The organism is Pelagerythrobacter marinus (assembly GCF_009827515.1).
Lineage (GTDB): Bacteria > Pseudomonadota > Alphaproteobacteria > Sphingomonadales > Sphingomonadaceae > Pelagerythrobacter > Pelagerythrobacter marinus.
Genome location: NZ_WTYO01000001.1, coordinates 718,269 through 771,162, shown reverse-complemented (window position 1 = coordinate 771,162; position 52,894 = coordinate 718,269). Strand labels below are relative to the sequence as shown.

Sequence of the window (52,894 nt, the reverse complement as noted above, 5' to 3'; positions counted from 1 at the left end):
CCTCGAAGGGCCGAGCGGGAGGTTGAAGGCAACCCCTCCCGCCACTCGCAAGGATGTTGCCAAGGCAACCCTGTGACGCCCAGGTGGCAATCCTGTGATGCCCAGGCGGCACCGGCCGGTTCCGTCCGCTTGCCTTTCCTCCCGGCGTAACCGTCCGCACGCGCCAGCGGATGACCGGGCGTGGGCACCCTCCGCAGGGGAAGATACTCCACCCGTGAGTTCCTGCGAAAGCAGGAACCCAGACGCCACCACAGCGCCCGCCGTCCCTGGGCTCCTGCTTTCGCAGGAGCTCGCGTTGCGGGAAGGTGGAACGGGGTGCCGCGCTCCGCTATGCAACCCACGCCGAGTTCCTGCGAAAGCAGGAACCCAGAGGCAACCCCAGCGCCCGCCATCCTGGGCTCCTGCTTTCGCAGGAGCTCGCGTTGCGGAGAGCGTGCCTTCCCGCCGCCCCCACCCGTCATGCTGAACGTGTTTCAGCATCCATCGCGCCGCCCGGCACCGTCGGTGCGGGAGGAGGAATGGACCCCCGAACGACGTTCAGGGTGACGGCGTTTCGGCCGTCTGCGCTTCCCTCTGCCCCCGCGCCAGCATCGGGCCGCGCGGGCGCAGGTGGCGGCGGAGCGCGGTGAGGGGGCGGGTGACCAGCCCGTGGCGTTCCATCCAGGCGTGGTATTCGCGGTACTTCGCGTCTTCGCCCAGCAGGTGCGCTTCCTCCGTCTTCGCGCGCCAGAAATAGATCGCGCTGACGCAGGCGAGGAAGAAGGTGTTGCGGATCGCATCGACCGGCGAGCCGCTGGAAACGAGGAACGGCAGGGTCGCGCTCCACCAGAACAGGTTCTTCGACAGGTAGGCCGGGTGGCGGGTGAAGCGATAGGGGCCGTGGGTCAGCACGCCGCGATAGGTGAGGTTGGAAAAGCGCACTCCGAAGGCCACCGTCGCCCAGGCGTAGATCGCGGTCAGGAACACGAGCCAGCCGGCCCAGAGCCACATCAGCGCCGCGTTCCCGGCGAGCCAGTGCGCCCAGCCCGGCGTGTTCACCTCGTAGGCCAGCATCCCGTCGGCGCCCATGAAGGCATAGACCAGCGGCGGGTAACAGATCAGCGCTGCGACCCAGCCCGACAGCAGCGGGTTGCCGCTGCGGATATGGGCATCGAGCGGGCGCAGCGTGACGAGGTAACCGACCGTGCCGATCTGCACGTCGATCACGAACAGCAGTTCGATCAGCACGACGCTCGCCCGCACCGGGTCGGCCGCGAGTGCGGCCAGATCGGCCTCCACCACCGAGGCGAACCCGCCGGGCAGGATCGAGATCATGAAGGCGCCGAAGAACCCCTTGATGATCCAGGCGCGCCAGTGCTTCTTCACTTCTTCCGGGTCGAACGCCTCGCGCCCCAGCAGCATGGCGCCGAAGTGCCAAGCGTGGTCGCGCGGCTCGACCATTCGCCGGTCGAGCCAGAGGACATAGGGAACCGACAGCACGAACAGCGGGATCGCGGCGACGGCGATCACTTCCATCGCGAACAGGTACGATCCCTGCCAGTACCAGCGCGCGACGCAGTAGAGGAAACCGATGATCGCCCAGGTCGCCCAGAGCGCGCCGATCTTGACCACCGAGACCGGCAGGAGATCGGCCAGCGCGCGGCGGCGGCTCCAGTCGATGCCGGTGGTGGGATTGCGGTGGACCTTGTCCACCAGCAGCGACCAGGCCGCCATCGGCCCGGCGGAAAAGGCCAGCGCGGCGAGCGCGGCATAGGGCCCCGACAGCGGGGCGCGCGGCCCGGGCAGCGCGAAGGCCTGCGCGATATCCGGCCAGTTGCGGCAGATCGCGATCCAGGCGAGCAGGCCGAACAGCCCGGCCAGGCCCACGCCCGCCGAAACGTCGCTCGCCGGAAGGGCTTTCGCCGGGGGCTGGTGCGCGCTCATCTCGCCCCGCGCGATAGCGGCAAAGGGTTAAGGACGCGGTAAGGGTCGGCGGCGAAATGCGCGCCGCGCCCCCCCCGGCCCGCGCTCAGCGATAGGCGTGGATCGTGCCCGAATCGTCGAGCAGGTAGAGCGTCTGCTGCGCGACGACCGGCGGCAGCGAGACCGGCTCGTCGAGGTCGGTGAACAGGCTGGCCGAACCTTCGCCGGTGCTGATCCGGTAGACCTGCCCCCGGCTGCTCGCGACCCACAGGCTGTTGCCCGCCAGGACCGGCCCGGTCCAGAAGATCGCGCCCTCGCGGTCTTCCTCGTCGCGGTAGCGCTGGAGCTGCGTCATCCACCGCACCCGGCCCGATGCCCGCGCGATCGCCAGCATCCGCGCATCGTCGGTCAGCGCGAAGATCCATTCGCCGGCCACCGCGGGGGTGGAGATCCCGGCCACGTTCAGTTCCCAGATCCGCTGCCCGGTGACCAGCTCGTAGGCCGCCATGCGGCCGCCCTGGCCGAGCGCATAGACCTTGCCCGAATCGATGATCGGGTCCGCGTCGATATCGGTCAGCGATCCGACCTCGGTCGAGATCGAGGTCCGCGCCAGCGCATCGGACCAGACGACCAGCCCGTTCTCGTAACGGTAGGCGACCAGTTCGCCCGAGCTGTAGCCGGCGATCACCGTGCCTTGCCCCGCAGCCGGCGCCGCGACGCCGAAGACCCCGGCCTGCGCCTGCGAGCCCGATTCGTTCCACCGGGTCGCGCCGGTCGCGGTGTCGAGCGCGTGGATCTGGTTGTCCTGCGTCATGACATAGACCGAATTGAACGCGATCGTCGGCGATCCGCGCAGCGGCCCGGCGGGCTGGACCTTCCAGATCTCCGTGCCGCTCTGCGCGTCGAGCGCGGCGACTTCGCCCGCGCCGTTGGTCGCATAGACCCGGCCATTGTCGTAGGCCGCGCCCCCCCCGAAGGCGGAGCTGCGCACGTTGCCCGGCACTTCCATCCGGTGGCTCCAGCGCCGCGCGCCGCTCTGCGCGTCGAAGGCGTGGACCACGCCCTCGGTATCGACCGCGAAGACCATGCCGCCGCCGACCACCGGGGCCGCGGCGAGCCGCCGCCGCTCGGTCCCGCCGGCGATCTGCGCCGTCCAGGCCGGGGCCGGCGTGTCGGAAAGCGCCAGGTGGCCATAGGACTTGTCCGCCGTGCCGCCCGCCTGGGGCCAGGCCTCGTTGGCCCGCGCCGGGGGCAGGACGACCGAGATCCCGGCCAGCGCCGGATCGACTTTCGCCCCGCTCTCGATCCGCGAGAGGACCGGCTTGCGCTCGCCCAGCGTGGGCGTCGTCTTGGTGTCGCCGCCGCCGCCGAACACGCCGCAGGCGCCGAGCGTGGCGGCCAGCGCCGTCGCCGCGATGGCGCGCGTGAAATGGGAAATGCTGTTCGCTGTCATCGCCTCGAATCCTGACCTGTTACTGCGCCGGGCCCGCGCCGCCCTGGGGCGCGCGCATGTCCTCGAGCACGGCATCGACATCCTCGATCGCGTCGACGCCCAGCGCGCCCGCCATCTGCCGCGCGCGCGAGCGCAGGCCGTCGGGTTGCGTCTCGTCCTTCGCGATCGCCGCCAGCAGCGTACCCGCCTCGCGGTCCTTGCCCTGCTCGAGGTAGGCCATTGCGAGCAGTTCGCCCGCGCTGGCGAAGAACGGCTTGCCCGGCACGGCGAGCGGCTGGAGCCGTTCGACCGCCTCGGCCGGTTCGATCGTGTCGAATGTCGCCGCCACCTGCCGCACCGTCGCCATGTCGCGCAGCAATTGCGGCGCATCGGCATTGGCGGCAATCTCGCCATAGAGCGCGGCGGCATCCTCGGCCCGCCCCTGCTCCATCGCGACACCCGCTTCGACCAGCGCGGCCTGGATCGCCGCGCCGCCGCCTTCGCCCTCCAGCGGGGCGAGCGCTTCGACCGCGCCGTCGAGATTGCCGGCCTGCAACTGGTCGAGCGCGCCGACCAGCGTTTCGGAGCGCTGTTCCATCGCCGCTTCCTGCCGGCTGTCCCAATAGAGGTAGCCGGCGAAGGCGGCGAGGCCGAGCACCACCGCCGCGACCAGCGGCTTGCCGTACCGGCGCGCGAAATCCGAATACTGGTCCTGCCGCACGGCATCGTCGACTTCGCGCATCAGCACGTCTTCTTCGGCGGCGCGGCGGCGTTCGGGGCTTTGCTTGGAGGGGAGGTTCAGGGCCAAGTTGCGGCTCTTTCAAGTTTCCGTGACGTTCGGCGGGCGTGTTTAGCGGATGGGCGCATCAATTCAACTTGGAAACCGGCCTGTCCCCCGCCGCGTGAACCGCAGGTGAAGCCGGGCGCGGCCCGGTCAGCCGATCCCCTTGCCGCCGAGCGCCGAGGAATAGAGCCGGCGATAGGCCGCGATCATCGGCTTTTCGTCGAACGCCTCGCGCGCCTTGGCCCGGTTCGCTTCCCCCACTTCGCTGCGCAGCGCGGAATCGGCCGCGAGCTGCGCCAGCGCCCCGGAAAGCGCCGCCTCGTCGCCGGCGGGCGCGATCAGCGGCACGTTCGCCTCCGCGACCATCGCCGCGACATCGCCCACCGCCGGCGCGGCGACCGGCAGGCCGGCGGCCATCGCCTCGACCACCGAGATCGGGAACTGCTCGCTGTCCGAAGACAGCGCGAAGACATCGAACAGGCCGACGTAGCGCGCCGGGTCGGGCGCGAAGCCGGGCAGGTGGACCCTGTGGCCGATGTCCCACCGGTCCGCCTCCGCCCGGATCGCGTCGCGTTCCGGCCCCTCGCCGACGATGACCAGGTGCCAGTCTTGCGGAAGGGCGCGGAAAGCGCGCACCAGCCGGGGCAGGTTCTTGACCGGGCGCAGGCCGGCGAGCGTGCCGACCCAGCGTTCGCCCTTGCGCTTCACCACCCCGCGCAGCGCGTCGGGCCTGGGGCGCCTGGCGAAAGCGCGGGTGTCGATCCCGTTGGGAATGTGCCTGACCCGCCCGATCGGCTGTTCCCACACCTCCAGCGCAATCCGTTCGAGCGTCTCGGACGGCACGACCAGCCCGTTCGAACGGCCGAGCGCGATCTTGCGGAACCAGTTGCGAAGCGGTTTCAGCCGCTCGCGCTCGTCCTCGTTGAAGCCATCCTCGTGGTGGATCAGCGGGGGAAGCGCGAAGACGTCGCGGAACGCCGTGCGCGCGAGAACCGCGTTCATCGCGCCCCAGTTGTAGGTCAGGACGAGGTCGTAGCCCTGCATCGCCCGCGCCAGCCGCTGGAGGCGGCCCGGAGTGGGCTTGCCCTGGAGCGTGGGAAACTCGCGCGGGTAGCGCACGGGAACGTGGCGCGCGATGTGCTGCGCGGCCTCCATCCGCCCCGGCTCGCCCGATACTATCGCGTGTTCGGCCTTCGCCCCGAAGGCATTGATCAGCCGCACGGTGCGCAGTTCCTTGCCCCCGGCGGAAAAGGTCGAATGCAGGTGCAGGATGCGCGGCCTGTCGCCGCCCTTGCGCGCGCTCATGCCGCGCGGGCCAGCAGCCGGTCGATCGCGGCCAGCGCCTCCGGCTCGTCGAGCAGCGGGGCATGGCCGACGCCGGGCACGGTGACCAGTTCGGCATCGCCGTGGCGCGCGACCATCGCCTGCGCCGTGGCCTCGGAAAACAGGTCGGACAGCGCGCCGCGCACGACCAGCAGCGGCGCGGTGCGCAGCGCCTCGAACGCGGGCCAGAGATCGGGCGGCGCCCCGCCCTCCCCGCCCTGGAACGGTTCGGCGATGCCCATGTCGTAATCGAACGCGATCCGCCCGTTGGGCTGGACCGCCATGCCCCGCTTGGCCATCGCGATCCAGTCTTCGGTGGCGAAGCCGGGATGGGCCGCGCCGTGGACGTCCTCCAGCGCGCGGGCGGCATGCATCCAGGTCGGGAAATTGCGCGGCTGGCCCACGTATTCGCCGATCCGGGCGAGGCCGCCGGCCTCCACCTCGGGCCCGATGTCGTTCAGCACCGCGCCGGCGATCCGCCCCGGCCCGGCCGCGGCCAGCAGCATCGTCATCAGCCCGCCCAGCGACGTGCCGACCGCGACGAAGCGCCCGATCCCCTCCTGCGCCAGCAGCGCCTCGACGTCGGCGACGTAAGTGGCCGGGGTATAAGTCGCGGTATCGCGCGCATATTCGCTTTCGCCGCGGCCGCGCATCTCGGGCACGATCACGCGGCGCCCGCCGGCCAGGTGCTGCGCCAGGGCGGCGAAATCGCGCGCATTGCGGGTCAGCCCGTGCATGCACAGCACCGGCGCCCGGTCGGCCGGGCCGGCATAGTCGCGGAAATGCAGCTTCAGGCCGTCCGGGCTCTCCCAGAAGCGGTCGGTAAATCCAGTGCCCATCGGTTTTCGGGAGTTTCCTGTGTCCAAATCCTCGCATCGCCGGGCAGCCGCATTGCCAGCCCTGCCCGCGCACCCCACTATCGCCGCATGAGCCAGGAACCGCAAGCGTCGCCCTATCGCCCCGATCCCGCGATCGCCCCGCTGGCCGGCTGGCTGGGCGACGCGGTGGAGCCGGCGCGGTTCCCGCAGGCCACCGTGCGTTTCCGCAACCGCCGGTGGGATCGCGCGATCGGGCTCGACGACCTCGACGAGGCGGGCTGGATCGCCCGCTTCGCGCGCTTCGATCCGCTGCCCGGCAACCCGCCCCGCCCGCTCGCCCTGCGATACCACGGGCACCAGTTCCGGGTGTACAACCCCGAGATCGGCGACGGGCGCGGGTTCCTCTTCGCGCAAGTGCGCGACGGCGCGGGCAGGCTGCTGGACCTGGGGACGAAGGGTTCGGGGCAGACGCCCTACAGCCGCACCGCCGACGGGCGGCTGACGCTGAAGGGCGCGGTGCGCGAGATCCTGGCGACCGAGATGCTCGAAGCGCTCGGCGTCTATACCTCCAAGACGCTGTCGGTGATCGAGACGGGGGAGGAACTGGTCCGCCACGACGAGCCTTCCCCGGCGCGCTCGGCGGTCATGGTCCGGCTCAGCCACGGCCATGTCCGCATCGGCACGTTCCAGCGGCTGCTCGTGCTGGAGGAAGCGGGGCAGATGGCGCAGCTGGTCGATTACTGCCTCGCGCAGTTTCCCGGCCCGCCCCCGCCCGAAGAGGCGCCCGGGCGCGGGGAACCCGCGGTGATCCTGATGCACCAGGCGGTCGAGCGGATGGCCGATCTCGCCGCCGCGTGGATGGTCGCCGGTTTCGTCCACGGCGTGCTCAACACCGACAATATCAACATCACCGGGGAAAGCTTCGACTATGGCCCCTGGCGCTGGCTGCCGGCGTGGGACCCGGGCTTCACCGCGGCCTATTTCGACCAGGGCGGCCTCTATGCCTTCGGCCGCCAGCCCGAGGCGGTGAACTGGAACCTGGGGCAGCTGGCGGTCGCGCTGCGCCTGCTGGCAGAGGCCCCGCCGCTGATCGCCGCGCTCGACCGGTTCGGGCCGCTGTACATGGCGGCGGTGGGCCGGCGCTGGTGCTGGCGGCTGGGGGTGGAGCCGCGCGGGCCGGAGCGCGACGGACCGCTGGTCGCGGCGAGCGAGCAGGCCATGCGCGAAAGCGGCGAGCCGCCCGATCGCTTCTTCCACCGCCACCGCGGCGGGCGCGCGGCCGAAGGCGACCTGGCGCGCGCACTCGAAGGCTATCGCCCCGTCGCCGACACGCACCCCTACTGGGACGAGGACGCGCCGCAGGCGATGCCGATCGAGGAAGTCGAATCGATCTGGTCGGCGATCGAGCGCGACGACGACTGGGGCCCGCTCGAAGCCAAGGTGGAGGCGGTCCGCCGGATGGGCGCCGCCCACGGCCGCGCGCCGCGGCCGCAGGGCCATCGCCTGCCCGAAGGCGAGGCGGGCTGGCAGAAGATCGGCCTGTGACTATCGGCCTCTGACTACATCGGCCTGTGACTACATCGCCGTTTGCGACTAGAGGGCGGTTTGTGACAACGCGCCGCTTGTGGCATGGGCCGGCTGGCCGAAATTTCAGGGAATTAGGCTCTGGTGAGCAGTGAAATCGTTTCGTTCGAGCCCGCGACGGGCAAGGAATTGTGGCGCAGCGCGCCGGGCGACGTCGATGCGACGGTGGACCGCGCCCGCCGCGCCTGGCCGGCCTGGGCGGCCCAGCCGCTGGCGACCCGGATCGAGCTGTGCCGGCGCTTCGCCAACGAAGTGCGCAAGAAGGCGGACGAATTCGCCGAACTGATCGCGCGCGAAACCGGCAAGCCGCTGTGGGAAGCGCACACCGAAGTCGAAACGGTGATCAAGAAAGTCGATATCTCGGTCACCGCCTATGCCGAGCGGACCGGGCAGAAGAAGCTCGACAGCGCGCTGCAGGGCAAGGCCGCGGTGCGGCACAAGCCGCACGGGGTCATGGCCGTGCTCGGCCCGTACAACTTCCCCGCGCACCTGCCCAACGGCCACATCGTGCCGGCGCTGATCGCGGGCAACGTCGTCGTCTTCAAGCCGAGCGAGAAGACCCCGGCCGTGGGCGAATTCCTGGTCGAATGCTTCCACCGCGCGGGGATTTCGGCCGCGGTCGTGCAATTGCTGGTCGGCGGGCCGGACGAAGGCAAGGCGCTGGTCGCCCACCGCGGGGTGGACGGGGTGCTGTTCACCGGTTCGGCCCAGGCCGGCATCGCGATCAACCGCAAGCTGGCGACCAGCCCGGGCAAGATCGTCGCGCTGGAAATGGGCGGCAACAACCCGATCGTGGCGATGGATACGCCCAAGATTTCCGACGCGGCGACGCTGGTGATCCAGTCCGCCTTCACATCCGCGGGACAGCGGTGCACCGCCGCGCGCCGGCTGATCGTGAAAGACAGCATGTACGACGATCTGGTGGCCGAGGTGAAGGCGCTGGCCGGGCGCATCCTGGTGGACGAACCCTTTGCCGATCCCGCGCCGTTCATGGGGCCGGTGATCGACAACCAGGCCGCCGACCAGCTGATGGAAAGCTTCCTCTACCTGCTGTCGAACGGCGGCAAGGCGATCCGCCACATGACGCGGCCGAACGACGACCTGCCCTTCCTCTCCCCGGCGATCATCGACACGACCGCGATGGCCGAACGGCCCGACGTGGAACTGTTCGGCCCCCTGCTGCAGGTGATCCGCGTGGCCGACCTCGACGAAGGGATCGCGGAAGCGAACAATACCCGCTTCGGCCTCTCCGCTTCGCTGATCGGCGGCACGCCGCAGGATTACAACCGGTTCTGGGCCAATATCCGCGCGGGGATCGTCAACTGGAACCGCCCGACCAACGGCGCATCCTCCGCCGCGCCGTTCGGCGGGGTCGGCCTCTCGGGCAACCATCGGCCGGCGGCCTACTACGCGGCCGATTACTGCGCCTATCCGGTCGCGAGCACCGAGATGGACCAGCCGCGCGCCAGCGTCGGCGTGGGGTTCAAGGACGCCTGAGCGGTCGCGACGGGGTCAGCGTGGCTGGCCCCAGGTGACCAGATCGACTTCGCTCGTCCCGTCCGGCGCCTTCCGGGCATAGACCGCGAACGCCGCCCGGCCCCGCGTTCCGCGCAGCACCTGTTCCTCGCCCATTACCGTGCGGGACGAACTGTAGCCCGCCCCCAGCGCCCGCGTGTGGTAGAACGCCAGCACTTCCTCCAGCGGCACGGGCGTGCGGAACACCGCGGCCCGCAGCGCGCAGCCGGGCGACGCATTGCCCATCGCATCCTGCGCGGCGGAGCGAGGGTAGAGAGGAAAGGTCTGCGGCATTCGCGCGGCCCAGATAAAGCCGCCCTGCGCCCGCCCCGCGCATTCGGCTCCGGCCCCCGACAGGATGGCCCGCTCGGCCAGCGAGAGGCGCGCGGCGAGCGGGGCCGCCTCCCCCTCGCCCGAAGGCGGCGGCAGGTCGATCATGGCATCGCGCCCGCCGACCAGCGCCAGCGCCTCCTCGCGCGCGGCATCGATCGCGCGCTGCGTGCGGTTGTCGAGCGGCAGGGCGTTGTCGATATTGACGGTGAGCGCGGCATTGCCCTCGTTCTGGCGCGAGAGGTCGGGATCGACCAGGATCGGATCGTTGATCGCTGCCAGCACCGCCGGATCGACCGCGCGCCCCGCCACGGGCGGATCGCTTTCGCCGCAACCCGCCAGCGCCAGCAGCGCCGCGCACGAGATCCCCCGCCGGATCGACCTGGCCCGCATCCTCGCCATGCCCCGCCCATAGCCGCCAATGTGCGAGAATATGGTTAATCGAAAAACGGGCTGGTGTACGGCTGATGTTCCCTATATGTTCTCACACCATGAAGCAACGCCGCGAACCCCCAGTGCATGGCAGGGGCGCCCAGTCGGGCGAGGTCCCGACGCGGTTCGGCCTGGCCACGCGTGAAGCCGACGGCGACTGGCGCGACCACGTCGAATCGCTCGACGGCCCGCCGGTCAGGCTGCGGACCACGGTGACCGAGGAAAACCCGAAGACGATCCTCAGCTTCAACCGCTCGCCCGACATTGCCTTCGACCGATCGATCAACGCCTATCGCGGGTGCGAGCATGGCTGCGTCTATTGCTTCGCGCGGCCGACCCATGCCTATCACGACCTGTCGCCGGGGCTGGATTTCGAAACGCAGCTGTTCGCCAAGCCCGCGGCGGCCGAGCTGCTGCGCGCCACGCTGGCCAAGCGCGCCTATCGCCCGCGCCCGATCGCGATGGGCACCAATACCGATCCCTACCAGCCGATAGAGCGGCGATACCGGATCACGCGGCAGGTGCTGGAGGTGTGCCTCGACGCGCGCCATCCGGTGACGATCACGACCAAGTCCGACCGGGTGCTCGACGATCTCGACCTGCTGACACAGCTCGCGCGGCACAGGCTGGTGGCGGTGGCGATCTCGGTGACGACGCTCGACCCGAAGCTGTCGGGCAAGCTCGAACCGCGCGCAGCCGCCCCGGCCAAGCGGCTCGCCGCGCTGGGCAAACTGGTCGACGCCGGGGTGCCTGCGCACTGTTCGATCGCGCCGATCATCCCCGCGATCACCGACGCCTTCATGGAAGAGATCGTCCAGCGCGCCGCCGCGCTGGGCGTGCGATCGGCCGGATGGATTCCGCTGCGCCTGCCGCACGAGGTCGCCCCGCTGTTCCGCGAATGGCTATCCGTCCATTTTCCCGAGCGCGGCGACAAGGTCATGGCCATCGTCCGCTCGATCCGCGCCAAGGACGGACAGGGGCGCGACAACGATCCCGATTTCTTCACCCGCATGAAACCGCGCGGCGTCTGGGCCGACCTGTTCCGCGCCCGCTTCCGCCTCGCCTGCAAGCGCGCCGGGATCGGCAAGACGCGCTTCGAACTCGACTGCTCGCAATTCCGCCGACCCGAGGTGAGCGGACAGATGCGGTTGTTCTAGCGCGATGAGAGGGAAGTTCGCACCATCGAAAGCGCGCCACCCTGAACCTGTTTCAGGGTCCATGCCTCCTCTCGCGCCAACAGTGTCGGCATGCACGTTGGATGCTGAAACGCGTTCAGCATGACGGGTAGAGCAGGGAACTTCGATCGCAGGTGGCTTGGTCCTGGACGGCGCGAATTTGCCCCCGTCAAAACCCCTCGCCGCCTTCGCGCGGCTTGAAGCGGACGAGGCGGCTGTCGGCCAGGGCGGCGGTGCGGTTGACCACGGCCTGCTGGTAATCGGCGTCCTTGATCATTTCGAAGAAGGCCGCGCTGTTCGGATACTGCGCGACGAAGCCGTCGTGCCAGCGGCGGTCTTCGGGGCCGGTGACCATCGCCTGGAACGCGCCGCGCCAGACGATCGTGCCGCCCACCCGGCGGAAGATCGGCCCGCTGGTCTTGCCGTATTCCTCGTAGGCGCGGCGCCCGCTCCAGCCCTTGTCCGCGTGTTCGTGGCCCTCCGGGTACTCGGCCCGTTCGCGATAGAGCAGGAGGTTGAGCATGTGGATCGGCTCGTCGCGCGGCAGGGCCTTGAAGGCGTCGAAATTCGCGCGGCTCGGGTCGATGTAGGCGGTCATTCGGCGGCCTCCAGCGTATAGTCGGCGAAGCGGGCGCGCAGGTCCTTCTTGCTGATCTTGCCGGTCGCGGTGTGCGGGATGTCGTCGACGAACTCGACCGCGTCGGGCAGCCACCACTTGGCCACCAGCGGCTCGAGATGGGCGATCACCTCTTCCGCCGTGCATTCGCAGCCTTCCTTGGCGACCACGAACAGCACCGGGCGCTCGTCCCACTTGGGGTGCGGCATTCCGATCGCCGCCGCCTCGGCCACCTTGGGATGGCCGCAGGCCGCGTTCTCCAGCTCGACCGAGCTGATCCATTCGCCGCCGGACTTGATCACGTCCTTGGTCCGGTCGGTCAGTTGCAGCGTCCCGTCGGGGTGGAGAATGCCGACGTCGCCGGTGTTGAACCAGCCATCCTCGGTCACCGCGTCCTCTTCAGCCTTGAAATAACGCTTGATGATCCACGGCCCCCGGATCTGGAGCGCGCCCGCGCTCTTGCCGTCGCGCGGCAGTTCCTTCGTCCAGTCGTCGAGATCGACCGTGCGCAGTTCCACCCCGAAGACCGGGCGGCCCTGGCGGGTGACGATGTCCACCTGCTCCTCGAACGAGAGGCTGTCCCAGTCGGGCGTCGGCGCGCCGACGGTGCCGATGGGGGAGGTTTCGGTCATGCCCCAGGCATGGGCGACGCGGCTGCCGTTCTTCATCAGCCGCTCGATCATGAAGCGCGGCGCGGCCGAACCGCCGATAATCGCCTGCTGCAATTTGGGCAGCGGGGTTCCGGTGCTGTCGCAATACTGGAACATCGCCAGCCAGACGGTCGGCACCCCGGCCGAATGGGTCACCCCCTCGCGTTCCATCAGGTTGCACAGCACGGCCGGGTCGTTGACCGCGGCATAGACGAACTTGACCCCGGTGATCGCCCCGGCCCAGGGCAGGCCCCAGCTCGCGGCGTGGAACATCGGCACGACCGGCAGCATGACGCTGCGCGCATCGAAGTCGAAGGCATTGGGCTGGATGCCCGCCATGGCGTGGATCATGGTCGAGCGGTGTTCGTAGAGCACGCCCTTGGGATTGCCCGTCGTGCCGCTGGTGTAGCAGAGCATGCACGGATCGCGTTCGTCGACCGCGACCCAGGCGGTGTCGCCGTCGTGCGCGCCGATCCAGTCCTCGAAGCCCAACGCCCCGGAATCTGGCCCCCCGAACCCTTCGGGCGGGTCGTAGCAGACGTAGTGTTCGATCGTCGTCCACTTGTCGCGCATCTTGTCGACGATCGGCTGGAAGGCCGCATCGTAGAGCAGAACGCGGTCTTCCGCGTGGTTGGCGATATATTCGAGCTGGTCCTCGAACAGGCGCGGGTTGATCGTGTGCAGCACGCCCCCGGCCCCGGCCACGCCGTACCAGCTGACGAGGTGGCGCGAATGGTTCATCGCCAGGGTCGCCACGCGGTCGCCCTTGGCGATCCCCAGCGCGCGCAGGGCCTGCGTCATGCGTAGCGCGTCGTGGCGAATGCTGGCCCAGGTGGCGCGGGTTTCCGTCCCGTCGGCCCAGTAGGTGACATGTTCGCGCGACCCGTGTTCGCGCGCGGCATGGTCGATCAGGTGGGTGACCACCAGGTCCCAGTCCTGCATCGCTCCGAGCATCATCGTCCTCTCCCCATTCGATTTCGCTTTGCCACTTTCATGCCCATGCTTGCGCGGCAATGCAATCGGCTCCACTAGCGCGGAATGAGCCTGCTCCAGCAAGTCAAAATGGTCATCATCGAATACACGCACCTGGCGAAGGACGCGCTGCACATCTACGTCGCGCTGGCCATCATGCTGGGCGCCTGCTTCGCCTTCGGGTGGAAGGTGCGCCAGTGGCGCCCCTGGCTGCTGGTCCTGGCGGTCGCTCTCGCGGGCGAATACTGGGACTGGCTTGAAAACAGGAGCGTCGGCCGCACCCCCGATTACGACGGGCACTGTAAGGACGTGTGGAACACGATGCTGGTGCCCACGATCCTGCTGCTCGCGGCGCGCTACACGGCGATCTTCGACAAGGCCCCGCCGGCGAGCGAGGAAGCCCCCCCGCCGCGCGAGAATCGCTCAGGCGACGAGGCGCAGGTGCCCGGCCCCGCGGCGGGTGGTTAGCGAGACCTTGTCCAGCCCCGGCACTTCGGCCAGGCGCTCGGCCAGTTCGCCGTCGATCTGGTAATCGCGCCCCAGCCGCAGCAGCGGCTCTTCCCCCGTCCCCGTCTTCAGGCGGACATAGACCTCGCCGTGGCCCGGCGTGCCGATCGCCAGCGCCATCTTCAGCTCGCTCAGCGCCTCGACCGTCGCGACTTCCATCGTCAGGACCATGCGCGAGCCGCTCTTGACCTCGTCCAGCGGGCGCGCGCCGCGCACGGTGACGCGCGGCGGCTCGTCCGGGCTGGGGCTGTCGAGCTCGACGTTGAGGAGGACGCAAGCGCCCTCCGCGGCCCATTTCTGGAAGCTTTCGACCAGCGATTCCTCGAAACAGGCGGCGCTGAACTGGCCGGTGCTGTCGGAGAAATCGGCGCGCACGAACTCGCCCCCGCGGCGGGTGCGGCCCTTGTTCACTTTCTCCACCATCGCCGCCATCACCGCCGGCTGGCGCCCGCCGGCCGGCCCGCCGCCTTCCATCAGGCTCTGGTAACTGCGCGCGCCGTTGGCGCTGGCGATCGCGCGATACTGCTCCACCGGATGGGCGGAGAAATAGAAGCCGAAGTTCTCCCGCTCGTTCGCCATCCGCTCCGACCGGCTCCACGGCTCGGCCGCTTTCAGCCGCAGCGTGTCGCCCGCGGCCTCTTCCCCGCCGAACAGCCCCGCCTGGCCGCTTTCGCGCTCGCGGTTGGCGGCCTCGGCCACGGCCAGGAGCATGTCGATATTGGCGTGGAGCCTCGCCCGGTCGGGCTCGAGGCTGTCGAGCGCGCCGGCGCAGATCAGCCCTTCGAGCTGGCGGCTGTTCATCGAGCCCTTGGGCAGCCGTTCGAACAGGTCCTGCAGGCTTTCGAACCAGCCGTTCGCCTCGCGCTCGGCAACCAGCGCCTCCATCGCCTTCTCGCCGACGTTGCGAATGCCCGCCAGGGCATAGCGCACGGCATAGCCTTCGTCGGTCCGCTCGACGGTGAACTCGGCCTCCGACCGGTTGACGTCGGGCGCGCGGACCTCCACCCCTCCGCGCCGCGCATCGTCCACGAACAGCGCCAGTTTTTCCGACTGGTGCATGTCGAAGCACATCGACGCGGCGTAGAACTCTTCCGGGTAATGCGCCTTGAGCCATGCGGTCTGGTAGGCGAGCAGCGCGTATGCGGCGGCGTGCGACTTGTTGAAGCCGTAGCCGGCGAACTTGTCGATCAAGTCGAACAGCTCGTTCGCCTGCTTCGCCTCGATCCCCGAAACCGCCTTGCACCCTTCGACGAAGCGTTCGCGCTGGGCGTCCATCTCGGCCTGGACTTTCTTGCCCATCGCGCGGCGCAGCAGGTCGGCATCGCCGAGCGAATAGCCGGCGAGGATCTGCGCCGCCTGCATGACCTGTTCCTGGTAGACGAAGATGCCGTAAGTCTCGGCGAGGATCTGCTCCAGCTTGGGATGCGGATACTCGATCGGCACTTCGCCCGCCTTGCGCTTGCCGAACAGCGGGATGTTGTCCATCGGCCCCGGGCGATAGAGCGAGACGAGCGCGATGACATCCTCGAACTTGGTCGGCTTCACCGCGGTCAGCGTCCGCCGCATCCCCTCAGATTCGAGCTGGAAGACCCCGACCGTGTCGCCGCGCTTGAGCAATTCGTAGACCGCCGGATCGTCCCACGCCAGCTGCCCCAGATCGACCGTGATGCCCCGCTTGCCGAGCAGCTGCACGGCCTTCTGCAGGACCGAGAGGGTCTTGAGCCCGAGGAAGTCGAACTTCACCAGGCCCGAGCTTTCGACATGCTTCATGTCGAACTGCGTCACCGGCATGTCCGAGCGCGGATCGCGGTAGAGCGGGACCAGCCTTGCCAGCGGCCGGTCGCCGATCACCACGCCGGCCGCGTGGGTCGAGCTGTTGCGCGGGAACCCTTCGAGCTGCATCGCCAGATCGACGAGGCGCTTGACCTCGTTGTCGTTGTCGTACTCGCGCTTGAAATCGGCCGCGCCGTTCAGCGCGCGCGGCAGGGTCCACGGGTCGGTCGGGTGATTGGGCACCATCTTGCACAGCCGGTCCACGTGGCCGTAGCTCATCTGCAGGATGCGCCCGCAATCGCGCAGCACGGCGCGCGCCTTCAGCTTGCCGAAAGTGATGATCTGCGCGACGTGGTCGTGCCCGTACTTGCGCTGGACGTAGCGGATCACTTCGCCGCGCCGGGTTTCGCAGAAGTCGATGTCGAAGTCCGGCATCGAAACGCGTTCGGGGTTGAGGAAGCGCTCGAACAGCAGGCCCAGCCGGATCGGGTCGAGATCGGTGATCGTCAGCGCCCAGGCGACGAGGCTGCCCGCGCCCGAACCGCGCCCCGGGCCGACCGGGATGTCCTGTTCCTTGGCCCACTTGATGAAGTCGGCAACGATCAGGAAGTAGCCGGGAAAGCCCATCCCGACGATGATGTCGACTTCGAAATCGAGCCGCTCGAAATAGACCTTGCGCTCTTCCTCGCTCAGATCCTCGTAGGCCGAAAGGCGCGCCTCCAGCCCCTTGCGCGCGTCCTCCGCCAGCATCCGCGCCTCGCCTTCCAGATCGCCGGCCAGGCTGGGCAGGATCGGGGCGCGGTTGGGCGGCGCAAAGGCGCAGCGCTGCGCCACGACGAGGGTGTTGGCGGTCGCCTCGGGCAGGTCGTCGAACGTCCCGGCCATCATGTCGGCCGGCTTGACCCAGGCCTCGCGGTTGGAGCGCGCGCGATCCTCCGCCTCGATATGGGTCGATCCGGCGATGCACAGCATGGCGTCGTGCGCCTTGTACATGTGCGGTTCGGCGAAGTTGGCCGGGTTGGTCGCCACCAGCGGGATGTCGCGGCGGTAGGCGAGATCGATCAGCGCCTCTTCCGCGGCGTCCTCCACCGGGTCGTCGCGCCGCGCCAGCTCGATGTAGAGGCGCTCGCCGAACAGGCTCTCCAGCCGTTCGAGCAGCGCCTCGGCATGGTCGTGCTGCCCTTCTGCCAGCAGGCGGGTCAGCGCGCCCTCGCTCGCCCCCGTCAGCGCGATCAGCCCCTCGGTCCGCCCCTCCAGGTCGGCCATCGCGACATGCGGTTCCAGCTCCAGCGGCCGGTCGAGGTGGGCGCGGCTGACGAGGTGGCACAGGTTGTCCCACCCCGCCTCGTCCTGCGCGTAGAGCGGAAGATAGTCGATCTGGCGCCCTTCGGCATCGCGGGCAACGCCGAGCAGGGTGCCGACAATCGGCTGGATACCCTCGTCGAAGCAGGCCTTGGCGAACATGACCGCGCCGTAGAGCCCGTTGCGGTCGCAGATCGCGATCGCGGGAAAGCCGCGTTCCTTCGCCAGTCGGGCGATCGCCTTGGGGTCGATCGCACCTTCGAGCATCGAGTAGGACGAGAGCACGCGAAGGGGAACGAACGGCGCGAAGGACATCGCGCGAATATGCGGGCGCGGGGCGGATTCGCCAAGGGGCGGCGGCCGCGTTTCCCCGGCCCGCTGTGCCCCGGGCGCGTATCCGGCGCGCCCCGGGGGCCGGCCGGCGCGCCATCGACCGAACCGCCCGCTAGAGCAGCGCCTCGATATCGGCGGCGAGCTTCTCCGGCTTGTCGGTCGGGCCGTAGCGGCGCACGACGTGCCCCTCGCGGTCGACGAGGAACTTGGTGAAGTTCCACTTGATCGCCTTCGACCCCATCAATCCGGGCGCCTCGCGCTTCATCCAGTCGAACAGCGGCGATGCGCCCGCGCCGTTGACCTCCACCTTGGCCATCAGCGGAAAGCTGACGCCGAAATTGACCTGGCAGAACTGCGCGATCTCTTCGGCATCGCCGGGTTCCTGCCCGCCGAACTGGTTGCAGGGGAAGGCGAGCACCTCGAACCCGCGATCGCGGTACTTGCGCCAGAGCGTTTCGAGCCCCTCGTACTGCGGCGTGAAGCCGCACTGGCTGGCGGTGTTGACGACCAGCAGGACCTTGCCCCGCTTCGCCGCGAGATCCACCGGCGTGCCGTCGTTGGCGGCGACGGTGAAATCGGCAATCGTGGTCATTGCGGTCCCCTCCCCTTGTCGCGGGCTTCAGCCCGGAAAGTCGTCGCGCGCGGCAAGCGCCTCGATCTCCGCGCGTTTCAGCCGGTGGTCGCCGGCCTTCTGGATCACGAAGTCGCCGCGCCGCTCGGGCGGATAGGCCATGACCTGGGCGACCATTTCGGCCAGCGTGCCGCTGCGCAGGCCCTTGGCCCCGTCGAGGACGCCCTGCCCGTCGTCTGCCTCGTGGATCGAGGCGCGGTCGTCCCACTGGACCCCTTCCTGGTGGGTCCGCACGGCCTTGTAGGTGCTGGGATGGTCGGTCATGCAAAATCCTCCTTTGCATGGCCAACGCCCGAAAGGCCCGCCGGGTCCGCTATTCCAGCAACCCCTCGTGCAGGCGCAGGACGCGGTCCATCTTCGCCGCCAGCCGTTCGTTGTGCGTCGCCACCAGCGCCGCGCTCCCCTCCCCGCGGACGAGCGCGAGGAACTGTTCGAGCACGCGGTCGGCCGTGTGCTCGTCGAGGTTGCCGGTCGGTTCGTCGGCGAGCACCAGGGTCGGCCGGTTGGCCAGCGCGCGCGCGACGGCGACGCGCTGCTGCTCGCCGCCCGAAAGCTGGCTGGGGCGGTGTTCCAGCCGCTGCGCCAGGCCGAGCGCGGACAGCAGCTCGCGCGCCCGCTCGGCCGCTTCCTCGCGCCCCCGGCCGGCGACGAGCTGGGGCAGGATCACGTTCTCCTCCGCGTTGAAATCGGGCAGGAGATGGTGGAACTGGTACACGAAGCCCAAGTGCTCGCGCCGCACGCGGGTCCGCCCGTCCGAAGGCAGCGCGCTCGCCTCGGTCCCGGCGATCGCGATGCTGCCGCCGAAGCCCCCTTCGAGCAGGCCGACCGCCTGGAGCATCGTGGACTTGCCCGATCCCGAGGGGCCGAGCAGCGCGACGATCTCGCCCGGTGCGATCTCGAGGTCGATCCCGCGCAGGACGTCGATGCGTTCGCCGCCCTGTTCGAAACTGCGGGTGAGGCCGGAAAGGCGGACGACGGCGTCACTCATAGCGCAGGACCTGTACCGGATCGGTGCTCGAGGCCTTGAACGCCGGGTAGAGCGTGGCGAGGAAGCTGAGCACGAGGGCCAGCGCGACGATTCCCGCGATCTCCAGCGGATCGACCCGCGCGGGCAATGTCGAAAGGAAACGGATCGACGGGTCCCACAGGTTCTGTCCGGTGACGACCTCGATCACTTTCACGATCTGTTGGCGAAAGGCGAGGACCAGGAAGCCGAGCACGAGCCCGGCGACCGTGCCCAGCGCGCCGACGGTGAACCCGGTCGTGACGAAGATCTTCAGCAGGCTGCGCCGGGTTGCGCCCATCGTGCGCATGATCGCGATGTCGCGCGTTTTCGCGCGGACCAGCATGACCAGGCTCGAAAGGATGTTGAACGCCGCGACCAGGACCATGAAACTCAAGGCGAAGAACATCGCCACCCGTTCGACCTGCAGCGCCTCGAACAAAGTCGAATTGATCGTTTTCCAGGTGTTGACCACCGCCCGCCCGTCCAGCTGGCGGCGGATCGGTTCGAGGATTTCCTCCACCCTGTCGGCATCGGTCGTCGTGATCTCGATCATGCCCACGGTATCGCCCATCAGCAGCAATTGCTGCGCGTCGCGCATGGGCATGACGACGAACTGGTCGTCGTAATCGTAGATCCCGACCTCGAATATCGCCGCGACGCGGTACCCCACCTGTCGCGGCATCGTGCCGAACGGCGTCGTGCGCCCTTCGGGGTTGTAGAGCGTGATCGTGTCCCCCACGCGCAGGCCCATGTTGGCCGCCAGGCGCGATCCCAGCGCGACGTTCTTCGCCCCGCCGCTCAGCTCGGTCAGGTTCCCGGCGACCAGGTTGGGCGCCAGGTTGCCGATGTCTTCCTGCGTGTTGCCGCGCACCAGCACGCCGGCGATGCGGCCGTTGTAGCTGGCCATCAGCGGCTTTTCGATCAGCGGGGATGCGCTGACCACGCCGGGCGTTTCGCGCGCGTCGCGCAGCACGTCTTCCCAGTTGTCGAGCCGCTCGCCATAGGCCTGGACGATCGCGTGGCCGTTCAGCCCCACGATCTTGTCCAGCAGCTCGGCCCGGAAACCGTTCATCACGCTCATCACGATCACCAGCATGGCGACCGAGAGCATGACCACGCCGACGCTGATCCCGGCGACCAGGGCGATGAACGCCTCGTTCCGTCCGGGCAGCAGGTAACGCCGGGCGATCGTTCGTTCGAAGAGGGAAAGTACCAAGGGCGCGGGGTCTTTTTGTTGTTGGGTCGCTGCGGCTTTAGGGTCGCTTTGCTGACGGCGCAATGAATCCGTGCCGTGCGCCGCGGCGGGCCACGCTACCCTTGTAATCGGCCGGTAACATCGCCATTGAGCGCGGCGAGACGCGCAACCCGGATCGCACCGTCATGAACATCACCCACCCGTTCCGCGACGAGGACGGCGACAAGCTCCGCGAGGAGTGCGGCGTCTTCGGCGCGATCAACGCTTCCGACGCGGCCGCGGCGACCGCGCTCGGCCTCCACGCCCTGCAGCACCGCGGCCAGGAGGCCGCCGGCATCACCAGCTTCGACGGGGGCGAGTTCTACCAGCGCCGCGGGCTGGGCCAGGTGGCGGAGAACTTCTCTTCCAGCGAGGCGATTTCCGAACTGCCCGGATTCATGGCCGCCGGGCACGTGCGCTATTCCACCACCGGCGGATCGGGCCTGCGCAATATCCAGCCGCTCTATGCCGATCTTGCCAGCGGCGGTTTCTCGGTCGCGCACAACGGCAATATCTCCAACGCCGGCACCTTGCGGCAGGAACTGGTCGGCAAGGGCGCGATCTTCCAGTCCACCTCGGATACCGAGGTGATCATCCACCTCGTCGCGACCAGCCGCTACCCGACGATGAGCGACCGCCTGATCGACGCGCTGCGCCTGATCGAGGGGGCCTATGCCCTGATCGTGATGACGCCGGAGGGGATGATCGCCTGCCGCGACCCGCTGGGCATTCGCCCGCTGGTGATGGGCAAGATGGGCGATGCCACCGTCTTCGCCAGCGAAACGGTCGCCTTCGACGTCGTCGGGGCCGAGTTCGTCCGCCAGGTCGAACCGGGCGAGCTGGTCAAGGTCGATTTCGACGGCAACATCGATTCGCTCCACCCCTTCGGCAACCACAGCCCGCGCCCCTGCATCTTCGAGCACGTCTATTTCAGCCGGCCCGATTCGATCTTCGACGGGCGCAGCGTCTATGCCGCGCGCAAGGCGATCGGCGAACAGCTGGCGATCGAGAACCCGGTCGAGGCGGACCTCGTCGTGCCGGTGCCCGACAGCGGCGTGCCGGCGGCGATCGGCTATGCCCAGCAGTCGGGCGTGCCGTTCGAACTGGGAATCATCCGTTCGCACTATGTCGGGCGCACCTTCATCCAGCCGAGCGACGGCGTTCGCCATTCCAGCGTCAAGCGCAAGCACAATGCCAACCGCGCGCTGGTGGAAGGCAAGCGGATCGTGCTGATCGACGATTCGATCGTGCGCGGCACGACCAGCATGAAAATCGTCGAGATGATGCGCGAAGCCGGGGCGACCGAAGTGCACTTCCGCGTCGCCAGCCCGCCGACCGCGCATTCGTGCTTCTACGGCGTCGATACGCCCGAACGCTCCAAGCTGCTGGCCGCGCGGATGGAGATCGAGCCGATGCGCGAGTTCATCAGGGCCGACAGCCTCGCCTTCGTCTCGATCGACGGGCTCTACCGCGCCGTCGGGCACGAGCCGCGCGACGCGGCCTGTCCGTCGTTCTGCGATGCCTGCTTCACCGGCGATTATCCGACCCCGCTGACCGACCTCGCCAACCGCGAGCGCCGCGATGCCCAGCTTTCCTTCGACAAGGTTGCCTGATGGCCGACAGCACGTCTCTGGAGGGCCGCGTTGCCCTGGTTACCGGCGCGAGCCGCGGGATCGGCGCGGCGAGTGCGACCGCGCTGGCCGCCCGGGGCGCCCACGTGATCCTGACCGGGCGCGACGTGCGCGCGCTGGAAGCGGTGGAGGACGCGATCCACGAAGCCGGCGGCACGGCCACGATCGCGCCGCTCGACCTGGCCGAACAGGACGGGATCGCCCGCCTCGCCGCGGCGGTCGCCGGACGGTGGGACAAGCTCGATATCCTGGTGATCGCGGCGGCCTATCTCCCCACGCTCACCCCGGTCACCCAGATCGAGCCCAAGCAGTTCGCCCAGGCGGTGACCACCAACCTGCTCGCGACCCAGGCGCTGATCGCCGCCTTCGACCCGCTGCTGAAGCGTAGCGACGGCGCACGGGTCGTCGGCCTGACCAGCAGCGTGGGGGCCGATGCGCGGCCGTTCTGGGCCGCCTACGGATCGACCAAGGCGGCGTTCGAATCGCTGCTCGACAGCTATGCGGAGGAAGTCCGCAAGCTGGGCGACATCCGGGTCGCGATCGTCGATCCGGGCGCGACCCGCACCGCCATGCGGGCCAAGGCCTATCCGGGCGAGGACCCGGCCACGGTCAAGGAACCGGCGGTCGTGGGCCGGCGGATCGCGGACCTGGTGGGCGAGGATTTCCCCACCCGCCACCGCGAACGCGTGGTGAATCCGGCTTAACCCTTTTCCGCAACCTCGCCGAAAGCAGGCGGGCACAGCATTCGCTCCAGTCCCCGCGCGCGCGGCGTGCGCGCGACGGCAAGCGAAAGGGTAACCAAGCCATGCCGGTCGATTCCTTCGATCGCTATTCGATCGCCGCGCAGGAAGATCGCTGCGCCCCGCGGACCAAGCTGACCATCCCGGCGCAGCTGCGCGCCTCGGGCGGGAAAGCGTTCCAGACCGTGGTCCACGACCTGTCGGTCTCCGGCTTTTCCGCCGCCGCGATCAACCGGATGCACCCGGGGCAGCTGTGCTGGCTGACCCTGCCCGGCCTCGGCGCGCTCCAGGCCGAGGTGATCTGGTGGGACAATTGCCAGGTCGGCTGCTCGTTCGCCGAACTGCTGAGCCCGGTCGTCCACGACAACATCGTCGCCCGGCACACCAGCAGCCCGGTCTTCCGCTCCGCCTGCTGACCGCGCTCAGCGCGCGTCGATCAGCGTCCGCCACAGCTTCATGCGCGTTTCCGCCAGGCCGGCGTCGGTCGCCACGCGGTAATTCGACACGATCGCGACGACCATGTTCCGTTCGGGCACGACGATGACGTATTGCCCGAAGATCCCCTGCCCGCCGAAGAAACCGCCGGGGTAGGACCACCACTGGTAACCGTATCCATGCCCTTCGCCCAGGTCGACCATCGGCGCGCCGGCACGCCCGAACCAGCCCTCCGGAACGGAAGGCTGCGCGCCTTCGAGCACCCACTGGCCCATGCGGGCATAGTCGGAAAGGCGGATCGACAGGCAGCAGCCGCCCACGTTGCCGCCGGTGAGGTCGGTCATCCAGAACAGGTCGCCCGCGAACCCGGCCGGATCGACGATCTTGTCCTTCGCATAGGCCGCCAGCGAACGCCCGGTGGCCGCGGCGACGATATCGCCCAGCAGGTTCGTCTCCAGCGTCTTGTAGAGCCATTTCTCGCCCGCGGGCGCCTCGCGCGCCAGCGTCCGGGCGAACGTGACCGACTGGGTTTCGCCTTCGCGCGGCGCGATCATCAGCATTCGCGCCACGTCGCTGTCGGGATCGGCGTAGTCTTCGTTCCAGGCAACGCCCGAAGTCATCGTCGCGACCTGTTCCACCGTCACCCCGTCGTAGGCCGTGCCGGCGAGTTCGGGCAGGTAATCGGTCACCGGGTCGGAAAGGCTGGCGATGTGCCCGTCCTTCACCGCCGCGCCGAGCAGGGTCGAGGTGAAGCTCTTGGCCACCGAGAAGCTGGTCCAGCGCTGCTGCGGCCCGAAGCCGAGCCGGTACTTCTCCAGCCGCACCTTGCCGTCCTGGATCACCATGATCCCGGCCGCGTTCAGTTCCGCGAGGTAGCCGTCGACCTGCGCCAGCGTCGCCGCGTCGAACGGTTCGCCCGCCGCAAACCGGCGCGGATCGGGCGCGGCGGCGACCTCGGTGCCGGCGAAGTAGTCCTCCATCCGGCGGAAGCGGTCGGCGCGCGTGGCGTCGTCCCAGAACAGGACCTGCTGGTCCTCCAGCGTGACCGAATCGGGTTGGCGCGTCTCGCGGACCTGCGGCTCGGGCACGGTATTCGCCTGGGCGCAGCTCGCCAGCAGCGCCGCGCCCAGCGCCAGTTTCCAGTTCGGCATTCCTCTCACCTTTCCTTGATCAGCGTAACCTGGTGAACGTCGATCCCGCCCCCGCGGAACCCGCCCTCGCAATACATCAGGTAATAGCGCCAGAGGCGCCGGAACCGCTCGTCGAACGCGGCCGGCAGGCGCCCTTCCTCCACCGCGCGGTCGAACCGCGCGCGCCAGGTCCGCAGCGTGCGGGCATAGTCCTGCCCGAACGATTCGCAGTCCGCCCAGCGCAACCCGCGTTCGCGCGCGAGTCGCTCGAACTCGCGCGTGCGGATCAGCAGCCCGCCGGGGAAGACATAGGCCTGGATGAAATCGGCGCTGCGGGCATAGGCCTCGAACAGGCTGTCCTTCATCGAAATGAACTGGATCGCGGCCCGCCCGCCGGGCTTCAGGCAACGGGCGATGCAGTCGAAATAGCTCGGCCAGTACTCGCGCCCGACCGCCTCGACCATCTCGACGCTGACGATCGCGTCGAAACGCTCGTCCACGTCGCGGTAATCCTGGTGGCGGAAATCGATCGCCGGGTCGTGCCGCTCGCGCGCCCAGGCCAGTTGCTCGTCCGACAGGCTGATCCCGACGACGCGCGCGCCGGCGGCGGCGAACCGGTGCGAGAGGCCGCCCCAGCCGCAGCCGATCTCCAGCACCGAGGCCGGGTCGCCCACCCGCCGGGCCAGCCGTTCCCACTTGCGCCGCTGCGCCGCCTCGAGGTCGTCGCCCTCGCCCCAGATCGCGCTGGAATAGCTCATCGTCGGGTCGAGCCACTGGGCGTAGAAATCGTTGCCGAGGTCGTAATGGACGTGGATGTTCCGCGCCGCGCCCTCGTGCGTGTTGCGGTTCATCCAGTGCGCCGCCCGCGCCGCCCAGCGGAACGGGCCGCGCGCCCTGCCGGTATCGCCCAGGGCATCGCCATTGGCCATGAAAAGCGCGAACAGCGGCACCGGGTCGGGGCTGTCCCACTCGCCCGCTTCCCAGGCCTGGAACCAGCCGATCGAGCCGTTGGTCGCCAGTCGCATCAGCGCGCGCCAGTCGTGCACGGTGACTTCGGCGTCGAAGCCCGGCGCGCGCCCGCCCAGGACGCGGGTGGAGCCGTCGGGCAGGTGGCCGGTGATCGATCCCCGCTCCAGCCCGCTGTCGATCCGGTCGAGGATCTTGTGGAAGCCGGGCGCGAACACCCGCGCGAGCAGGCCCGGGCTGCGCTCGAACCGGGCGCCGCCTGTCAGAAGGGATTCGCCCCTGCCTAGCCCCTCCGCTTTCATGCCCCGATCTATGGACCGGGCGCGGTGCCGGTTCAAGCATGCGATCGGCGCGCCAAACCGGCGCGCGGCGTGCTATGATCCCCGCCAGGTTGGAGAAAGGATGCAGATGACCAGTCCGGCAGTGCGCAACGTCGTCGCCACGATCGCGGGGATCGTGGTCGCGGTCACCGTGGTCTTCGTGATCGAGGGGATCGGCCACGCGCTCTTCCCCCCGCCCCCGGGGCTGGACCTCGCCGCGGCGGAAGATCGCGAACGGTTGATGGAACTGATTCCCACCGGGGCCAAGGTGGCGGTCGTCGCCGGCTGGTTCCTGGGCGCGCTGGCCGGGGCCTGCACCGCGATCGCGGCCTCCCGGCGGGTGCTGATGGCCTGGATCGTCGGGCTGGCGATCGCGCTCGCCGGGGTATGGACGACGCAGATGTTCCCCCACCCCGACTGGATGCTCGCCTCGGCCGCGGTCCTGCCGCTGGTGGCCGTCCTCGTCGCCAAGCGGCTGATGGCGGGCCGGATCGTCGCTGCCTAGGCTTTCGCCGCGCGATAGGCCTCCAGCGCCCGCTCGCGCGCTTCGCGATGGCCGATGATCTTCGCCGGATAGGCGCCGCGCGCTTCGTCGGGCGGATCGTGGATCTGGCCGTCGGGAAGATCGGCCAGTTCGGGCACATGGCGGCGGATATAGCCGGCTGCGTCGAACTTATCGCTCTGGCGCAACGGGGCCATGATGCGTGGGAACATGTTGCTGTCCACCCCCGTGCCGGCGACCCATTGCCAGTTGACCGCGTTGTTGGCGTAATCGGCATCGACCAGGCAATCCCAGAACCAGCGTTCGCCGAAAGTCCAGTCGATCAGCAGGTGCTTCACCAGGAAGCTGGCGCAGACCATCCGCGCGCGGTTGTGCATCCAGCCGGTCTGCCACAGCTGGCGCATCCCGGCATCGACCAGCGGGTAGCCGGTCCGCCCCCGCTGCCACGCGCGCAAGTCCTCCGCGATAAGGTGACCGCGGTTCGGGTTGCGCCAGATATCGTCCAGCCCTTCGCGGTAGCTGGCCCGGCCATAGCCGGGGAACTGGCAGACCACGGTCTGGGCATAGTCGCGCCAGAGCAGTTCCCCGGCGAACGTCGCCCAGCCCTCCCCCCGGCGGCCCTTGAGCGCGTGCCAGACCTGCGCGGGAGAGATCTCCCCCCAGTGCAAGTGCGGCGAGAGGCGCGAGGAACCGTCCTCGGAAGGCATGTCGCGGCTCTCGTGATAGGTGGAAACCGCGCCGGCCCAGCGCTCGAGCCGGTCGTGCGCGGCCGCTTCGCCGACGTCCCAGGCCTCGCGCAGCCCGCCCGCCCAGTCGGGCGCGGTGGGCAGGAGGTTCCAGTCGTCCAGCGCGTCGCTGTCGGGCCAGCTATCCGGCAGCGCGATCCGCGCCGGTTCGGGCAGGCAGGCGCGCGGCGGCATCTCGGCCAGCATGGCCTTCGCGAAAGGCGTGTAGATCTTGTAGGGATCGCCCGAACCCGTGGTCACGAACCCGGGAGGAGCGAGGTAGTTGCCATCGTGCAGGACCAGGTCGAGTTCCGCCCCCAGCCGGCTTTCCGCTTCCTGCCACCACGGCTCGTAATGGCGCACGGCGTGGACGGCGCCCGCCCCGGCCGCCTGCGCGATCGTGGCCAGGTGCTGGACCGCGTCGCCGCGGCGCAGGACGATTCGCGAGCGGTGCCGCGCGAGCGACCGCCCGAGGCTGTCGAGCGAGTGGTGCAGCCACCAGCGCGCCGCGCCGCCGGGCGCATGGTCGCCCGGGGCATCCTCGTCGAGCACGAAGACCGGGATGACCGGCCCCCCCTGCGCCGCCGCGTGGAAGGCGGGCTGGTCGGCCAGGCGCAAGTCGCGCCGCAGCCACACGATCTGCGGCGAAGTCATGCCCCGGGGAACGGGAACGGCCGCCCCCAGGTTCCCCGGGCATGAACGATCCCGCCCGCCAGGGCCATCACCTGCCCGCCGAAACCGTCCGCCTGCCGGCGCGCGGATTCGCGATCGACCGGCGCAAGGCGGCCGTCGCGGGCCTCGCGTGCTGGGCCGGCTTCGCCCTCGTCGCCTGGCTCCTCGCGGGCGGACACGCCGCCGGGTTCGACCGCGCGGGCCTGGTGCTGGCGCGAAGCGGGGAGGAGCTGGCGCTGGCCGGGCCGCCCCTGCTGCGCGAGATCGTGCGCGACGTGACCGCGCTGGGCGGCGTGTTCCTGCGCAACCTCTTCGCAGTAGCCGCCATCGTCGCGCTCGCGTTCCTGAGGCTGCGACGCGAGGCGGTGCTGCTGGCGATGACGGTGGTCGCGGGCTGGCTGGTCAATACCGGGGCCAAGCACCTGGTCGGGCGAGAACGGCCCGAGATCGTGCCGCGGCTGATGGAAGCGGGCGGGCAGAGCTTCCCCTCGGGCCACAGCTTCAACGCGGCGGTGGTCTATATCGCGATCGCGCTCGCCTTCGCCGCGCTGAGCCGGCGCCACGCGGTGCGCTACACGGTGGTCGGCGCGGCCATGGTGGTGAGCGCGATGGTCGCCTGGAGCCGCGTCATGCTGGGGGTCCATTTCCCGACCGACGCGATCGCGGGCTGGCTGGGCGGGGCCGGCTGGGCCTTCCTCGCGGCGGCCCTGCTCTATCGCCCGGCCCGGGCGGCGGCGGACAGCGAGGCGGTGGAGCGCCTGGCCCCGGCCCCTCGCCAGCCGAGCGGTTCGCAAGGTATGCCGGGCAAGGCGACCGAGAACCGGTCGCGCGCGCGCGGATCGTAGAAACGGGCATCGCGCAGGACGAGCGATCCGTTTGGCGATCCATCCGGCGAACCGTCGGGCGCCCGTTCCGCGAAGGGTGCGCGCGACCAGAAAAGGAACGCCGCCGCCTGGGCATTGCCCGCAAGGGTGCCCTCGTCCGGCAGGGCGCATTGCTGCCGCGGGGGCGCGCGATATCCATGGCCGTCGGCCGCGCCGGTCCAGTGGGAGGACCACCAGAGGCCGTCGGCCGTGCGGATGATCCGCTCCCGCTCCCAGAATGCCAGCGGCACCGGCGCGGCGATCGCCACCTCGGGATAGGGTTCGGCCATCAGCGCGCCCGTCTGGCGCTCGAAATAGGTGATGCCCCCGTTCAGCCCGACGTAGGCCAGCGCCACCGCGATCGCGATCCGCGCCGGCCGCCGCCACTCCCCGCCGCGCTTCTCGCGCCGGAGCGAGAACCACGTGGCGAGGCCCAGCAGGGCCCAGAGCCAGACGTCGATGATGAACAGCGTGTCGCCGTAGAACCAACGGCTGGAAAACGGCTCCAGCAGGCGAATGCCGTAGACGTTGAGCCAGTCGAGCGCCGGGTGGGTGAGGCAGCCGATGAAGGCGAGCGCGTAGAGCCAGCCGAACCGCACAGGCAAGCGCCCTTCGGGCCGCGTCCCGCGCCGTTCCTGCCACCGGTCGAAGGCGTAGAGCAGCCCGGCCAGGACCAGCGGCAGGAGAACCCAGGCGATCGGCCCGTGGGTGATCCCGCGGCGGAAGCCGAGGTGCTCGACCCCTTCGAGCCAGAAGAAACAGGCCGCGTCGACATCGGGCAGGTTGGCGCCGATCACCAGCGCGGGCATGGCGAGGCCGGTCTTCCGCTTCAGCCCCGCCTGTCCGATCAGCGCCCCGACGAGGCTGTGCGTCAGATTGTCCACGTCGTCTCCGTCCCGATTCGCGCCCCTGCGCCGGCCCGGCCTGCGCGGTAACGCGGTTCGGGCGAATCAAAAAGGGCGGCGAAAACCTCGCCGCCCTCTCGTCGTCCGCTGTCGGCGCCGTCAGGCGACGTCGGCCCCGCTGCGGGCGGCCTGGAATTCGGATTGCGACAGGTAGGTGTCGCCGTCGCGGTCGTAGTAGAAGAACGAATCCGCGGCCTTGTTGGCCTGTTCCGCCGTCACGCGCGGGGCGTTCTGGTCGTCGGGACGCGGCGCCGTGGGGTCGAGCGGGATGGCCCAGATCGCATATTCGGCGACCGAGAGCTGCCCGTCGTCGTTCCGGTCGAGATAGGCGAAAGTCATGTTCTCGCGCGCGCGCATGTTGGTCTGCGGATCGCGCGGGGCGGACGCGGCCTGGGCCTCGGCAGGATCGTCGGCATCGCTGCCGGTCGGTTCGGCCGGTTCGGACATGATGTCGTCGCGATAGGTGCCGTATTCTTCCTGGAAGGCGGTTTCGTCGAACGCGTCGCGGCGCGCCTGCGCCTCTTCAGTCAGCGTGTAGTCGCGGGTCGAGGGATCGAATTCGGCCGTTTCGGACAGGTCTTCCTCGACCATCGCGTTGTCGGTTTCGGCCACCTCGGGTTCGCCGCACGCGGCGAGGGCAAATGCGAGCGCGCTCGCCGTGGCGAGGGAGGCGTTGAGCTTCTTCATCGAACTCTCCTTCGTATGACCTGCCAGTGGGGCAGGCTTCACGGCACGAACGAACGAGCCGGCGGAAGGTTCAGAAAAAGCGTCCAATTCTTGTCAGGCGGCGGAAAATCCCGCGTCAGACCGGGTCCTGCGCGGTTCCGCTGACGGTCCAGGTCTGCCCCTTGCCCAGCAGCCGCGCGAGGTCGGCTTCCTTGCCCGCGCTGGCCTGGGCGCGTTCCTCGATCACCGCGGTCTCGAAAGTCGGGCGCGGATCGTCGTAGAGGACGCCCAGTGCCATCGGGAACGGGCCGAACGGCATTTCCACCAGCATGTGCGCGATCGAGCGGTTGGCCGCGTCGTGCACGATCACCCCGGCCGCCTGCCAGTCGCCATCGACGACATCGACGACTTCGAGGCATAGCTTGTCGCGGTTGAGCGTGATGCCCCTGGTGCCGCCGGCGAACAGCATCGGCTCGCCGTGTTCCAGCCAGAGCTGCTGCGCCTCGGCCCCCTTGGGGGCGGCGAAATCCTCGAATACGTCCTTGTTGTAGACGATGCAGTTCTGGAAGATCTCGATGAAGGCCGCGCCCTGATGGGCATGGGCCGCCTTCAGCACTTCGGGCAGCTTCTTCGACACGTCGAACCCGCGCGCCACGAAGCGCGCGCCCGAACCGAGCGCGAAGGCCGCCGGCCGGGCCGGGTGGTCGTAGCTGCCCAGCGGGGTGGAGGGCGACTTGGTCCCCTCGCGGCTGGTCGGCGAGTACTGGCCCTTGGTCAGGCCGTAGATCTCGTTGTTGAACAGCATGATCTGCATGTTCACGTTGCGCCGCAGCACGTGCATCAGGTGATTGCCGCCGATCGACAGGCCGTCGCCGTCGCCGGTCACCAGCCAGATGTCGAGATCGGGATTGGCCAGCTTCACCCCCGTCGCCACGGCCGGCGCGCGCCCGTGGATCGTGTGGAAGCCATAGCTTTCCATGTAATAGGGGAACCGGCTGGAACAGCCGATGCCGCTGATGAACACGGTGTTCGCCGGGTCGGCCCCGATCTGCGGCAGCGTGCGCTGCACCGCCTTGAGGATCGCGTAGTCGCCGCAGCCCGGGCACCAGCGAACCTCCTGGTCGGTTTCCCAGTCCTTGAGCGTGGTTTCGATTTTCACTGGTGCGTTCACGAGCCGTGCTCCTGCGATTGCGGCGAGGCCTTGGCGTTCAGCGAGCCGTCGTCATGCCCCGATTCCAGGTGCGGCAACTGCTCTTCGTTGACCGGGACCTGCCCGCCCTCGTTGTCGGCAATGCCGTCGAAGTACTTGCCGATCGCCTCTTCCAGCTCGGCGATCTGGAACGGCTGGCCGCTGGTCTTGGTCAGCGGCTCGGCGTCGATCAGGAACTGGTCGCGCAGCACGGTCTTGAACTGGCCGGTGTTCATCTCGGGCACGAGGACCTTGTCGAAACGCTTGAGCAGAGCGCCGAGGTTGGCCGGCAGGGGCCAGATATGGCGCACGTGGACGTGGCTGACGTCGTGCCCCTTGCGCCGCGCGCGGCCCACGGCCTGGTGGATCGGGCCGAAGGTCGAGCCCCAGCCGACGACCGCCAGCCGGCCGCTCTCGCCGCCGAGGCAGACGTCCTGGTCGGGCACCGTCACGCCCAGGACCTTGTCCTTGCGCGCATCGGTCATCGCCTGGTGGTTGTCGGGCGAATAATCGATGTGGCCGGTATCCACCGCCTTCTCGATCCCGCCGATGCGGTGCATCAGGCCGGGGGTGCCGGGCTTGATCCACGGGCGCGCGCCCTTCGCATCGCGCTTGTACGGCAGCAGGGTGTCGCCGGCGTTCTTCTCCGCCAGGAACGTGGCCGGGAACCTGGCATAGGCCGCCGGATCGGGCACCTTCCACGGCTCGGCCGCATTGGCGATATAGCCGTCGGTCAGCAGCATGACCGGGGTCATGTATTCGACCGCGATGCGGCAGGCCTCGATCGCGCAGTCGAACGCGTCGCCCGGGCTGCGCGCCGCGATCACCGGCATCGGCGCGTCGCCGTTGCGGCCGTAGACGGCCTGGTAGAGATCGCTCTGCTCGGTCTTGGTCGGAAGCCCGGTGGACGGGCCGCCGCGCTGCGAATTGACGATCACCAGCGGCAGCTCGGTCATGATGGCAAGGCCCATCGCCTCGCCCTTCAGCGCGATGCCCGGCCCGCTGGAGGAGGTTACCCCCAGGCTGCCGGCATAGCTGGCGCCGATCGCCGCGCAGATGGCCGCGATCTCGTCTTCCGCCTGGAAGGTCGTGACGCCGAATTCCTTCAGCCGCGCCAGGTGGTGCAGGATCGCGCTCGCCGGCGTGATCGGATAGCCGCCGAAGAACATCGGCAGTTCGGCCAGCTGCGCGCCCGCGACGAGGCCCAGCGAGACCGCCTCGGCCCCGGTGATCGTGCGGTAGAGGCCCGGCTCGCTCGGCACCGGATCGACGTGGACCTGCTTCAGCGGGCCCGAAAGCTCGGCCGTTTCGCCATAGGCATGGCCGGCATCGAGCGCGGCGATGTTGGCATCGGCGATCTCGGGCTTGTTGCGGAATTTTTGGCGCAGCCAGTCGTGCAGCGGCTCGCGCGGGCGGTCGAACATCCACAGCGCCAGCCCCAGCGTCCACATGTTCTTGCAGCGCAGGGCATCCTTGTTGCCGAGGCCGAAGGGCTTGACCGCCTCGATCGTCAGCGCGCTGATGTCGAACGCCAGCAGGTCGTATTTCGCCAGGCTGCCGTCTTCCAGCGGGTTGGCCTCGTACTTCGCCTTGTCGAGGTTGCGCTTGGTGAACTCGCCGGTGTCGGCGATGATCAGCCCGCCCGGCTTCAGCGCGGCGAGGTTCACCTTCAGCGCGGCCGGGTTCATCGCCACCAGGACATCGGGCGCGTCGCCGGCGGTGTTGATCTCGCGGCTGCCGAAATTGATCTGGAACGCCGATACGCCGAACAGCGTGCCCTGCGGGGCGCGGATCTCGGCCGGGAAGTCGGGGAACGTGGCCAGGTCGTTGCCCGCCAACGCGGTCGAGAGGGTGAACTGCCCGCCCGTCAGCTGCATGCCATCGCCGGAATCTCCGGCGAAACGCACGACTACGGCATCGGGGGAATCCGCTTCACGCGGGGTTGCGGCGGCCTGACTAGCCATCGAAATTCCTTTTCGCGCACCGCCCGCGGGCGATGCATTCTTCTCGGGGGGCGGCACCTATGCACCCTCCCCCTCTCCCGCAATGAAGTTTTTCTCCCCGGGGCGCAAAATGTCGAGTGGAAAACCGCACTTTGCGCGCTAGGATTGCGAAAAGAAACCGATTGGCGGGAGGGAACAATATGGCCAGCGACGATCACTACGTGCGCGACGACGTGCGCGCATTCCTCGACATGCTGGAGCAGCTCGGCCGCCCGGGGGTGGAGGAACTGCCGGTCGAGGAAGGGCGCGAGGGGATGCGCACGATGGGAATGCTGGCCGAGGCGGAGCCGCGCGATCTGGCGGTCGTGCGCGACCTCTCGTGCCCCGGCCCGGGGGGCGAGATCCCGCTGCGGTTCTACGACACGCGCGAATCGCGCGACCCCGGCCCCTGCGTGGTGTTCATCCACGGCGGGGGCTTCGTGATCGGCGACCTCGAGGTCTATCACGCGCTGTGTACCGAGATCTGCCACCAGCTCGACCTGCCGGTCGTCTCGATCGATTACCGGCTCGCGCCCGAACACCCGTTCCCCGCCGCGCCCGACGATTGCGAGGCGGCGGCCCGGTGGATCGCCGGCAGCCCGTCCGAGCTGGGGCGCGAGATCACCGGCCTCGTCATCACCGGCGACAGCGCGGGCGGCAACCTGACGATCGTCACCACGAACCAGCTCTGCGCCGAACCGGCGGCGGTGCCGGTGATCGTCCAGGCGCCGATCTACCCGGTGGCGGACGATCCCGCGCAGCACCGCAGCTTCTTCGACTTTTCCGACGGGTTCCTGCTCACCGGCGCGGCGATGGCCTGGTTCACCGCGCAGTATGCCGCCGACCCGCAGGACCGGCGCAACATGCCGATGATCGGCGACTGTTCGGGCACGCCGCCGACCGTGGTCTGCACCGCGGGGCTCGACCCGCTGCGCGATTCGGGGCGCAACTACGCGGCCCACCTGATCGGCCTGGGGATCGACGTGACTTACCTGGAATTCGCCGGGAACATTCACGGCTTCACGACATTGCGCAAGGCGATCCCCAGCGGCCAGGAGGACCTCGAATCCTTCATCGCTGCGATCAAGTTGATGCTGACTCGCCAGGCGAGCCAGGGCAAGGGAGGCGCATGAACGAACTGGGTTATCGCCCCTGCGTGGGCGTCATGCTGGTCAATGCCGAAGGCCGCGCCTTCGTCGGCCGCAGGATCGACAACAAGGAAGGCGACTGGTGGCAGATGCCCCAGGGCGGCGTGGACGAGGGCGAGGACCTGCGCGAGGCGGCCCTGCGCGAACTGGGGGAGGAAACCGGCGCCGATCCCGCACACGTCACGATCCTGCGCCAGATGGAAGAACCGGTCCGCTACGACCTGCCCGAAGAGCTGATGGGCAAGCTGTGGGGCGGCCGCTATCGCGGGCAGGAACAGGTCTGGTTCCTGGCGCGCTTTTCCGGCACCGATGCCGATATCGACCTGGAAGCGCACGACCCGCCCGAGTTCTGCGACTGGAAATGGGTCGATCCCGAACAGCTGCCGGACCTGATCGTGCCGTTCAAGAAGCGCGTCTATCGCGCCGTGCTGGAGGCTTTCCGCGAACTGGTGTGAGCGCGGCGGCACGGCCCGGCGCGCGGGGATGGCATTCGCCTAGTTCGGCGCATTCGCCTAGTTCGCCTGGCTGGCCTGGGCATCGGGCATGACCGCTTCCGCCGTCAGCACCGGCGCGCGCGGCCCGCGCTGGATCGCGCCGGCCAGCCTCTGCGCCTCGACGCAGCCTTCGCCGCACATGCTGTGAAGCTTGGCAAGATTGGCCTTGGCCTTTTCCACCGCGCCTTTCTCCACCAGGGCCTCGCCCTCGCCCGAAATGGCCGCCAGGTTGCCCGGATCGCGGGCCAGCGCCTCGCGGTAGTAATGGATCGCCTTGCCCTGCAGCCCCTCCGCCCGCGCGGCCCGCGCGAGCTCGAGGAAGATCGCGGTGTGCCCCGGATCGACCGCCAGCGCGGCCTCGAACGCGTCGATCGCGCGCTGCGGGTCCTGCGCATCCATCGCCGCGCGGCCTTGTGCAACCAGCATGGCGGCCCGCGGATCGGCCTCGCGCTCCGCGCCCTGCCCCACGCTCGCGGTAATCGCGACGACCAGCGACAGGGCGGCGGCGGCGGGGGCGAAACGCATGATCAACTCCTGAAAAGGCGGGACATTTGCAGACGGTTCCTCTGCCATGACCTCGCCGATTAACATGCCCGGGCTGCACGTGCGATGAAAAATCCGTCGGTATCGTCGTGGCCCGGCGTCAGGCGCAGGCCGGCCCCGCGCTCGCGCCCGAGGGGGAGATCGGGCCGCTCCGCCCGCCAGTCGGGGCGCTCGGACAGGAAGGCGGCGATCCGCTCCGCCCCTTCCGCGTCGAGCAGCGAACAGGTCACGAAGACCAGCCGCCCGCCGGGACGCACCAGACCCGCGGCAATCGCCAGCAGCCGGTCCTGCACCGCGGCGAACCGCGTCAGTGCCGCCGGGTCGAGCCGCCAGCGCGCCTCCGGATTGCGGCGCCAGGTGCCGGTCCCCGAACAGGGCGCATCGACGAGGACGGCGTCGGCCTGCCCGGCGAACCGGGCCAGCCCCTCGGCCTCGCGGCCCGGATCGAGCAGCACGCTCTCGATCATGCCCGCGCCGGCCCGCTGCGCGCGCGGCCCCAGGCGCGACAGGCGCGCGCGATCGGTGTCGCTGGCGACCAGGGTTCCGCGGTTTTCCATCGCCGCGGCGAGCGCGAGCGTCTTGCCCCCGCCGCCGGCGCACAAGTCGATCACCGTTTCACCCGGCCGCGCGCCCACGGCGATGCAGGCGAGCTGGCTGCCGTGGTCCTGGATCTCGACCGCGCCCTCGCGATAGGCGGTCCATCGATCGACCGCCGTCCCTGCCGGAAAGCGCAAGCCGTCGGGTGCCGCCAGCACGTCGCCCGGCTCGGGCAGGTCGAGCGTGGCGCGATCGGCCTTCAGCCGGTTGACCCGCAGGTCGAGCGGGGCCCGGCCCAGCAGGGCGCGCGCCTCGTCCCCTGCGATGGCCGAACCTGCCAGCGCCTCCTCCAGCCACGCGGGCGCCAGCCCCGCGTCGGCGGCTTCCTCGCCGGGGCCGATCGGCGCGGGGCCGTGCGGCGAACCGTCGAACAAGGGGGGCAGCGCCGCGTCCTCCAGCGCCAGCCGGCACATGGCCGCGCGGCCATCGCGGGGCACCGGCCCGCAGGCGCGGATCGCGCGATAGACCAGCTCGCGCACGGCGCGCCGGTCCTTGCTGCCGGCATAGCGGCGCTGGCGGAAATAGTCCGCGATCAGCCGGTCGGCAGGCGCGCCGCCGGTGCGCGCGGCGGCGATGACCGCGTCGAGCAGTTCGATCGCGGCCTGGACCCGCGCGGCGGGCGTCATGCCCGTACCCCGGCGTGCACGAAGCGGCCGTCCGCCACCGCGCGGCCGGGCCTAGCGGGTCGGATAGTTCGGTGCCTCACGCGTGATCGCCACGTCGTGGACATGGCTTTCGCTCAGGCCCGCATTGGTGATCCGCACGAATTGCGCGCGGGTGCGCAAGTCGTCGATCGTCGCGCTGCCGGTATAGCCCATCGCAGCCTTCACCCCGCCCACGAGCTGGTGGATCACGTCGGCCGCGGGCCCCTTGAACGGCACCTGTCCCTCGATCCCCTCGGGAACGAGCTTCATCGCCGACACGTCCTGCTGGAAATAGCGGTCGGCGCTGCCGCGTGCCATCGCGCCGACGCTGCCCATCCCGCGATAGGCCTTGTAGCTGCGGCCCTGGTAGAGGAACGTCTCGCCCGGGCTTTCGGCCGTGCCGGCCAGCATCGACCCGACCATGACGGTCGAAGCGCCGGCGGCCAGGGCCTTGGCCGCGTCGCCGCTGGTCCGCAGGCCGCCGTCGGCAATCACCGGAACGCCCGATTTCGCGGCCTCTTCGGCGCAGTCCATGATCGCGGTCAGCTGCGGCACGCCGACGCCGGCGACGATGCGCGTGGTGCAGATCGACCCCGGGCCGATCCCGACCTTGACCGCGTCGGCCCCGGCATCGATCAGCGCGCGGGTCGCCTCCGCCGTCGCGACGTTCCCGGCGACGATCTGGACCGAGTTCGAAAGCCCCTTGGCCTTCTCGACCGCCCGCGCCACGTCGCGGTTGTGGCCGTGCGCGGTGTCGATGATCACCACGTCCACTTCGGCATCGACGAGCGCCTCGGTCCGTTCGAAGCCCTTGTCGCCCACGGTCGAAGCCGCCGCGACGCGCAGCCGGCCGGCCGCGTCCTTGGTCGCGTGCGGATAGTTGACCGCCTTCTCGATATCCTTGACCGTGATCAGGCCGATGCAGCGGAAATCGTCGTCCACCACCAGCAGCTTCTCGATCCGTCGCTGGTGCAGCAGGCGGCGCGCCTCGTCCTGGCCGGTGCCGAGCGGCACGGTGGCGAGGTTGTCGGTCGTCATCAGTTCGCGGACCGGCTGGGCCGGGTTCTCGGCGAAACGCACGTCGCGGTTGGTCAGGATGCCGACCAGCTTGCCCCCGCGATCGGTTACCGGGATGCCGCTGATCCGGTGCTGCTGCATCAGGGCCTGCGCATCGCCCAGCGTGGCATCGGGCGAAACGGTGATCGGGTTGACGACCATGCCGCTTTCGAAGCGCTTGACCGCGCGCACCGCCGTGCACTGCTGCTCCACCGTCAGGTTGCGGTGAAGCACGCCGATGCCGCCCAGCTGCGCCATGACGATCGCCATGTCGGCTTCCGTCACCGTGTCCATCGCGGCCGACAGGACCGGGATGTTCAACGCGATCTGGCGCGTGAGCTGGGTGCGGGTGTCCGCCATCGAAGGCAGGATGTCGCTTTCGGCCGGCCGGAGGAGAACGTCGTCGAACGTCAGGCCGAGGGGAATGTCGATGGAAGCCACTTGCAAGTCTTTCGCCGGAAGAATCGTGGCGGCCCATGTAACCGCATGTCCCCCGGCCCGCTAGGGGTGCGGGGCAATTAATCGCCGGGGACGGCCGCCCTGGCGGGATAGCTCGCGGCGCTGGCGAAATGCTCCACCAGGGCGAGGTGGAGCAGGACGTCCTCGGCCGCCCCGCCCAGCACGATCGAGCCGTCGGCAACGTCGGCGGCCCGGTGGTAACGCTCGCGCATGAACCTCTCCAGCGCCGGGTGATCGGCGAAGGCCGCCGATACGGCCACGGTCGGCACGTCGTGCTGCAGCAGCGCCCAGCCATCCTGCCGGCGCAGGTAGCGGTTGGCATAGTCGTGATCGCCAGCCGCGCGCCCGCTCGCGGCGAGGACGCGCGCGATATCGTCGTCGAGGTCGGTCAGCCCGTGGCCGACCACTGCCACCGGCCCGCCGCGCGGGGCGATCGCCACGGTATCGACGTTGAAGGCCGCGACGATGCTGTCGAGCGGTATCGCCGGATCGCGCGCGAAGGCCCGCGCGCCGAGGAGGCCCCATTCCTCTGCCGTGGTGGCGAGGAAATAGACGTCGCGATCGAACCCCGCCGCAGGCAGGCGCCGCGCGACCGCGCTCAGCAGGGCCAGCCCGCTGGCATTGTCCACCGCGCCGTTGCAGATCGCCAGCGGCTCTTCCCCTTCCGCGCAGTAGCCGAAGTGATCCCAGTGCGCGAGCAGCAGGACGGCGCCGGTTTCGGGCCGCCGCCCGGGCAGGCGCGCGACGAGGTTGTGCGTGCGCACTTCGGCCTGGAGCGAGGTCGCCTCCAGCCGGGCCTCGACCGCGAGCGGCTGCGGGCGGAAACCCGGCAGGCCGGCCGCCCGCGACAGCGATGCGAAACGCTCCGCGCCGAGCAGCGCCCGCGCACCGTCGGCCGAGACGAGCCCGTCGAGCCGGGCGCCGTCCTCCTCGTCCACCAGGCGATAGGAACCCTTGGCCCGGCGGTCGGCCAGTTCGCGCAGCTCGCCCGCGTCGGGGACGATCGCGAGGACCGCTGCGGCCCCCTTGTCCAGCAGCGCCTCGTGCTGTTCGATGCGGCGCGGATGGTCCCACAGCATCAGCGCGATGCGCCCGGCCAGTTCGGACTGCTCCAGCGCTTCCCCCGCCCGCCCGACGAAGACCACCGGGCTGCGTTCGAGCAGCGAGCGCCGGCCAGAGGTATAGAGCCGCACCGATCCTGCGGGCACGGGCAGTTCGCGCCGCCCGCGATAGAACCGCGCTTCGGACCGGTCGGGCGTGTTCAGTTGCAGGGCGACCGGCGCGAACCAGGGGTTGGCCGGGTCGTTGGTGCCCGATTCCAGCCCGGCGGCCTGCCAGGCCTGGGCCAGGTATCGCAGGGTCTTCGCCTCGCCCGGCGTGCCGGGGCGCCGCCCCTCGAACGCGTCGCTGGCCAGGACGGCGATGTCGGCTTCCAGTTCCGCCTCGATCGTCGCCAGCCTGTCGGCCGGCGGCCCGCCGATCGGCGCCGGGGCGCAGCTTGCCGCCAGCATCGCGAGCAGGATCGCGAGTGTTCGGCGCTTTGCCGGTGCCCCCGCCGCCATCGTCCCTCCTATTCGGCGGTCCAGCCGCCGTCGACGCTCCAGTTGGCGCCGGTGACATTGCCGGCTTCCTCGCGGCATAGAAACACCGCCAGCGCGCCGAGTTCCGCCGGCTGGACGAAACGCTTGGTCGGCTGCTTGGCCAGCAGCACGTCGTCCACCACCTGTTCGCGCGTCAGCCCACGGGCCTTCATCGTGTCGGGAATCTGGTTCTCGACCAGCGGCGTCCAGACGTAGCCGGGGCTGATGCAGTTGGCCGTCACGCCCGATTGCGCCAGTTCCAGCGCCACCGTCTTGGTGAACCCGTCCAGCCCGTGCTTTGCCGCGACATAGGCGCTCTTGAACGGCGAGGCGGTCTTCGAATGGGCGCTGGCGGTGTTGATGATCCGCCCCCAGCCTTGCGCCTTCATGTGCGGCACGGCGCGGCGCACGGTGTGGAAGGCGGCGGTGAGATTGAGCGCGAGGATCGCGTCCCACCGTTCGGCGGGAAAGTCCTCCACCGGGGCGACGTGCTGCATCCCGGCGTTGTTGACCAGGATATCGACCGGCCCCGCCGCGTCCATCAGCGCATCGCATCCTTCGGCCGTGGTCAGGTCGGCACCGACGTGGCGCGCGCCCAGCTCGTCGCAGAGCGCGGCAATGGCATCGTCGTCGCCGAAGCCGTTGAGGACGATTTCGGCCCCCTCGCCCGCCAGCGCACGCGCGATGGCAAGGCCGATGCCCGATGTCGATCCGGTGACAAGGGCCCGCTTGCCGGTGAGGAACATCTGGATCTCCCGTGGATTTCAACTGCGTCGCGCTGCATAACCGCTTTTGCGGCAGGACACACCGCTGTCCAGAAGATATCGTCGCGCCGGCGCCGACAGGGAGGAAACGATGCGGCTCAAACGGTTCGATCCCCGGAATATCAGGGTCCGCCAGGGCGGCACGGGCGGCGGCCGCTTTCCCGGCGGCGGCGGGGGCAAGCTGGGATGCGGCTCGCTGATCGTTGTCGTGATCGCGGCGCTCGTCTTCGGGGTCGATCCGGGCCAGATGCTCGGCACGCTCGACGGAATGCAGCAGCAGCAACAGTCCGCCCCCGGCGGGCCGCAACAGGCATCGAACCTGTCGCAGACCGAAATATGCGAACAGAATGCCTACGAGCTTCTACGACACGCTCGCGCGCGAACTGGGCGCGGGGGGCGACTTCGCCCGCTATTACGTGATGGCGCATGAATACGGACACCATATCCAGAACCTCACCGGCCTGGCCGCCCAGGTCCGCAGCGCGCAGGCGCAAAACCCGCGCAGCGCCAACCAGCTCCAGGTCCGCATGGAGCTGCAGGCCGATTGCTACGCCGGCGTGTGGGCGGGCAAGAACCGCAACCTGATCGAACCGGGCGACATGGAGGAAGGCCTGCGCGCCGCGAGCGCGATCGGCGACGATACCTTGCAGCGGCGCGCCGGGCGGCAGGCGAACCCCGAAAGCTTCACGCACGGCACCAGCGCACAGCGCATGGAAGCCCTGCGACGCGGAATGGAAAGCGCCGACGAAAGGGTGTGCGATGCCTATTTCGAAATGGGCTGAACGCCCGATGCGTAGCGGGATCCTGGCCGGCGCGGTGGCTGCGGCGATCGCGGCGGTCCCGGTCGCGCCGGCGGCTGCCCGGGCCCAGGGCGCGATGGACGCCGAACCCGACGTGGAAGACGTGGCCAGGACGCCGCTGACCGACCTCAACCTCGCGAAAGATCCGATCCCGCCGCTGCTGCTGGAAGCGGCCGAGGCACCCTATGCCGGCGACGGGCTGGACGGGTGCGACGACATCGGCGGTGCCATCGCCGAACTCGACACCATCCTGGGCCCCGACCTCGACGTCGCCGACGGCCGCGGCGATGCGATCTCGGTCGGACGCATCGCCCAGAGCGCGGTGGGATCGTTCATCCCCTTCCGTTCCATCGTGCGTGAAATTACCGGCGCGGCGGACCACCAGCGCGCCTTCGAAGCCGCGATCACGGCGGGCGCCATCCGGCGCGGATACCTAAAAGGGCGCGGCGAGCAGATGGGCTGTTCCTATCCGGCGCGCCCGGCCTTTGCCCGGATCGACATGGACGAGGACGACAGCGTCGAGTGGAGCGACCGCGAAAAGACCCCGCGGCTCGCCTCGCCGGAAGAGGCAGGCGTACCCGGAAACGAGGGCCCCGGAAACGAGGGCGACATCACCTTCGTTTCCGAGGAAGTCGTGCAGGATACCGGCGGCTGAGGGGACCGTGCCGGCAGCCGGGCCCGCGATCGATCAGTCGTGGGCCGGCATCTCCGCCATCGCCTCGTCGATCGAGCGCAGGGCCTCGGCCCGCGCTTCGGGCGGGATCGTGGTGTCCTGCGCCAGCGCGGCACGGGCTTCGCGCAGGCCGGCCCTGGCCTGGGCCTGGATCCGGCGGGTGCAGATGCGGATGACCTCGCGCCCGCCCTCGTTGCTTTCATGGACGATCCCCTCGCCGCGGCACCCCGGGATCACCCTGGGCGCGCTCGCGAGGGCGAGCCGGACCTCGCGCTCGACCTCCTCGCCGATCCCGTCGAGCTCGACTTCCAGCCGTGCCATGTCGGCCGCCAGTTCGGCCCGATCGGCCTCGGACAGGGCCGCCATTTTGCGGGCCTTCTCGGCCTTCCGGCGCGCCTTCTCGGCCTTGGCCCGGGCATTCTCGCGCTCGACGCGGCGGACCTCGACCGTGCGCCGCCCGTCCTCGCTGCGCTCGATCCGTTCGATGAGGACGTGGCGCGCATCGTCGGTGCCGGGCGCGGGGGGCGCAGGCGGCGCGGGCGGGGCTTCGGGGGCGAAAGCGGCCGGCTGCGGGGGCAGCGGCGGCTCGGGCGGCAGCGGCGCGGCCGGCGCCTCGGGCGGCTGCGGGAGCGCGTCGGCAGCGCTCTCGGCATAGGACACCGTGGCGGTGAGCGGCAGGGCCAGGAGGCCGGCTGCCAGCAGGGCGCGACCGGCCATCCGGCGGCGCGGTGTGATCTCGTTCATCGTCAGGCTCCTCAGGCGTTGGATTATCGACTTGTCGCCCAGGACCGGGCAGGCCATCGGCGCGGCGAGCGCCACCCGCGGGCCGGCGGCGAAGCTGGCGATCACGCGCCCGTATTCGGCGCGCGCGCGGCGATCGCGCGTTTCGACGACCCTCGCGTCGCAGGCCGCCTCCTGGTCGCGGCGCATCGCCTGCCAGCCGAGATAGGCGAGCGGGTTGAACCAGTGCAGCGCGAAGAGGAACTGGGCCGCGAAATTGGCCAGCAGGTCGTGCCCGCGATGGTGCGCGAGCTCGTGCGCCAGGGCCAGGTCGCGGGCATCGCGGTCGCGGCGGGCCATGAACCCGGGCGGCAGGGCGACGACCGGGTCGAACAGGCCGAAGGCTATCGGCGCGTTGGTCTCCGGCGTTTCGACCAGCCGGACCCGGCCGGCCTCCCCGACCGGGGCGGCATCGGCCAGGAGCACGCGCCGGGCGCGGAAATAGGCGGAAAAGCGCAACCACAGGAACCCGGCCACACCCGCGAGCCACAGTGCAAGCAGCACCGCGGCCCAGGGGATGTCCGCCGGCACTGCCTGCACCGGGCCGCTCCCGTCCAGCAGGAGAGGCTGTTGTCCGATCGTCTCCGCCATGGCGGCGGGGGCGGAAGCGCCGGCCCCGTCGATGGCGGAAGGCGGACCGGGAAACGTCGGATCGCCGGCCGGTGCCATCCACGACGGCAGGACCAGCGGCGGCATCAGAAGGCGCGCGAAAGGCACGAGCCAGAGAGCATAGGCGGCCCGCGCACCCAGGTGCCGGGCGACCGGCCGCCGGACGAAAAGGACGAGCGCGATCAGCAGGCCGGTCCAGGCGAGCGTCTCGACCAGCCAGCTCATTGCCGCAGCTCCTTCAGCAGAGCCTCGATCTCGGCCAGGTCGTCCTCGCTCAGCGCCTCTTCCTGCGCCAGGTGGGCGAACAGCGGGGCGGCGCGGCCGCCGAACAGGCGATCGACCAGCCGGCGCGATTCCCCGCCGAGATAGTCGGCCCTCGAAAGGAGCGGCGAATAGAGGAAGCGCCGGCCATCGGGCCGGGTCGCAACCGCCTGCTTCGCCACGAGGCGCGACAGCAGGGTTTTCACGGTCGGCAGGCTCCAGTCGCGCTCTTCGCACACGGCGGCGCAGACTTCGGCCGCGGTCTGCGGGCTGCGCGCCCAAAGCACTTCCATCACCGCGTGTTCGGCTTCGCTGATGCGATCGGGTCTCTCGTCGTCTGGCCTGGCCATCGCTGCCTCCTCGCCTACATCTGTAGGCAATTCGACTACGCCTGTAAACATTAAGCCTGGATGAACCGATTGGCGCAGCCCCACGGCGCTGGTAGAGCCCGGTCATGCGTTTGTCGGACTGCCACAACATCGCGGACATGCGCCTGCTGGCGCGGAAGCGCCTGCCCTGGCCGGTCTTCGACTATATCGACGGCGCGGCCGACGACGAGGTGACCAAGGCGCGCAACACGGCGGCGTTCGACGAGGTGGACCTTGTACCCAACGTCCTGGCCGGGGTTGCGCGGATCGACACCGGCTGCACGATCATGGGGCGGCACAGCGCCCTGCCCCTGATACTCAGCCCGACCGCGCTCCAGCGCGTCTTTCACTGGCAGGGGGAGCGCGCCGTCGCCCGCGCGGCCGAACGCTTCGGCCTGTGGTTCGGCATCTCCAGCCTCGCGACGGTGAGCATAGAGGAGATCGCCGCGCTCGTATCCGCGCCCAAGATGTTCCAGCTCTACGTCCACAAGGACGCGGGGCTGAACGCGTCGATGATCGAGCGGTGCCGGGCCGCGCGGTTCGACGCCCTCGCGCTGACCGTCGACACGATCGTTTCGGGCAAGCGCGAGCGCTGCCAGCGCAGCGGGTTCACCACCCCGCCCCGCTTCACGCCCGCGGCGCTCTGGTCCTACGCCACGCGGCCGCGCTGGACGCTCGACTACCTGCTGCGCGAGGAATTCCGCCTCCCCAACCTCGACACCCACGTGCGCGAAGGGACCGGCAAGGCGGTGAGCATCGCCGAGTATTTCAACACCATGCTCGACACGGCGATGGACTGGGACACCGCCGCCCGCATCCGCCAGGACTGGGGCGGCACCTTCTGCCTCAAGGGCGTGATGAGCGCGGCCGATGCGCGCCGCGCGGTGGAGATCGGGGCCGACGCGATCATGGTCTCCAACCACGGCGGCCGCCAGCTCGACGGGAGCCGCGCCCCGTTCGACCAGCTGGCCGAGATCGTCGATGCGGTCGGCGGCGAGATCGAGATCATCTGCGACGGCGGGGTGCGCCGGGGCACCCACGTCCTGAAAGCGCTCGCCACCGGGGCGAGCGCCGCTGCGGGCGGGCGCCTCTACCTCTATGCCCTCGCCGCCGCCGGCCAGCCGGGGGTCGAGCGCGCGCTGGCGCTGCTGCGCGACGAGATCGAGCGGGGGATGCGCCTGATGGGCGTGACCGGGACCGAGCAACTCGACCGCACCATGCTTCGCCGCCGCGGCGCCTGAGGGCACCGGCACGGCGAGACGTCTGGGACCGGCGGGCCACGCTGGCTAGGATGTCCCGCATGTTCAAGCGATTCGCCCTTCTTGCCGCCCCTTTCGCGCTCACCGCCGCCGCCGCGCAGGACGCCCCCGCACCTGCCCCGGCCGAGGAGCACGAAACCGCCCGCGTCGTGATCGAGACCGAGCTCGGCGACATCACCGCCGAGATCGAGGTCGAGCGCGCGCCGGTGACCGCGGCCAATTTCCTGCGCTACGTCGACGAGGGGCGGTTCGACGGCACGGCGTTCTATCGCGCCATGCCGCTCGAATGGGGCGATCAGCCGAACGGGCTGATCCAGGCGGGCACGCAGCACGATCCGGAGCGGGTCCTGCCCCCGATCGCGCACGAGACGACCAGCGAGACCGGGATCGCCCATGTGCGCGGCGCGCTGTCGATGGCGCGCAATGCGCCGGGCACGGCAACCGGCGACTTCTCGATCATGCTGCAGGAACAGCCGGGCATGGACGCCGACCCGTCTTCCGAAGACCCCGATCTGAGGGCCGGCTATGCCGCCTTCGGCCGCGTGGTCGAAGGGATGGACGTGGTCGAGGCGATCCACGCCGCGCCGACCGATCCCGACAAGGGCGAAGGGTGGCTGAAAGGGCAGATGCTCAGCCCCCCGGTCACGATCGAGCGCGTGCGCCGCGTGCCCGCGGACTGACCGCTTCAGGCCTCGCGCCGGTCGAAGTCCGCGCGCGCCGCCTCGATTGCCGCGCGGTGGGCGATCGCCCAGGCACCGAGCGCCCGCACCGGCTCGCGCAGCGACCGGCCCAGTTCGGTGAGCGAATAGTCCACCCGCGGCGGCACGCTGGGGGTCACCGCGCGCACCACCAGCCCGTCGCGCTCGAGCGCGCGCAAGGTGCGGGTCAGCATGCGCTGGGAAATCCCGTCGATCGCCCGGCGCAGCGCGTTGAAGCGGACCGGCCCGTCGGCCAGTGTCATCACGACCTGCATCGACCACTTGTCCCCAACGCGGGCGAGGACGTCGTTCACCGCCGGGCAGTCGGCGGCGATCGAGGCCCCGGCAGGCACATCGGTGTGCCCTGATGACGGCAATGTGCCTTCTTGCGGCAGCGGTGCGGCAGTATCCATATGCCCCCTAGTTATCATCCGTAACCAGGAAATCCATAACCATGCAGATCCTCCGTATCGACAGCGCCTCCACCGGCGAAAGCTCCGTCAGCCGCGAGCTGACCCAGGCGATCCTCGACCATTTCAGGGCCGCCCATCCCGAGGCAACGGTGATCGAGCGCGATCTCGTCGCCGATCCGCTGCCCCATATCGACGAAGCGCGCACCGGCGCGATCCGCCAGCCGCCCGAAGCGCACGATGCGGCCATGGCGGAAGCCTTTCCCGCCGAACGCGCGGTGCTCGACGAATTTCTCGCCTCGGACATCGTGATCGTGGGGGCGCCGATGTACAATTTCACCATCCCCAGCCAGCTCAAGTCGTGGATCGACCGGCTGGGCGTGCCCCGCGTCACGTTCGCTTACGAGGACGGCGCGCCCAAGGGGCTCGCCGGCGGCCGGCGGGTGATCGTCGCCTCGGCGCGCGGCGGTGCCTACGAGATGGGCGGCCCGGCCGAGCACCAGGATTCCTACTTGCGCGATTTCTTCGCCTTCATCGGCCTGCCCGATGTCGAGTTCATCCGGGCCGAGAAGACCGGTTTCGGGCCGGACGTGCGCGCCCAGGCGATCGAAGACGCCAAGGCGGCGATCGCGGAGCTGTGATGCACCCTCTCGGTCGGCCGTTCGCCGCCTGTCGCGCACGGCCGGTCGCATTGTCCCGCCCGGGCCCGTTCGTTCATCCAGCGTTGTGGATCGCTGAACGAGACATCGGCGTTGAACCCACGACCTGCCCCGTGCTGCGAAGGAGAACGAACGATGTTGAAGAAGACCCTCTTTGCTGCCGCCGCGATCGGCCTTTCGGCCGGTGCCGCCCCCGCGACGGCCGCCGAACTGCCCGCGCCGACGCAGGCCGGAACGGCCGCCTTCCTCGACGTTTCGACCGCCTATGACCGCGACCGCTGGCGCGACCACGATCGTTACGACCGCCGCGGCCGCTATCGCGAACCGCGCCGGATCACGCGCAATTCGCGCATGTGGCGCGGCCGCGACGGGCGTTACTATTGCAAGCGCGACAACGGCACGACCGGGCTTGTCATCGGCGCCGGCGTCGGCGCGCTGGCCGGTCACGAGATCGCCGGCAACGGCGGCGACCGCACGCTCGGCGCGATCCTGGGCGGCGCGATCGGCGCGGTCGTGGGGCGCGAGATCGATCGCGGCACGCTGAAATGCCGCTAGGCTGATCGCGCGAGAGGTTGCGCGAAAAAGGCGCGTCGCCCGCCCCCGGGCGGCGCGCCTTTCGCTTTGCCCGCGCCGCCTCATGTGCTTGAACGGGCGCGATGAGCGAGCACGACCAGAGGCCCGACCGCCCCGCCGCCCTGATCACCGGCGCCGCCAGGCGCATCGGCGCGCGGATCGCCCGCGCCTTCGGCGAAGACGGGTGGCACGTCGTCATCCACTATCACCGCTCGGCCCGGGCGGCGGAGGAGCTGGCCGCCACCCTCCCCTCGGCCGAGACGGTCGCCTGCGATCTGTCCGACCACGCGGCGGCGGCGGCCATGATCGCCGGACTGGCGGAGCGCCTGCCCGACTGGCGCGTACTGGTAAACTCTGCCTCCGTATTCCAGCGCGACGAGGCGTCCGCCCTCGATCCCGCCACCTGGACCGGGGCGATGCGGGTCAATGCGCTTGCGCCGGCGCGCATGGCACAGGCCTTCCTCGCCCGCGCGCGCGGCAGAACCGGCCGGCGCGTGATCCAGGTGACCGACCAGAAGCTGGCCAATCCCAACCCCGATTTCTTCAGCTACACGATGAGCAAGCACGCCGCCGCGGCCACCGTGCCGATGCTGGCCATGGGCGCGGCGCGGGCGGAAGACCGCGTCTATGCCCTGGCCCCGGGCGCGATCCTGGCCAGCCACGACCAGAGCGAAGCGGAAACCGAGGTTTCGCACCGGCTCAACCTGCTGCGGCGCAAGACCGGGGCGGACGAGATCGCCGGCGCCTGCCTGTGGCTGGCCCAGGGCTGGCTGGCGAGCGGCGAAACGCTCTATGTCGATAGCGGACAGCACCTGCTGTCGCAGCCGCGCGACGTGATCTACCTCGCCCGCGAAGGGGCCGCGGCGTGACACGGCACGCGCTGTCCACGCGGCTGTGGCACTGGCTCAACCTCGCCTGCGTGGTCGTGCTGTTCATGTCGGGCCTCAACATCTCGAACGCCCATCCGCACCTCTACTGGGGCGACTGGGGATTCGACCCGCGCGATGCCTGGCTCAGTGTGCCGCGCTTCCCCGGATGGATGACGATACCGGGACACTACAGCCTTGCCGCCGCGCGCGACTGGCACATCCTCGCGGCCTGGCCCTTCGCGCTGGGCCTGCTGTTCATCTGGATCGCGATGCTCGCGAACGGCCATTTCCGCCGCGACATTGCCACCGGGCGCCGCGAATGGCGCTGGGCGGCCCTGCGCGCCGATATCGCGGCCCATCTGCGGCTCGATTTCCGGCACCGGCGGGGCGGGTACAACCTCCTGCAGAGAATCGCCTACGGGATCGTGTTCGGCATCCTCCTGCCGCTGATGATCGCCACCGGTATGGGGATCAGCCCGGGCTGGGAGCCGCATCTTCACTGGATGATCGAGAGCATGGGCGGACGCCAGTCGGTCCGTTCGATCCACTTCGTCGCGGCCTGGGCGCTGTTCGGCTTCGTCGTCGTTCACGTCGCCCTCGTCCTCCTGTCGCGGCCCCTGCGCCAGGTGCGCGACATGGTCACGGGGGGCCGGCGATGAAGCGGCGCAGCCTGCTCGTCGGGCTGGGGGCGGCCGCCGTCGCCGGGTGCTCGCGCATTGCCGATAGCGGCCCCGGCGCGCGGGCGCTGGCAGCGGCGGAAGACTGGCACCGCAAGGCTCAGCGCCTGTTTGCCGCGCGCACCGCGCTCGCGCCCGAATACGATCGCGCCGCCATCTCGCCCAGCTTTCGCGGCAACGGCTCGCTCACCGTCGATACCGACGCCTATCGCGCTTCGCTGGCGAGCGGCTTCGCCGACTGGCGGCTGAACGTGCGCGGGCTGGTGCGCCACCCGCTGTCGCTGAGCATGGACAACATCCGCCGCCTGCCCCAGCGCACCCAGGTCACGCGGCACGACTGCGTCGAGGGGTGGAGCGCGATCGGCGAGTGGACGGGGCCGCAGCTGGGCCTGATCCTCTCGGCCGCGCAGCTCCTGCCGCAGGCGAAATACGTCGTCTTCCGCTGCGCAGACCGCCTGCGCGGCGCGCCCTATTACGAGAGCATCGACCTGATCGACGCCTTCCACCCGCAGACGATCGTCGCCCATCGGCTGAACGGCGAACCCCTGCCCGAGCGCAACGGCGCGCCCCTGCGCCTGCGGGTCGAGCGGCAGCTCGGCTACAAGCATGCGAAGTACCTGACCGCGATCGAGGCGGTCGCCAGCCTCGATGGGATCGGCGGCGGCGCGGGCGGGTACTGGGAGGATCGCGGCTACCAGTGGTATGCCGGCGTCTGAAGGCAGCGGGAAAAGCCCCTTCCCTCCCCCGCAGAAGGGCATTATCCCCCGGCCTCGATGAATGCCGCATCGCTCTTCGACAAGGCGATCGGCCGGGCGGTGAAGTCCGGCCGGCTCACGGTGCACCATGCCGATGGACGCTGCGCGCGCTTCGGCGAGCCTGCCCCCGGCTTTCCCGAAGTGACCGTGCGCTTCGCCGATAGGCGCGTGGCGCGCGACATCGTGCTCGATCCCCGGCTGGGCGCGGCGGAGGCGTTCATGGACGGGCGCCTGGTGATCGAACAGGGCGACGTGATGCAGCTGGTCCAGCTGATCCGCACCAACGCCCCGTGGGAAGCCAATGCCGACTTGCGCGCCGGCAGCCCGGGGCGGCGGCTGGCCAACGCGATCGGCTTCGCGGTCGAATCGTTCAACCAGGCCCGCTCCTCGCGCCGCAACGTCGCGCACCACTATGACATCGGGAACGCGCTCTACGCGCTGATGCTCGATGCCGAGCACATGCAGTACAGCTGCGCCTACTGGCCGCGCGAAGACATGACGCTGGCCGAGGCGCAGGAAGCCAAGCTGGCGCATATCGCGGCCAAGCTGGCGATCGGCGACGGGCAGACCGTGCTCGATATCGGGTGCGGCTGGGGCGGCATGGCGATCTACCTCGCGCGGCATTTCGACGTGCGCGTGAAGGGGATCACGCTCAGCCGGGAACAGATCGCCCTCGCGCGCGAGCGGGCGGAGGCCGCCGGGGTCGCCGACCGGGTCGAGTTCGCGCTGGTCGATTACCGCGACCTTGCCGAGCGCGGCGACCGGTTCGACAGGATCGTGTCGGTCGGCATGTTCGAACACGTCGGCCGCCCGCAGTTCGAAACCTTCTTCCGCGCCAGCGCCCGGATGCTGGCAGACGACGGGGTCATGCTGCTCCACACGATCGGGCGCATGGGCGGCCCGGGCAGCACCGATGCCTTCACCCGCAAGTACATCTTCCCCGGCGGCTACATCCCCGCGCTGAGCGAAACGGTCGCCGCGAGCGAGAAGGTGCGCCTCATCGCCTCCGACGTGGAGACGCTGCGGCTGCACTACGCGCGCACGCTGCGCGCCTGGTACGCCAATTGCGAGGCGCACCGCGAGGAGATCCAGCGCCTGTTCGACGCGCGCTTCTATCGCATGTGGACCTTCTACCTCGCCGGGGCCACTTCGGCCTTCGAAAGCGGGGGCATGTGCAATTACCAGATCCAGTTCGTCCGCGACCGCCGCGCCCTGCCGCTCGCGCGCGACTACATGCGCGAGGCGGAGCTGCGCCTCCTCGGCGAAAACGCCTGACGCCCCGCCCGGCCAAGCCGCTGTTGATGCGCGACAACACCTTCCCCGTTGCCCCCTTGCGCGCGCCCTGATACCGGCCCCGCCGATTGACGGAGTGCTAGCGTAATGTCCGATGTGAAACGTGTCGTCCTCGCCTATTCGGGCGGCCTCGATACCAGCGTGATCGCCAAGTGGCTGGAAGTGGAACGCGGCCTCGAGGTCGTGACCTTCACCGCCGACCTCGGCCAGGGCGAGGAGATCGAGCCCGCGCGTGCCAAGGCGCGGGCGATGGGCATCCCCGACAAGCACATCTTCATCGAGGACCTGCGCGAGGAGTTCGTGCGCGACTTCGTCTTCCCGATGATGCGCGCCAATGCCCGCTACGAGGGCGATTACCTGCTCGGCACCAGCATCGCCCGGCCGCTGATCTCGAAGCGCCTGGTGGAGATCGCCCGCGAGACCGGGGCCGATGCGATCGCGCACGGGGCGACCGGCAAGGGCAACGATCAGGTGCGCTTCGAACTGTCCGCCTATGCGCTCGATCCCGACATCAAGGTGATCGCGCCGTGGCGCGAGTGGGACCTCAACAGCCGCACTGCCCTGATCGCCTGGGCAGAGAAGCACCAGATCCAGGTGCCGACCGACAAGCGCGGCGAAAGCCCGTTCTCGACCGACGCCAACCTCCTCCACACCTCGTCCGAAGGCAAAGTGCTCGAAGACCCGTGGGAGGAGACGCCCGACTACGTCTATTCGCGCACCGACCACCCGGAGGACGCGCCCGATACCCCCGAATACGTCACGATCGACTTCGAGAAGGGTGACGGCATCGCGCTCAACGGCGAGGCAATGAGCCCGGCGACACTGCTCGCGGCGCTGAACGACCGCGGGCGCCGGCACGGCATCGGCCGGCTGGACCTGGTCGAGAACCGCTTCGTCGGCATGAAGAGCCGCGGGATGTACGAGACCCCCGGCGGCGAGATCTACGCCCGCGCCCATCGCGGCATCGAACAGATCACGCTCGACGGCGGCGCGGCGCATCTCAAGGACGAGTTGATGCCCAAGTACGCGGAGCTGATCTACAACGGCTTTTGGTTCAGCCCCGAACGCGAGATGCTCCAGGCCGCGATCGACCTCAGCCAGGAGAAGGTCAGCGGCACGGTGCGGCTGAAGCTCTACAAGGGCCAGGCCGCCGTGGTCGGGCGCAAGTCGCCCCATTCGCTCTATTCCGAAGCGCACGTCACGTTCGAGGACGACGCCGGCGCCTACGACCAGGCCGATGCGCAGGGCTTCATCAAGCTCAACGCGCTGCGGCTGAAGCTCCTGGCGAAGCGCGACCGCTAGCATCTTGCGACAAGCGGTGGACATAGCCACCCCTGTCCACAGCGAAATCCGGGCATAGTGGATAACCCGGGGCTTGCGCGCTTGCGCGACTCGCTTTCGCGGCGCAATCTCGAACCATCGAAAGGGCGCAGAAAGCCTCGCGTTTGATGGCCTAACAGCCTGAAAACACTGAAGTTTCTTGCACTCGTTCGACGTGGCGGCATCTGTCCGCGCGGTCTTCGAGGGACACCTGCAGAAGGCTTCGGCCGGATGCAAGGGCACCGCTTGAGAGGAACGCGAAAGCATTGCCGTCACGGGCCGGACGATCCGGCCGGGTGTCGAGGCCCTGCACGGTGCAAGCCGCGCAAGGCCGCTTAAGACAACCGGCCATTCGCGATCGACCGGCTGCGGAACCGCCGGAAGGCGCGCGAAGGCCCCCGGGCCCGACCCGCCCCCGACGGAACCGGATGCCGGTGCGAGCGCCGGTGACAGACGCGGCGGTCCGGTTCGCCGGATAGCTTGCGAAAACACCGGGCGCCAAGCGCTTCCCGACTGGTCCGCCACGACGGAAGACCACGCATCGGTGAGAGTGGGGTCGG

48 protein-coding genes and 2 pseudogenes are annotated in these 52,894 nt (G+C 69.7%); 22 read left to right on the top strand and 28 right to left on the bottom strand.

What is annotated here, in order from left to right; translation table 11 throughout:
* Nucleotides 1-537: 537 nt before the first annotated feature.
* The 5 genes from GRI72_RS03780 to GRI72_RS03760 all read right to left on the bottom strand — a co-directional run bounded on the left by GRI72_RS03780 (nucleotide 538) and on the right by GRI72_RS03760 (nucleotide 6,280).
* A complete protein-coding gene (locus GRI72_RS03780; RefSeq protein ID WP_160732567.1) occupies nucleotides 538-1,923 on the bottom strand; it encodes a methyltransferase family protein in 1,386 nt (461 codons plus the stop codon).
* Between the two features lie 85 nt (nucleotides 1,924-2,008).
* Nucleotides 2,009-3,355, bottom strand: coding sequence for an outer membrane protein assembly factor BamB family protein (locus tag GRI72_RS03775; protein WP_160732566.1), 1,347 nt, complete (start codon nucleotides 3,353-3,355; stop codon nucleotides 2,009-2,011).
* Between the two features lie 19 nt (nucleotides 3,356-3,374).
* Nucleotides 3,375-4,142, bottom strand: a complete 768-nt coding sequence (locus GRI72_RS03770; protein WP_160732565.1) for a tetratricopeptide repeat protein — start codon at nucleotides 4,140-4,142, stop codon at nucleotides 3,375-3,377.
* A 126-nt stretch (nucleotides 4,143-4,268) separates the two neighbouring features.
* On the bottom strand, nucleotides 4,269-5,423 hold the full coding sequence (locus tag GRI72_RS03765) for a glycosyltransferase family 4 protein (protein WP_160732564.1): 1,155 nt from the start codon (nucleotides 5,421-5,423) through the stop codon (nucleotides 4,269-4,271).
* The gene (locus GRI72_RS03760) at nucleotides 5,420-6,280 is read right to left on the bottom strand and encodes an alpha/beta fold hydrolase (RefSeq protein WP_160732563.1); all 861 of its coding nucleotides are present in this window, start codon (nucleotides 6,278-6,280) and stop codon (nucleotides 5,420-5,422) included. Before GRI72_RS03760 ends, GRI72_RS03765 begins: the two co-directional genes overlap by 4 nt.
* A gap of 87 nt (nucleotides 6,281-6,367) precedes the next feature.
* Between GRI72_RS03760 and GRI72_RS03755 the strand changes: the two genes are divergently transcribed.
* Together GRI72_RS03755 and astD are read left to right on the top strand one after the other, a co-directional pair.
* Nucleotides 6,368-7,804 (top strand): protein adenylyltransferase SelO family protein, encoded by a 1,437-nt coding sequence (locus GRI72_RS03755; RefSeq protein WP_160732562.1) that lies wholly within the window; start codon nucleotides 6,368-6,370, stop codon nucleotides 7,802-7,804.
* 120 nt (nucleotides 7,805-7,924) lie between these two features.
* Nucleotides 7,925-9,340, top strand: a complete 1,416-nt coding sequence (astD, locus tag GRI72_RS03750; RefSeq protein ID WP_202388927.1) for a succinylglutamate-semialdehyde dehydrogenase — start codon at nucleotides 7,925-7,927, stop codon at nucleotides 9,338-9,340.
* Between the two features lie 15 nt (nucleotides 9,341-9,355).
* Here the strand turns inward: astD and GRI72_RS03745 are convergent, their stop codons facing one another.
* Nucleotides 9,356-10,090, bottom strand: a complete 735-nt coding sequence (locus GRI72_RS03745; protein ID WP_160732560.1) for a hypothetical protein — start codon at nucleotides 10,088-10,090, stop codon at nucleotides 9,356-9,358.
* An 89-nt stretch (nucleotides 10,091-10,179) separates the two neighbouring features.
* Between GRI72_RS03745 and GRI72_RS03740 the strand changes: the two genes are divergently transcribed.
* Nucleotides 10,180-11,277, top strand: a complete 1,098-nt coding sequence (locus GRI72_RS03740) for a PA0069 family radical SAM protein (RefSeq protein WP_160732559.1) — start codon at nucleotides 10,180-10,182, stop codon at nucleotides 11,275-11,277.
* A gap of 187 nt (nucleotides 11,278-11,464) precedes the next feature.
* On the opposite strand, the gene GRI72_RS03735 is transcribed toward GRI72_RS03740, so the two are convergent.
* Together GRI72_RS03735 and GRI72_RS03730 are read right to left on the bottom strand one after the other, a co-directional pair.
* On the bottom strand, nucleotides 11,465-11,893 hold the full coding sequence (locus GRI72_RS03735; protein ID WP_160732558.1) for a DUF1330 domain-containing protein: 429 nt from the start codon (nucleotides 11,891-11,893) through the stop codon (nucleotides 11,465-11,467).
* Nucleotides 11,890-13,515 carry a long-chain fatty acid--CoA ligase gene (locus GRI72_RS03730; protein WP_160732631.1) on the bottom strand — a complete coding sequence of 542 codons (1,626 nt, stop codon included), beginning with the start codon at nucleotides 13,513-13,515 and terminating at the stop codon, nucleotides 11,890-11,892. Before GRI72_RS03730 ends, GRI72_RS03735 begins: the two co-directional genes overlap by 4 nt.
* 84 nt (nucleotides 13,516-13,599) lie before the next feature.
* Here GRI72_RS03730 and GRI72_RS03725 point away from each other — a divergent pair, with 84 nt between their 5' ends.
* Nucleotides 13,600-14,001, top strand: a complete 402-nt coding sequence (locus GRI72_RS03725; protein WP_160732557.1) for a hypothetical protein — start codon at nucleotides 13,600-13,602, stop codon at nucleotides 13,999-14,001.
* Here GRI72_RS03725 and dnaE read toward each other — a convergent pair.
* The 5 genes from dnaE to GRI72_RS03700 form a co-directional block, all read right to left on the bottom strand.
* Nucleotides 13,957-17,430, bottom strand: coding sequence for a DNA polymerase III subunit alpha (gene dnaE / locus GRI72_RS03720; RefSeq protein WP_160732556.1), 3,474 nt, complete (start codon nucleotides 17,428-17,430; stop codon nucleotides 13,957-13,959). The two genes, GRI72_RS03725 and dnaE, sit on opposite strands and share 45 nt — an antisense overlap.
* A 130-nt stretch (nucleotides 17,431-17,560) precedes the next feature.
* Nucleotides 17,561-18,040, bottom strand: a complete 480-nt coding sequence (locus tag GRI72_RS03715) for a glutathione peroxidase (protein ID WP_160732555.1) — start codon at nucleotides 18,038-18,040, stop codon at nucleotides 17,561-17,563.
* A 27-nt stretch (nucleotides 18,041-18,067) separates the two neighbouring features.
* Nucleotides 18,068-18,343 (bottom strand): hypothetical protein, encoded by a 276-nt coding sequence (locus GRI72_RS03710; RefSeq protein WP_160732554.1) that lies wholly within the window; start codon nucleotides 18,341-18,343, stop codon nucleotides 18,068-18,070.
* Nucleotides 18,344-18,392: 49 nt separating this feature from the next.
* Entirely contained in the window at nucleotides 18,393-19,067 is a 675-nt protein-coding gene (locus GRI72_RS03705) for an ABC transporter ATP-binding protein (RefSeq protein ID WP_160732553.1), read from the bottom strand.
* Nucleotides 19,060-20,301, bottom strand: a complete 1,242-nt coding sequence (locus tag GRI72_RS03700) for a lipoprotein-releasing ABC transporter permease subunit (RefSeq protein WP_160732552.1) — start codon at nucleotides 20,299-20,301, stop codon at nucleotides 19,060-19,062. Before GRI72_RS03700 ends, GRI72_RS03705 begins: the two co-directional genes overlap by 8 nt.
* Before the next feature lie 164 nt (nucleotides 20,302-20,465).
* Here GRI72_RS03700 and purF point away from each other — a divergent pair, with 164 nt between their 5' ends.
* The 3 genes from purF to GRI72_RS03685 all read left to right on the top strand — a co-directional run bounded on the left by purF (nucleotide 20,466) and on the right by GRI72_RS03685 (nucleotide 23,106).
* Nucleotides 20,466-21,932 (top strand): amidophosphoribosyltransferase, encoded by a 1,467-nt coding sequence (gene purF, locus GRI72_RS03695; RefSeq protein WP_160732551.1) that lies wholly within the window; start codon nucleotides 20,466-20,468, stop codon nucleotides 21,930-21,932.
* A complete protein-coding gene (locus GRI72_RS03690) occupies nucleotides 21,932-22,654 on the top strand; it encodes an SDR family NAD(P)-dependent oxidoreductase (RefSeq protein ID WP_160732550.1) in 723 nt (240 codons plus the stop codon). Before purF ends, GRI72_RS03690 begins: the two co-directional genes overlap by 1 nt.
* A 101-nt stretch (nucleotides 22,655-22,755) precedes the next feature.
* Nucleotides 22,756-23,106 (top strand): PilZ domain-containing protein, encoded by a 351-nt coding sequence (locus GRI72_RS03685; protein WP_160732549.1) that lies wholly within the window; start codon nucleotides 22,756-22,758, stop codon nucleotides 23,104-23,106.
* 6 nt (nucleotides 23,107-23,112) lie between these two features.
* On the opposite strand, the gene GRI72_RS03680 is transcribed toward GRI72_RS03685, so the two are convergent.
* Both GRI72_RS03680 and GRI72_RS03675 read right to left on the bottom strand, forming a co-directional pair.
* Entirely contained in the window at nucleotides 23,113-24,276 is a 1,164-nt protein-coding gene (locus tag GRI72_RS03680; protein WP_160732548.1) for a serine hydrolase domain-containing protein, read from the bottom strand.
* A 5-nt stretch (nucleotides 24,277-24,281) separates the two neighbouring features.
* The gene (locus GRI72_RS03675) at nucleotides 24,282-25,523 is read right to left on the bottom strand and encodes an SAM-dependent methyltransferase (RefSeq protein WP_160732547.1); all 1,242 of its coding nucleotides are present in this window, start codon (nucleotides 25,521-25,523) and stop codon (nucleotides 24,282-24,284) included.
* A gap of 106 nt (nucleotides 25,524-25,629) precedes the next feature.
* Between GRI72_RS03675 and GRI72_RS03670 the strand changes: the two genes are divergently transcribed.
* Nucleotides 25,630-26,046, top strand: coding sequence for a hypothetical protein (locus tag GRI72_RS03670; protein WP_160732546.1), 417 nt, complete (start codon nucleotides 25,630-25,632; stop codon nucleotides 26,044-26,046).
* On the opposite strand, the gene GRI72_RS03665 is transcribed toward GRI72_RS03670, so the two are convergent.
* Nucleotides 26,043-27,422, bottom strand: coding sequence for a cryptochrome/photolyase family protein (locus tag GRI72_RS03665; protein ID WP_160732545.1), 1,380 nt, complete (start codon nucleotides 27,420-27,422; stop codon nucleotides 26,043-26,045). The two genes, GRI72_RS03670 and GRI72_RS03665, sit on opposite strands and share 4 nt — an antisense overlap.
* Before the next feature lie 41 nt (nucleotides 27,423-27,463).
* Here GRI72_RS03665 and GRI72_RS03660 point away from each other — a divergent pair.
* Nucleotides 27,464-28,141 (top strand): annotated as a pseudogene (locus GRI72_RS03660) (phosphatase PAP2 family protein); the annotation flags it as partial.
* An 11-nt stretch (nucleotides 28,142-28,152) separates the two neighbouring features.
* Here GRI72_RS03660 and GRI72_RS14995 read toward each other — a convergent pair.
* The 4 genes from GRI72_RS14995 to GRI72_RS03640 form a co-directional block, all read right to left on the bottom strand.
* Complete coding sequence (locus tag GRI72_RS14995; protein WP_419880231.1) at nucleotides 28,153-29,187, bottom strand: metal-dependent hydrolase; 1,035 nt, start codon at nucleotides 29,185-29,187, stop codon at nucleotides 28,153-28,155.
* Between the two features lie 120 nt (nucleotides 29,188-29,307).
* Complete coding sequence (locus GRI72_RS03650) at nucleotides 29,308-29,895, bottom strand: EF-hand domain-containing protein (protein WP_160732543.1); 588 nt, start codon at nucleotides 29,893-29,895, stop codon at nucleotides 29,308-29,310.
* Nucleotides 29,896-30,010: 115 nt separating this feature from the next.
* Nucleotides 30,011-31,045: a thiamine pyrophosphate-dependent enzyme gene (locus GRI72_RS03645; RefSeq protein ID WP_160732542.1), complete on the bottom strand. Its 1,035-nt coding sequence runs from the start codon at nucleotides 31,043-31,045 to the stop codon at nucleotides 30,011-30,013.
* Nucleotides 31,042-33,027, bottom strand: a complete 1,986-nt coding sequence (locus GRI72_RS03640) for a 2-oxoacid:acceptor oxidoreductase subunit alpha (protein WP_160732541.1) — start codon at nucleotides 33,025-33,027, stop codon at nucleotides 31,042-31,044. Before GRI72_RS03640 ends, GRI72_RS03645 begins: the two co-directional genes overlap by 4 nt.
* A gap of 179 nt (nucleotides 33,028-33,206) precedes the next feature.
* Between GRI72_RS03640 and GRI72_RS03635 the strand changes: the two genes are divergently transcribed.
* Together GRI72_RS03635 and GRI72_RS03630 are read left to right on the top strand one after the other, a co-directional pair.
* The gene (locus tag GRI72_RS03635) at nucleotides 33,207-34,178 is read left to right on the top strand and encodes an alpha/beta hydrolase (RefSeq protein ID WP_160732540.1); all 972 of its coding nucleotides are present in this window, start codon (nucleotides 33,207-33,209) and stop codon (nucleotides 34,176-34,178) included.
* Nucleotides 34,175-34,648, top strand: a complete 474-nt coding sequence (locus GRI72_RS03630; protein ID WP_160732539.1) for an RNA pyrophosphohydrolase — start codon at nucleotides 34,175-34,177, stop codon at nucleotides 34,646-34,648. The genes GRI72_RS03635 and GRI72_RS03630 overlap by 4 nt, the downstream gene beginning before the upstream one ends.
* Before the next feature lie 57 nt (nucleotides 34,649-34,705).
* Here the strand turns inward: GRI72_RS03630 and GRI72_RS03625 are convergent, their stop codons facing one another.
* The 5 genes from GRI72_RS03625 to GRI72_RS03605 form a co-directional block, all read right to left on the bottom strand.
* Nucleotides 34,706-35,212: a tetratricopeptide repeat protein gene (locus tag GRI72_RS03625; protein ID WP_202388888.1), complete on the bottom strand. Its 507-nt coding sequence runs from the start codon at nucleotides 35,210-35,212 to the stop codon at nucleotides 34,706-34,708.
* 59 nt (nucleotides 35,213-35,271) lie between these two features.
* On the bottom strand, nucleotides 35,272-36,453 hold the full coding sequence (locus GRI72_RS03620; RefSeq protein WP_160732537.1) for an RsmB/NOP family class I SAM-dependent RNA methyltransferase: 1,182 nt from the start codon (nucleotides 36,451-36,453) through the stop codon (nucleotides 35,272-35,274).
* A 51-nt stretch (nucleotides 36,454-36,504) separates the two neighbouring features.
* Nucleotides 36,505-37,959, bottom strand: a complete 1,455-nt coding sequence (gene guaB / locus GRI72_RS03615; RefSeq protein ID WP_160732630.1) for an IMP dehydrogenase — start codon at nucleotides 37,957-37,959, stop codon at nucleotides 36,505-36,507.
* Nucleotides 37,960-38,045: 86 nt separating this feature from the next.
* Nucleotides 38,046-39,548 (bottom strand): M28 family peptidase, encoded by a 1,503-nt coding sequence (locus GRI72_RS03610; RefSeq protein WP_160732536.1) that lies wholly within the window; start codon nucleotides 39,546-39,548, stop codon nucleotides 38,046-38,048.
* Nucleotides 39,549-39,556: 8 nt separating this feature from the next.
* Nucleotides 39,557-40,312, bottom strand: a complete 756-nt coding sequence (locus GRI72_RS03605; protein ID WP_160732535.1) for a 3-hydroxybutyrate dehydrogenase — start codon at nucleotides 40,310-40,312, stop codon at nucleotides 39,557-39,559.
* Between the two features lie 109 nt (nucleotides 40,313-40,421).
* Here GRI72_RS03605 and GRI72_RS15050 point away from each other — a divergent pair.
* Nucleotides 40,422-41,112, top strand: a pseudogene (locus GRI72_RS15050) (neutral zinc metallopeptidase).
* A gap of 7 nt (nucleotides 41,113-41,119) precedes the next feature.
* Nucleotides 41,120-41,785 carry a hypothetical protein gene (locus GRI72_RS03595; protein ID WP_202388886.1) on the top strand — a complete coding sequence of 222 codons (666 nt, stop codon included), beginning with the start codon at nucleotides 41,120-41,122 and terminating at the stop codon, nucleotides 41,783-41,785.
* A 33-nt stretch (nucleotides 41,786-41,818) separates the two neighbouring features.
* On the opposite strand, the gene GRI72_RS03590 is transcribed toward GRI72_RS03595, so the two are convergent.
* Both GRI72_RS03590 and GRI72_RS03585 read right to left on the bottom strand, forming a co-directional pair.
* Nucleotides 41,819-43,417 carry a M56 family metallopeptidase gene (locus GRI72_RS03590; RefSeq protein ID WP_160732534.1) on the bottom strand — a complete coding sequence of 533 codons (1,599 nt, stop codon included), beginning with the start codon at nucleotides 43,415-43,417 and terminating at the stop codon, nucleotides 41,819-41,821.
* A complete protein-coding gene (locus GRI72_RS03585) occupies nucleotides 43,414-43,803 on the bottom strand; it encodes a BlaI/MecI/CopY family transcriptional regulator (RefSeq protein ID WP_160732533.1) in 390 nt (129 codons plus the stop codon). Before GRI72_RS03585 ends, GRI72_RS03590 begins: the two co-directional genes overlap by 4 nt.
* Before the next feature lie 104 nt (nucleotides 43,804-43,907).
* Between GRI72_RS03585 and GRI72_RS03580 the strand changes: the two genes are divergently transcribed.
* A complete protein-coding gene (locus GRI72_RS03580) occupies nucleotides 43,908-45,062 on the top strand; it encodes an alpha-hydroxy acid oxidase (protein ID WP_160732532.1) in 1,155 nt (384 codons plus the stop codon).
* 59 nt (nucleotides 45,063-45,121) lie between these two features.
* A complete protein-coding gene (locus GRI72_RS03575; protein WP_160732531.1) occupies nucleotides 45,122-45,760 on the top strand; it encodes a peptidylprolyl isomerase in 639 nt (212 codons plus the stop codon).
* 5 nt (nucleotides 45,761-45,765) lie between these two features.
* On the opposite strand, the gene GRI72_RS03570 is transcribed toward GRI72_RS03575, so the two are convergent.
* The gene (locus GRI72_RS03570; protein ID WP_337191121.1) at nucleotides 45,766-46,131 is read right to left on the bottom strand and encodes a winged helix-turn-helix transcriptional regulator; all 366 of its coding nucleotides are present in this window, start codon (nucleotides 46,129-46,131) and stop codon (nucleotides 45,766-45,768) included.
* 101 nt (nucleotides 46,132-46,232) lie between these two features.
* Between GRI72_RS03570 and GRI72_RS03565 the strand changes: the two genes are divergently transcribed.
* The 7 genes from GRI72_RS03565 to GRI72_RS03535 all read left to right on the top strand — a co-directional run bounded on the left by GRI72_RS03565 (nucleotide 46,233) and on the right by GRI72_RS03535 (nucleotide 52,316).
* On the top strand, nucleotides 46,233-46,829 hold the full coding sequence (locus tag GRI72_RS03565; protein WP_160732529.1) for an FMN-dependent NADH-azoreductase: 597 nt from the start codon (nucleotides 46,233-46,235) through the stop codon (nucleotides 46,827-46,829).
* 156 nt (nucleotides 46,830-46,985) lie between these two features.
* Nucleotides 46,986-47,402 (top strand): glycine zipper 2TM domain-containing protein, encoded by a 417-nt coding sequence (locus GRI72_RS03560; protein ID WP_419880233.1) that lies wholly within the window; start codon nucleotides 46,986-46,988, stop codon nucleotides 47,400-47,402.
* A gap of 101 nt (nucleotides 47,403-47,503) precedes the next feature.
* A complete protein-coding gene (locus tag GRI72_RS03555) occupies nucleotides 47,504-48,289 on the top strand; it encodes an SDR family oxidoreductase (protein ID WP_160732527.1) in 786 nt (261 codons plus the stop codon).
* Complete coding sequence (locus GRI72_RS03550) at nucleotides 48,286-48,948, top strand: cytochrome b/b6 domain-containing protein (RefSeq protein ID WP_160732526.1); 663 nt, start codon at nucleotides 48,286-48,288, stop codon at nucleotides 48,946-48,948. Before GRI72_RS03555 ends, GRI72_RS03550 begins: the two co-directional genes overlap by 4 nt.
* Nucleotides 48,945-49,682, top strand: coding sequence for a molybdopterin-dependent oxidoreductase (locus GRI72_RS03545; RefSeq protein ID WP_160732525.1), 738 nt, complete (start codon nucleotides 48,945-48,947; stop codon nucleotides 49,680-49,682). The genes GRI72_RS03550 and GRI72_RS03545 overlap by 4 nt, the downstream gene beginning before the upstream one ends.
* Nucleotides 49,683-49,739: 57 nt before the next feature.
* Nucleotides 49,740-50,996 (top strand): SAM-dependent methyltransferase, encoded by a 1,257-nt coding sequence (locus tag GRI72_RS03540; protein ID WP_160732524.1) that lies wholly within the window; start codon nucleotides 49,740-49,742, stop codon nucleotides 50,994-50,996.
* A gap of 105 nt (nucleotides 50,997-51,101) precedes the next feature.
* Nucleotides 51,102-52,316, top strand: coding sequence for an argininosuccinate synthase (locus GRI72_RS03535; protein ID WP_160732523.1), 1,215 nt, complete (start codon nucleotides 51,102-51,104; stop codon nucleotides 52,314-52,316).
* Nucleotides 52,317-52,894: the final 578 nt, after the last annotated feature.

Coding starts and splice junctions, on each gene's coding strand:
- GRI72_RS03640 (WP_160732541.1), bottom strand. CDS start 33,027: ATGGCTAGTCAGGCCGCCGCAACCCCGCGTGAAGCGGATTCCCCCGAT.
- GRI72_RS03740 (WP_160732559.1), top strand. CDS start 10,180: ATGAAGCAACGCCGCGAACCCCCAGTGCATGGCAGGGGCGCCCAGTCG.
- GRI72_RS03625 (WP_202388888.1), bottom strand. CDS start 35,212: ATGCGTTTCGCCCCCGCCGCCGCCGCCCTGTCGCTGGTCGTCGCGATT.
- GRI72_RS03580 (WP_160732532.1), top strand. CDS start 43,908: ATGCGTTTGTCGGACTGCCACAACATCGCGGACATGCGCCTGCTGGCG.
- GRI72_RS03535 (WP_160732523.1), top strand. CDS start 51,102: ATGTCCGATGTGAAACGTGTCGTCCTCGCCTATTCGGGCGGCCTCGAT.
- purF (WP_160732551.1), top strand. CDS start 20,466: ATGAACATCACCCACCCGTTCCGCGACGAGGACGGCGACAAGCTCCGC.
- GRI72_RS03710 (WP_160732554.1), bottom strand. CDS start 18,343: ATGACCGACCATCCCAGCACCTACAAGGCCGTGCGGACCCACCAGGAA.
- GRI72_RS03565 (WP_160732529.1), top strand. CDS start 46,233: ATGCAGATCCTCCGTATCGACAGCGCCTCCACCGGCGAAAGCTCCGTC.
- GRI72_RS03665 (WP_160732545.1), bottom strand. CDS start 27,422: ATGACTTCGCCGCAGATCGTGTGGCTGCGGCGCGACTTGCGCCTGGCC.
- GRI72_RS03690 (WP_160732550.1), top strand. CDS start 21,932: ATGGCCGACAGCACGTCTCTGGAGGGCCGCGTTGCCCTGGTTACCGGC.
- GRI72_RS03760 (WP_160732563.1), bottom strand. CDS start 6,280: ATGGGCACTGGATTTACCGACCGCTTCTGGGAGAGCCCGGACGGCCTG.
- GRI72_RS03595 (WP_202388886.1), top strand. CDS start 41,120: ATGCGTAGCGGGATCCTGGCCGGCGCGGTGGCTGCGGCGATCGCGGCG.
- GRI72_RS03610 (WP_160732536.1), bottom strand. CDS start 39,548: ATGGCGGCGGGGGCACCGGCAAAGCGCCGAACACTCGCGATCCTGCTC.
- GRI72_RS03780 (WP_160732567.1), bottom strand. CDS start 1,923: ATGAGCGCGCACCAGCCCCCGGCGAAAGCCCTTCCGGCGAGCGACGTT.
- GRI72_RS03715 (WP_160732555.1), bottom strand. CDS start 18,040: ATGACCACGATTGCCGATTTCACCGTCGCCGCCAACGACGGCACGCCG.
- GRI72_RS03735 (WP_160732558.1), bottom strand. CDS start 11,893: ATGACCGCCTACATCGACCCGAGCCGCGCGAATTTCGACGCCTTCAAG.
- GRI72_RS03680 (WP_160732548.1), bottom strand. CDS start 24,276: ATGCCGAACTGGAAACTGGCGCTGGGCGCGGCGCTGCTGGCGAGCTGC.
- GRI72_RS03755 (WP_160732562.1), top strand. CDS start 6,368: ATGAGCCAGGAACCGCAAGCGTCGCCCTATCGCCCCGATCCCGCGATC.
- GRI72_RS03555 (WP_160732527.1), top strand. CDS start 47,504: ATGAGCGAGCACGACCAGAGGCCCGACCGCCCCGCCGCCCTGATCACC.
- GRI72_RS03670 (WP_160732546.1), top strand. CDS start 25,630: ATGACCAGTCCGGCAGTGCGCAACGTCGTCGCCACGATCGCGGGGATC.
- GRI72_RS03575 (WP_160732531.1), top strand. CDS start 45,122: ATGTTCAAGCGATTCGCCCTTCTTGCCGCCCCTTTCGCGCTCACCGCC.
- GRI72_RS03545 (WP_160732525.1), top strand. CDS start 48,945: ATGAAGCGGCGCAGCCTGCTCGTCGGGCTGGGGGCGGCCGCCGTCGCC.
- GRI72_RS03630 (WP_160732539.1), top strand. CDS start 34,175: ATGAACGAACTGGGTTATCGCCCCTGCGTGGGCGTCATGCTGGTCAAT.
- GRI72_RS03685 (WP_160732549.1), top strand. CDS start 22,756: ATGCCGGTCGATTCCTTCGATCGCTATTCGATCGCCGCGCAGGAAGAT.
- GRI72_RS03650 (WP_160732543.1), bottom strand. CDS start 29,895: ATGAAGAAGCTCAACGCCTCCCTCGCCACGGCGAGCGCGCTCGCATTT.
- GRI72_RS03765 (WP_160732564.1), bottom strand. CDS start 5,423: ATGAGCGCGCGCAAGGGCGGCGACAGGCCGCGCATCCTGCACCTGCAT.
- GRI72_RS03585 (WP_160732533.1), bottom strand. CDS start 43,803: ATGGCCAGGCCAGACGACGAGAGACCCGATCGCATCAGCGAAGCCGAA.
- GRI72_RS03605 (WP_160732535.1), bottom strand. CDS start 40,312: ATGTTCCTCACCGGCAAGCGGGCCCTTGTCACCGGATCGACATCGGGC.
- GRI72_RS03775 (WP_160732566.1), bottom strand. CDS start 3,355: ATGACAGCGAACAGCATTTCCCATTTCACGCGCGCCATCGCGGCGACG.
- GRI72_RS03635 (WP_160732540.1), top strand. CDS start 33,207: ATGGCCAGCGACGATCACTACGTGCGCGACGACGTGCGCGCATTCCTC.
- dnaE (WP_160732556.1), bottom strand. CDS start 17,430: ATGTCCTTCGCGCCGTTCGTTCCCCTTCGCGTGCTCTCGTCCTACTCG.
- GRI72_RS03745 (WP_160732560.1), bottom strand. CDS start 10,090: ATGGCGAGGATGCGGGCCAGGTCGATCCGGCGGGGGATCTCGTGCGCG.
- GRI72_RS03725 (WP_160732557.1), top strand. CDS start 13,600: ATGAGCCTGCTCCAGCAAGTCAAAATGGTCATCATCGAATACACGCAC.
- GRI72_RS03675 (WP_160732547.1), bottom strand. CDS start 25,523: ATGAAAGCGGAGGGGCTAGGCAGGGGCGAATCCCTTCTGACAGGCGGC.
- GRI72_RS03590 (WP_160732534.1), bottom strand. CDS start 43,417: ATGAGCTGGCTGGTCGAGACGCTCGCCTGGACCGGCCTGCTGATCGCG.
- GRI72_RS03540 (WP_160732524.1), top strand. CDS start 49,740: ATGAATGCCGCATCGCTCTTCGACAAGGCGATCGGCCGGGCGGTGAAG.
- GRI72_RS03705 (WP_160732553.1), bottom strand. CDS start 19,067: ATGAGTGACGCCGTCGTCCGCCTTTCCGGCCTCACCCGCAGTTTCGAA.
- GRI72_RS03730 (WP_160732631.1), bottom strand. CDS start 13,515: ATGCTCGGAGCGATGCAGGACTGGGACCTGGTGGTCACCCACCTGATC.
- GRI72_RS03620 (WP_160732537.1), bottom strand. CDS start 36,453: ATGACGCCCGCCGCGCGGGTCCAGGCCGCGATCGAACTGCTCGACGCG.